The organism is Bradyrhizobium sp. SZCCHNRI1009 (assembly GCF_032487575.1).
Lineage (GTDB): Bacteria > Pseudomonadota > Alphaproteobacteria > Rhizobiales > Xanthobacteraceae > Bradyrhizobium.
Genome location: NZ_JAUEUL010000002.1, coordinates 519045 through 573129, shown reverse-complemented (window position 1 = coordinate 573129; position 54085 = coordinate 519045). Strand labels below are relative to the sequence as shown.

General features: G+C 64.6%; 63 protein-coding genes and 1 tRNA gene (2 of these 64 only partly in view). 33 read left to right on the top strand and 31 right to left on the bottom strand.

The window, feature by feature from the left end; all coding sequences use genetic code 11:
- A protein-coding gene (locus tag QX010_RS06225) for a YihY/virulence factor BrkB family protein (RefSeq protein WP_316178284.1) crosses the window boundary here: on the bottom strand, positions 1–63 show its beginning. 972 nt of this gene lie to the left of the window's left edge; only the first 63 of its 1035 coding nucleotides appear in the window; its start codon is at positions 61–63; the stop codon falls past the left edge of the window.
- A gap of 358 nt (positions 64–421) precedes the next feature.
- On the opposite strand from QX010_RS06225, the gene QX010_RS06220 reads away from it, so the two are divergent.
- On the top strand, positions 422–667 hold the full coding sequence (locus QX010_RS06220) for a DUF3551 domain-containing protein (RefSeq protein ID WP_316178283.1): 246 nt from the start codon (positions 422–424) through the stop codon (positions 665–667).
- Positions 668–1018: 351 nt separating this feature from the next.
- Positions 1019–1909 (top strand): hypothetical protein, encoded by an 891-nt coding sequence (locus QX010_RS06215; protein ID WP_316178281.1) that lies wholly within the window; start codon positions 1019–1021, stop codon positions 1907–1909.
- Positions 1910–1992: 83 nt separating this feature from the next.
- On the opposite strand, the gene QX010_RS06210 is transcribed toward QX010_RS06215, so the two are convergent.
- From QX010_RS06210 to QX010_RS06185, 6 genes are all read right to left on the bottom strand, one after another.
- Entirely contained in the window at positions 1993–2484 is a 492-nt protein-coding gene (locus tag QX010_RS06210) for a GNAT family N-acetyltransferase (protein ID WP_316178279.1), read from the bottom strand.
- Positions 2485–2512: 28 nt separating this feature from the next.
- Complete coding sequence (locus tag QX010_RS06205; protein WP_316178472.1) at positions 2513–2785, bottom strand: hypothetical protein; 273 nt, start codon at positions 2783–2785, stop codon at positions 2513–2515.
- A gap of 286 nt (positions 2786–3071) precedes the next feature.
- The gene (locus tag QX010_RS06200; RefSeq protein WP_316178470.1) at positions 3072–3593 is read right to left on the bottom strand and encodes a DUF4142 domain-containing protein; all 522 of its coding nucleotides are present in this window, start codon (positions 3591–3593) and stop codon (positions 3072–3074) included.
- Between the two features lie 208 nt (positions 3594–3801).
- The gene (locus tag QX010_RS06195; RefSeq protein ID WP_410051927.1) at positions 3802–5418 is read right to left on the bottom strand and encodes an FAD-dependent oxidoreductase; all 1617 of its coding nucleotides are present in this window, start codon (positions 5416–5418) and stop codon (positions 3802–3804) included.
- Positions 5419–5536: 118 nt separating this feature from the next.
- Positions 5537–6025, bottom strand: a complete 489-nt coding sequence (locus QX010_RS06190) for a MarR family winged helix-turn-helix transcriptional regulator (protein ID WP_316178277.1) — start codon at positions 6023–6025, stop codon at positions 5537–5539.
- Positions 6026–7101: 1076 nt separating this feature from the next.
- Positions 7102–7347 (bottom strand): HypC/HybG/HupF family hydrogenase formation chaperone, encoded by a 246-nt coding sequence (locus tag QX010_RS06185; protein WP_315802248.1) that lies wholly within the window; start codon positions 7345–7347, stop codon positions 7102–7104.
- A 131-nt stretch (positions 7348–7478) separates the two neighbouring features.
- Between QX010_RS06185 and QX010_RS06180 the strand changes: the two genes are divergently transcribed.
- Genes QX010_RS06180 through QX010_RS06155 form a run of 6 tightly spaced genes read left to right on the top strand, consistent with a single transcriptional unit; the run spans position 7479 to position 13095 of the window.
- The gene (locus QX010_RS06180) at positions 7479–7979 is read left to right on the top strand and encodes a HyaD/HybD family hydrogenase maturation endopeptidase (RefSeq protein ID WP_315802247.1); all 501 of its coding nucleotides are present in this window, start codon (positions 7479–7481) and stop codon (positions 7977–7979) included.
- A complete protein-coding gene (locus QX010_RS06175) occupies positions 7969–8388 on the top strand; it encodes a hydrogenase expression/formation C-terminal domain-containing protein (RefSeq protein ID WP_316178276.1) in 420 nt (139 codons plus the stop codon). The genes QX010_RS06180 and QX010_RS06175 overlap by 11 nt, the downstream gene beginning before the upstream one ends.
- Positions 8381–9445 (top strand): hydrogenase small subunit, encoded by a 1065-nt coding sequence (locus tag QX010_RS06170; protein WP_315802245.1) that lies wholly within the window; start codon positions 8381–8383, stop codon positions 9443–9445. Before QX010_RS06175 ends, QX010_RS06170 begins: the two co-directional genes overlap by 8 nt.
- The gene (locus QX010_RS06165; protein ID WP_316178273.1) at positions 9394–10101 is read left to right on the top strand and encodes a hypothetical protein; all 708 of its coding nucleotides are present in this window, start codon (positions 9394–9396) and stop codon (positions 10099–10101) included. The genes QX010_RS06170 and QX010_RS06165 overlap by 52 nt, the downstream gene beginning before the upstream one ends.
- Positions 10098–11825 (top strand): nickel-dependent hydrogenase large subunit, encoded by a 1728-nt coding sequence (locus QX010_RS06160; protein WP_316178271.1) that lies wholly within the window; start codon positions 10098–10100, stop codon positions 11823–11825. Before QX010_RS06165 ends, QX010_RS06160 begins: the two co-directional genes overlap by 4 nt.
- Positions 11826–11829: 4 nt before the next feature.
- The gene (locus tag QX010_RS06155) at positions 11830–13095 is read left to right on the top strand and encodes a (Fe-S)-binding protein (RefSeq protein ID WP_316178269.1); all 1266 of its coding nucleotides are present in this window, start codon (positions 11830–11832) and stop codon (positions 13093–13095) included.
- An 88-nt stretch (positions 13096–13183) separates the two neighbouring features.
- Here the strand turns inward: QX010_RS06155 and QX010_RS06150 are convergent, their stop codons facing one another.
- From QX010_RS06150 to QX010_RS06090, 13 genes are all read right to left on the bottom strand, one after another.
- Positions 13184–13411, bottom strand: coding sequence for a sulfurtransferase TusA family protein (locus QX010_RS06150; RefSeq protein WP_315715462.1), 228 nt, complete (start codon positions 13409–13411; stop codon positions 13184–13186).
- 41 nt (positions 13412–13452) lie between these two features.
- On the bottom strand, positions 13453–13947 hold the full coding sequence (dsrE2, locus tag QX010_RS06145) for a sulfur carrier protein DsrE2 (RefSeq protein WP_315802241.1): 495 nt from the start codon (positions 13945–13947) through the stop codon (positions 13453–13455).
- Between the two features lie 56 nt (positions 13948–14003).
- The gene (locus QX010_RS06140) at positions 14004–15011 is read right to left on the bottom strand and encodes a YeiH family protein (RefSeq protein ID WP_315802240.1); all 1008 of its coding nucleotides are present in this window, start codon (positions 15009–15011) and stop codon (positions 14004–14006) included.
- Between the two features lie 45 nt (positions 15012–15056).
- A complete protein-coding gene (locus QX010_RS06135) occupies positions 15057–15497 on the bottom strand; it encodes a glycine cleavage system protein H (protein ID WP_315715458.1) in 441 nt (146 codons plus the stop codon).
- 15 nt (positions 15498–15512) lie between these two features.
- Positions 15513–15989 (bottom strand): hypothetical protein, encoded by a 477-nt coding sequence (locus tag QX010_RS06130; protein WP_315802238.1) that lies wholly within the window; start codon positions 15987–15989, stop codon positions 15513–15515.
- On the bottom strand, positions 15986–16909 hold the full coding sequence (locus tag QX010_RS06125) for a CoB--CoM heterodisulfide reductase iron-sulfur subunit B family protein (protein ID WP_316178266.1): 924 nt from the start codon (positions 16907–16909) through the stop codon (positions 15986–15988). Before QX010_RS06125 ends, QX010_RS06130 begins: the two co-directional genes overlap by 4 nt.
- A complete protein-coding gene (locus QX010_RS06120) occupies positions 16909–17655 on the bottom strand; it encodes a 4Fe-4S dicluster domain-containing protein (protein WP_316178264.1) in 747 nt (248 codons plus the stop codon). Before QX010_RS06120 ends, QX010_RS06125 begins: the two co-directional genes overlap by 1 nt.
- Before the next feature lie 10 nt (positions 17656–17665).
- Positions 17666–18541, bottom strand: a complete 876-nt coding sequence (locus QX010_RS06115; protein WP_315802235.1) for a hypothetical protein — start codon at positions 18539–18541, stop codon at positions 17666–17668.
- Positions 18538–19590 (bottom strand): FAD-dependent oxidoreductase, encoded by a 1053-nt coding sequence (locus QX010_RS06110; protein WP_316178262.1) that lies wholly within the window; start codon positions 19588–19590, stop codon positions 18538–18540. The genes QX010_RS06115 and QX010_RS06110 overlap by 4 nt, the downstream gene beginning before the upstream one ends.
- Positions 19587–20960 carry a heterodisulfide reductase-related iron-sulfur binding cluster gene (locus QX010_RS06105; RefSeq protein ID WP_315802233.1) on the bottom strand — a complete coding sequence of 458 codons (1374 nt, stop codon included), beginning with the start codon at positions 20958–20960 and terminating at the stop codon, positions 19587–19589. Before QX010_RS06105 ends, QX010_RS06110 begins: the two co-directional genes overlap by 4 nt.
- A gap of 62 nt (positions 20961–21022) precedes the next feature.
- A complete protein-coding gene (locus QX010_RS06100; RefSeq protein ID WP_316171964.1) occupies positions 21023–21748 on the bottom strand; it encodes a 4Fe-4S dicluster domain-containing protein in 726 nt (241 codons plus the stop codon).
- 31 nt (positions 21749–21779) lie between these two features.
- Positions 21780–22160 (bottom strand): DsrE/DsrF/DrsH-like family protein, encoded by a 381-nt coding sequence (locus QX010_RS06095; protein ID WP_315802231.1) that lies wholly within the window; start codon positions 22158–22160, stop codon positions 21780–21782.
- A 258-nt stretch (positions 22161–22418) separates the two neighbouring features.
- Entirely contained in the window at positions 22419–22718 is a 300-nt protein-coding gene (locus QX010_RS06090; RefSeq protein WP_316178259.1) for a hypothetical protein, read from the bottom strand.
- 18 nt (positions 22719–22736) lie between these two features.
- On the opposite strand from QX010_RS06090, the gene QX010_RS06085 reads away from it, so the two are divergent.
- Genes QX010_RS06085 through QX010_RS06065 form a run of 5 tightly spaced genes read left to right on the top strand, consistent with a single transcriptional unit; the run spans position 22737 to position 28488 of the window.
- Entirely contained in the window at positions 22737–23198 is a 462-nt protein-coding gene (locus tag QX010_RS06085) for a hypothetical protein (RefSeq protein WP_316178257.1), read from the top strand.
- A gap of 15 nt (positions 23199–23213) precedes the next feature.
- On the top strand, positions 23214–24245 hold the full coding sequence (locus tag QX010_RS06080) for a radical SAM protein (protein WP_316178255.1): 1032 nt from the start codon (positions 23214–23216) through the stop codon (positions 24243–24245).
- 8 nt (positions 24246–24253) lie between these two features.
- Positions 24254–25321, top strand: a complete 1068-nt coding sequence (locus QX010_RS06075; RefSeq protein WP_316178253.1) for an NAD(P)/FAD-dependent oxidoreductase — start codon at positions 24254–24256, stop codon at positions 25319–25321.
- Between the two features lie 25 nt (positions 25322–25346).
- Complete coding sequence (locus tag QX010_RS06070) at positions 25347–26600, top strand: radical SAM protein (RefSeq protein ID WP_316178251.1); 1254 nt, start codon at positions 25347–25349, stop codon at positions 26598–26600.
- A 16-nt stretch (positions 26601–26616) separates the two neighbouring features.
- Positions 26617–28488, top strand: a complete 1872-nt coding sequence (locus tag QX010_RS06065) for an alpha/beta fold hydrolase (RefSeq protein WP_316178249.1) — start codon at positions 26617–26619, stop codon at positions 28486–28488.
- A 40-nt stretch (positions 28489–28528) separates the two neighbouring features.
- On the opposite strand, the gene QX010_RS06060 is transcribed toward QX010_RS06065, so the two are convergent.
- Positions 28529–28852 carry a metalloregulator ArsR/SmtB family transcription factor gene (locus tag QX010_RS06060; RefSeq protein WP_315715794.1) on the bottom strand — a complete coding sequence of 108 codons (324 nt, stop codon included), beginning with the start codon at positions 28850–28852 and terminating at the stop codon, positions 28529–28531.
- 196 nt (positions 28853–29048) lie between these two features.
- Between QX010_RS06060 and QX010_RS06055 the strand changes: the two genes are divergently transcribed.
- Entirely contained in the window at positions 29049–29828 is a 780-nt protein-coding gene (locus QX010_RS06055; RefSeq protein WP_316178247.1) for a class I SAM-dependent methyltransferase, read from the top strand.
- A 307-nt stretch (positions 29829–30135) separates the two neighbouring features.
- On the opposite strand, the gene QX010_RS06050 is transcribed toward QX010_RS06055, so the two are convergent.
- From QX010_RS06050 to cydP, 5 genes are read right to left on the bottom strand one after another with little or no spacing between them, the layout of a single operon-like run.
- Complete coding sequence (locus QX010_RS06050) at positions 30136–30414, bottom strand: cyd operon YbgE family protein (protein ID WP_316178244.1); 279 nt, start codon at positions 30412–30414, stop codon at positions 30136–30138.
- Positions 30415–30416: 2 nt separating this feature from the next.
- Complete coding sequence (gene cydX / locus QX010_RS06045) at positions 30417–30533, bottom strand: cytochrome bd-I oxidase subunit CydX (RefSeq protein ID WP_315802223.1); 117 nt, start codon at positions 30531–30533, stop codon at positions 30417–30419.
- A gap of 51 nt (positions 30534–30584) precedes the next feature.
- Entirely contained in the window at positions 30585–31727 is a 1143-nt protein-coding gene (gene cydB, locus QX010_RS06040; protein ID WP_316178242.1) for a cytochrome d ubiquinol oxidase subunit II, read from the bottom strand.
- Between the two features lie 11 nt (positions 31728–31738).
- Positions 31739–33295: a cytochrome ubiquinol oxidase subunit I gene (locus tag QX010_RS06035; protein ID WP_316178240.1), complete on the bottom strand. Its 1557-nt coding sequence runs from the start codon at positions 33293–33295 to the stop codon at positions 31739–31741.
- Entirely contained in the window at positions 33292–33480 is a 189-nt protein-coding gene (gene cydP / locus QX010_RS06030; protein ID WP_315802220.1) for a cytochrome oxidase putative small subunit CydP, read from the bottom strand. Before cydP ends, QX010_RS06035 begins: the two co-directional genes overlap by 4 nt.
- 173 nt (positions 33481–33653) lie before the next feature.
- Here cydP and QX010_RS06025 point away from each other — a divergent pair, with 173 nt between their 5' ends.
- A complete protein-coding gene (locus QX010_RS06025; RefSeq protein WP_316178238.1) occupies positions 33654–35036 on the top strand; it encodes a sigma-54 interaction domain-containing protein in 1383 nt (460 codons plus the stop codon).
- A gap of 145 nt (positions 35037–35181) precedes the next feature.
- Entirely contained in the window at positions 35182–35724 is a 543-nt protein-coding gene (locus QX010_RS06020; protein ID WP_315802218.1) for a hypothetical protein, read from the top strand.
- Positions 35725–35745: 21 nt separating this feature from the next.
- Here the strand turns inward: QX010_RS06020 and QX010_RS06015 are convergent.
- Positions 35746–35822 (bottom strand) — tRNA-Pro (locus QX010_RS06015).
- A gap of 229 nt (positions 35823–36051) precedes the next feature.
- Here QX010_RS06015 and QX010_RS06010 point away from each other — a divergent pair.
- Genes QX010_RS06010 through QX010_RS05995 form a run of 4 tightly spaced genes read left to right on the top strand, consistent with a single transcriptional unit; the run spans position 36052 to position 39558 of the window.
- Positions 36052–37050 (top strand): L-threonylcarbamoyladenylate synthase, encoded by a 999-nt coding sequence (locus tag QX010_RS06010; protein ID WP_315802186.1) that lies wholly within the window; start codon positions 36052–36054, stop codon positions 37048–37050.
- Between the two features lie 18 nt (positions 37051–37068).
- Entirely contained in the window at positions 37069–38496 is a 1428-nt protein-coding gene (locus QX010_RS06005) for an FAD-binding oxidoreductase (protein WP_316178235.1), read from the top strand.
- A 15-nt stretch (positions 38497–38511) separates the two neighbouring features.
- Positions 38512–38967 carry a GNAT family acetyltransferase gene (locus QX010_RS06000; RefSeq protein WP_316178233.1) on the top strand — a complete coding sequence of 152 codons (456 nt, stop codon included), beginning with the start codon at positions 38512–38514 and terminating at the stop codon, positions 38965–38967.
- A gap of 9 nt (positions 38968–38976) precedes the next feature.
- Positions 38977–39558: an NUDIX domain-containing protein gene (locus tag QX010_RS05995; protein WP_316178231.1), complete on the top strand. Its 582-nt coding sequence runs from the start codon at positions 38977–38979 to the stop codon at positions 39556–39558.
- Positions 39559–39638: 80 nt separating this feature from the next.
- On the opposite strand, the gene QX010_RS05990 is transcribed toward QX010_RS05995, so the two are convergent.
- On the bottom strand, positions 39639–40406 hold the full coding sequence (locus QX010_RS05990; protein ID WP_316178229.1) for an SOS response-associated peptidase: 768 nt from the start codon (positions 40404–40406) through the stop codon (positions 39639–39641).
- 62 nt (positions 40407–40468) lie between these two features.
- On the opposite strand from QX010_RS05990, the gene QX010_RS05985 reads away from it, so the two are divergent.
- The 5 genes from QX010_RS05985 to QX010_RS05965 all read left to right on the top strand — a co-directional run bounded on the left by QX010_RS05985 (position 40469) and on the right by QX010_RS05965 (position 44245).
- Positions 40469–41023, top strand: coding sequence for a hypothetical protein (locus QX010_RS05985; protein ID WP_409997911.1), 555 nt, complete (start codon positions 40469–40471; stop codon positions 41021–41023).
- A gap of 65 nt (positions 41024–41088) precedes the next feature.
- Positions 41089–41508 carry an NUDIX hydrolase gene (locus QX010_RS05980; protein ID WP_315802180.1) on the top strand — a complete coding sequence of 140 codons (420 nt, stop codon included), beginning with the start codon at positions 41089–41091 and terminating at the stop codon, positions 41506–41508.
- A gap of 31 nt (positions 41509–41539) precedes the next feature.
- Complete coding sequence (locus QX010_RS05975; RefSeq protein ID WP_315802179.1) at positions 41540–41938, top strand: TIGR02301 family protein; 399 nt, start codon at positions 41540–41542, stop codon at positions 41936–41938.
- A gap of 149 nt (positions 41939–42087) precedes the next feature.
- Positions 42088–42354: a hypothetical protein gene (locus QX010_RS05970; protein WP_315717207.1), complete on the top strand. Its 267-nt coding sequence runs from the start codon at positions 42088–42090 to the stop codon at positions 42352–42354.
- Between the two features lie 967 nt (positions 42355–43321).
- A complete protein-coding gene (locus QX010_RS05965) occupies positions 43322–44245 on the top strand; it encodes a hypothetical protein (protein ID WP_316178227.1) in 924 nt (307 codons plus the stop codon).
- A gap of 90 nt (positions 44246–44335) precedes the next feature.
- Here QX010_RS05965 and QX010_RS05960 read toward each other — a convergent pair whose 3' ends face one another.
- Entirely contained in the window at positions 44336–44779 is a 444-nt protein-coding gene (locus QX010_RS05960; RefSeq protein WP_315802855.1) for a CBS domain-containing protein, read from the bottom strand.
- 683 nt (positions 44780–45462) lie between these two features.
- Between QX010_RS05960 and QX010_RS05955 the strand changes: the two genes are divergently transcribed.
- Complete coding sequence (locus QX010_RS05955) at positions 45463–45984, top strand: protein phosphatase CheZ (RefSeq protein WP_315802854.1); 522 nt, start codon at positions 45463–45465, stop codon at positions 45982–45984.
- Between the two features lie 173 nt (positions 45985–46157).
- On the opposite strand, the gene QX010_RS05950 is transcribed toward QX010_RS05955, so the two are convergent.
- Positions 46158–47492 carry a dihydroorotase gene (locus QX010_RS05950; protein WP_316178468.1) on the bottom strand — a complete coding sequence of 445 codons (1335 nt, stop codon included), beginning with the start codon at positions 47490–47492 and terminating at the stop codon, positions 46158–46160.
- 198 nt (positions 47493–47690) lie between these two features.
- On the opposite strand from QX010_RS05950, the gene QX010_RS05945 reads away from it, so the two are divergent.
- The 7 genes from QX010_RS05945 to QX010_RS05915 all read left to right on the top strand — a co-directional run bounded on the left by QX010_RS05945 (position 47691) and on the right by QX010_RS05915 (position 53807).
- A complete protein-coding gene (locus QX010_RS05945; RefSeq protein ID WP_316178225.1) occupies positions 47691–48575 on the top strand; it encodes a folate-binding protein in 885 nt (294 codons plus the stop codon).
- 9 nt (positions 48576–48584) lie between these two features.
- The gene (locus QX010_RS05940) at positions 48585–49214 is read left to right on the top strand and encodes a DNA-3-methyladenine glycosylase I (protein ID WP_316178224.1); all 630 of its coding nucleotides are present in this window, start codon (positions 48585–48587) and stop codon (positions 49212–49214) included.
- Positions 49211–49828 (top strand): HD family hydrolase, encoded by a 618-nt coding sequence (locus QX010_RS05935; RefSeq protein WP_316178222.1) that lies wholly within the window; start codon positions 49211–49213, stop codon positions 49826–49828. The genes QX010_RS05940 and QX010_RS05935 overlap by 4 nt, the downstream gene beginning before the upstream one ends.
- A gap of 1 nt (position 49829) precedes the next feature.
- Positions 49830–50069, top strand: a complete 240-nt coding sequence (locus tag QX010_RS05930) for a hypothetical protein (protein ID WP_315802850.1) — start codon at positions 49830–49832, stop codon at positions 50067–50069.
- Positions 50066–50314, top strand: a complete 249-nt coding sequence (locus QX010_RS05925; RefSeq protein WP_315802849.1) for a hypothetical protein — start codon at positions 50066–50068, stop codon at positions 50312–50314. The genes QX010_RS05930 and QX010_RS05925 overlap by 4 nt, the downstream gene beginning before the upstream one ends.
- Before the next feature lie 116 nt (positions 50315–50430).
- The gene (locus tag QX010_RS05920) at positions 50431–50937 is read left to right on the top strand and encodes a tyrosine phosphatase family protein (protein WP_315802848.1); all 507 of its coding nucleotides are present in this window, start codon (positions 50431–50433) and stop codon (positions 50935–50937) included.
- Between the two features lie 188 nt (positions 50938–51125).
- Positions 51126–53807, top strand: coding sequence for a DUF2339 domain-containing protein (locus QX010_RS05915; protein WP_315802847.1), 2682 nt, complete (start codon positions 51126–51128; stop codon positions 53805–53807).
- Between the two features lie 3 nt (positions 53808–53810).
- Here the strand turns inward: QX010_RS05915 and QX010_RS05910 are convergent, their stop codons facing one another.
- A protein-coding gene (locus QX010_RS05910) for a methyl-accepting chemotaxis protein (RefSeq protein WP_315802846.1) crosses the window boundary here: on the bottom strand, positions 53811–54085 show its final stretch. The gene runs 1411 nt beyond the window's last position; only the last 275 of its 1686 coding nucleotides appear in the window; the start codon falls outside the window, past its right edge; it ends in the stop codon at positions 53811–53813.

Genomic DNA, 54085 nt, shown 5'->3' with positions numbered 1-54085 from the left:
CGCCTGTTCGGGCCGCTGATCGAAATAGTGGATCAGGAACGCGAACCCGAGCAGAGCCAGCATCCCGCCGGTGCCAGGTGTGCGCGGGCGGCTCGCGAAAACGCTCGAAGAGTCGCGATGGGCGGCGTCTGACGTCTTGGATCGGCGAAACATGGGATCGGTCCATCACCAGCGGCCAAAAAGCAACCGGTGCGGTGGACGAATGTTCCGGCATCACGTCATGACGCGCGTTGCCAAGCTCCGCAACGGTGGGGCTGCCTCAGACCTTCAAGAGGCCAACTCGGGCGCCAACATCCAGACAATTTCGCCGGCCTGTGAACGCGTCGCTGCGGCGCCGACACAAAACAGTTATGTTGCGCGCGAGGAACGGGCCTGCGCACCCTCGCGTTGCAACGGGACTTTTCAACACAAGGATAAACGCATGCGCCGCCTGTTATTTGCCTCGCTGTCCGCCACCGCCGTCCTCGCGAGCTTTGCCGCGGTCTCGCCCGCATCCGCCGCCCAGGACCGCTACTGCCTGCAAGGCAGGATCTGGGGCTATCCGGGCAACTGCCAATTCTCCACCTATCGCCAGTGCCTGGCTTCCGCCTCCGGCACCGATGCCGGCTGCGGCATCAACCCCGCCTACGCCTATGCCCGGCAGCGCGGCTACGACCGACGCTATTGAGCGTGGACCGTTGCGTCAGCCTCTTGCGCGGTGCACGATCAGCGCCATCGATTGAGAGATGGCTAGCGGCGGGATGTCAGGCCCCCGTGCTCCCCCGGCCCTGTTCTATTGCGTCGCGCAACGGCACGATGATCCGTTAGCTGTTGTGGCAAGCCTTACTCCGCCGGCAGCCGCGCGTGCTCTCCTCCTCCGCCGCTCGGCGCACGGAACATTGCGGCTCGCCGTCGCTTATACGGCGACCAATGTCCAACCGGAGGAGGATCATCATGGACGGACTGATTTATCTCGTGGGGCTGATCGTGGTCATCATGGCCGTTCTATCGTTCTTCGGCCTGCGTTGAGACGACGATCATGGCCATGGAAACTGCGCCGGTCGTCGCCTCACCCGTTTCGAGCGCGACGGCCGATAGCTGGACCCTGCAATGGACGCCGGTCGTTGCGGGAGCCTTGACCGCGGCGGCGGTCTCTTCGATCCTGATCAGCTTTGCCATGTCGGTCGGTCTCGGTGTCAGCTCCACCGCGCCGACATGGCGCGACGCCTCGGTGGCGCTCTGGCTCCTGTCCGGACTCTATCTGGTGCTGCAGGCGCTGATCAGCTTCGGCTGCGGCGGCTACATGGCGGGCCGCTTGCGCGCACCGCACGGGCTCGCCGAAAGCGAGGAGACCGAGAAGCGGGACGGCCTGCACGGCGTCACAGCCTGGGCGCTGGCGGTCGTGCTCGGCGCCACGCTGGCCGTGCTTGGCGCGTCCGCGGCGACACGGACCCATCCGCTGACTACGCCGGCGACGGCCAATGAACCGTCGATCCTGAGCTATGAGCTCGACCATCTGTTCCGCGCGCCCCGGCGGGTACCCAGCCCGGATCTCGCCCCCGCGCGCAGCGAGGCCGGCCGCATCCTGCTCACGGCGTCGAGCCACAATGGCGTCAGCCCGGACGATCGCAGCTATCTCGTGCAGCTCGTCACCGGCACGACGGGTCTTGCTGCGCCCGATGCGGAGCGGCGGGTGGACAGCGTGATCGCAGAAGCCAAGAGCGCGATCTCGCATACCCGCGCCGGCACTGTCATCCTGGCGTTCTCGGTTGCCACCGCGCTGCTGCTCGGCGCCGTCGCCGCCTGGGCGGCTGCGGAGAGCGGTGGCCGTCACCGCGACGGCAAGCCTGTCACCGGATGGATGCTGCACGCCAACCGCTTCAGCCGGCGGCGCGACATGTGGCGGCGGCCAATGTCGATGCCGGAATAGAGCACATCAAGACCAGCGAGCGGCCCGGCCCATCGCCGGGCCGCTTCGCGTTGGACCGCCGCCGCGAACGAAGCGCGTGCAATTCAGGCGAGCCGCAGGATCATCAGGTTCGCGTCGCTGCCATAGCTGCCGGTCGGATCGGCAGCGGCTGTCTTGTCGACCGCAAATCCTTGCCTCTCCCAAAATGGAGTCGAGCCGTTGACGGCGATCAAGGACAGCGACGTCAGGCCGAGCGCACGCGCGTGTCGGATCAGCTCCTCGACGATCACGGTCGCCGAGCCGCTGCCGCGGGCCTCGGGCAGCAAGGCGAGATCGTGGATGTAGTAGGTCGACGCAGCCGGCGGAATGCTGCCGATCAGCAGGTTCAAGGCCGGGGGCCGGCCGAGATGCCAGGGATGGCTGAGCACATAGCCGGCGATGCCCGCGCCCGTCCCACGCAGCACGCGGCAGCCATCAGGATGGAGACGCAGGCGCTCCGCGAAAACACTCTTGTCCTCGGGATAGTTCGGGTGCACGCGGGCCGCGATCTCATCGACATCAGCAAGATCGCCCGGCGCCATTGCGCGCCACCTCATGGTCTGGTTCTTTCTCACTCGCCCTTTCTCACTTGGCGAGCGCCAGCCAGCGCTCGCTGGCCGACAGCGCCGTCGGCCACAGGGCCTCCGTCGGCAGCCCCCGATGCAGTGCCTTGCCGACCTCGCAGATCGACATGAAGGCCGCCGAGCGCGCCTCCTCCACCTCGAGCGGCTGCTCCGCGCTCGGGCTGCGGACGAGGCCCATCAGGCCGTTCAACGTCTGCAGTGCCGCTTCCGGCGGGCTCGCCTTCGCCGCCCTCAGCGCAGCCACGATCTGCTGCGCCTTTTCCGATTCGGTCATCACGTCGGTCATCGTCTTTTCGTTTGCCCGTGCCTCACGGGAGAACGCTAGCAGCCGGACGAAGGTCGGGCAATGCTCGGGCGGACGGCACTCCAATGCCGAACGCGCGGTGCCGACGTGCGATTTTCCGCCAGTCCTGGCTCGGCCCTCTTGCGATGCTGCTTCGCCAGCGTCTCGGCCGGCGTGCATTGGCGTCGTGATCTGCAACGCGTTCTTCAGATAGCGCGTTCTTTGGCGATCACGACGCCTCGACAAGGCGGAGGCATCGTGATCGCTCTGGCGCATGTCATTTCGCCAAGGATTTCGCCATGTCGAGGTGTTTCTGCAGCACCGGCACGGTCTGCTGGGCGAAGTCCGACAGCGGTGAGTTTGCCGCCGCCTGCTTCTGATACTTCTTGATATCCTCCTGGTGATCGCGAACCATCGCCTGCGCAAACGCCCGGTCGAACCGACCGCCGGACATGCCTTCCAACCGGTTGTAGATGGCCTTCTGCTTCCTGCTCGGCTCGGACGGCACCTTTATCCCGTTCTGGCTCGCAAGCTGCTGCGCCTTCTGCAGATGCTCGCTATGGTCCTGCTGCAAGGCCTGCCCGAACTGCTTGACCTGATCGCTCTGCCCCTTCTGCTGCGCCAGCTTGCCCATGTTCACCTCGGACATGTCGCCCTCGATCGCCTCGGTCATGAAATGCTGATCCTTGGCGGGCGACCGGCCCTTCGGAGCGGCGACCGCGCCGCCGGCCACCAACACGGTCACGGCAGAGGAGGCCAGGGCAATTCGGATTGCTCTCGTCTGATGGTTGTGGATCATCCTGCTCATCGTTGATCTCCGAGGGGTTCGACTCCTGATCGTCGCGACGGCAAGAGCCTTACCCGACGATCGTTCCTAAGCCCCGCGCGGCAACCCCGCAGAATGCTTCCTCGCGCAACGACGCGGCGGGTTCCAAATGCTGCGGCACAACCGTCCCTGCAGCACAACGTCCGCGACTTCTCGGTTTCGGACCCGCGCCATGCAGCGCTCAGTGAGTGCGTGCATCCCCGCCGAGCGCCCGAGCCAGCACGCCTCGAAGCAGGCCGGCCTGCGCCGCCCTCCCGCGCCAGGCCACGATCTGATCGGGACGGATCAAAGCGAGGTCGGCCTCGTAGAGATCGCGCAGGGCCCGCGGCAAGGTGACGATCTCGACGTCGACACGCTGCCGCCCCATGGCCTCACGTAGGTGATCCTCATCGAGGTCGCTGCCCTCACACCGCAACAGCGTCCATTCGAAGCCGAAGCGGTCGTACAGCGAGATACCTTGCTCCAGCCAGGCGTGCGGCGCGCGGCCGCCGGGACAGGCGCTCGGCACGTAGGCGTTGGCCGCATCCGGCGGCGGCCGGGTGCCATCGGGGATGATGATCGGTGAGCCATCATAGCGGCCGCCGAAGGTGACGCCGGGGATGTTGAACTCGGCGCGCGCATGCTGATCGAGATAGGCGCTGGCGATGCGCCGTGCCTCGTCGCCGGCCGCGGTCGCGTCCTCGATCTCGGGCACCGCGGCAAACAGGCCGAGCGAATCCGCAAAGCCGCGCGCGTAGTCGGTGTTGCGCAGCGCCACCGGACGGCGCTCGGCCTCGTAGCTGTCGAGCAGCGAGACGGGGCTCGCTCCCTTGACGACGCTCGCGATCTTCCAGCCGAGATTGACCGCGTCCTCGATCGCGGTGTTGTAGCCGAGCCCGCCGGTCGGCGTGAACAGATGCGCCGCATCGCCGCCAAGGAAGACCCGGCCGCGCTGCATGCTCTCGGCGACCAGCGCATGCCCCGCGGTCCAGGTGAGATGCGAAAGCACCTCGCAGGGAATGGGCGCACCGCAGGCGCGCTGGAACGCTGCCCGCGCATCGTCGGCGGTAACAGCGCTTTCGTTCTCGCCGGGCCGAAGCTGGGTGTGGAAAGCGAACTCGTCGCGTCCGTTCACCGCGGCCATGAAGGCGCGGCGGTCGCGGTTGAAGCAGACATACATCCAGGCCCGCGCATGCGGGACGCTGGCGTAGAACTCCGGCGAGCGCAGATAGACCGCGAGCATGCGGCCGCCCATGAAATCGCGCTGCACGCCCGTCGTTCCGCCATAGGTGATCCCGAGCGACTGTCGCACTTGGGAGCGCGGACCGTCGGCCCCGATCAGGAAATCAGCCGCGATCTCGAGGCGCGCGCCGTCGCTGACACGCTCGACCTCGGCGGCAATGCCGCCGTCGGTAACGGCATGGCCGATCAACCGGTGCCCGTAGTGCAACTGAATGCCCGCAAGGCGCGCGGCATGCCGGCGCAGGATTTCTTCGACGAATTTCTGCGACACCCGGTGCGGCAGCTCGGCCGCGCTCCATGAGCCGGACAGACCCTTCACCAGTTCCGTCGCGCGCGCCGCGGACGGCAATTGAAAACGTGCCAGCTCATGCGCCGTGTAGCGCGTGAAATAAGCGACGTCGGTCGGGTAGTCCGCGGGCAGGCCGGCGCGCCGGACCTCGTCGGCGAATCCGAGCCGGCGGAAATGCTCCATCGTCCGCGCCTGCGTCGCGTTGGCCTGCGGGTTGAACGCCGTTCCCGGCTTCTCGTCGACCAGGATTGCGGACACGCCGCGGCGGCCAAGCTCGTTGGCCAGCATCAGCCCGCACGGACCGCCGCCCACGATCAGCACCGAGGCGCTCAGACGTTCAATCACGGCGCTCCTCCTCGCAATGGAGGAATGCTAGCGCGCCCCGCGAATTAGTCAAGCAGCCTGACTATCTGGTGTCGTCGAGCGTGTCGAAGCGGGCGCCATAGGCCGACAATCCCTGCAGAATCGCGTCCATCGCGGCCTTGCCGAGCTCCTTGCGCATCTCGGCTTCCGCCACATCCACGGCATCGCCAAACGCCTCCAGCCATGTCAGTCCGGCCGGCGTGAAGCGGACGAGGCGCGCGCGCCGGTCACTCGGATCGGCCTCGCGCGACACCAGCCCCAGCTCGGCGCATTGATCGACCAGTTCGCCCATCGCCTGCTTGCTCATCGAGGCCCGCCGCGCGAGCTCGGTCAGCCGGGTGCCCTCGACGTCGAGGTTGCGGGTGAGGCTGACATGTGCAATCCGCGTCTCGCCGTGACCGCTCTCCGCCATCAATTGGAGAACCCGGGATTCGAACCGGCGCACCGCATTGTTGAGCAGCCGGCCGACATTGGCGTGACGCCATGCCGTCTGCCCGGTGGGCTGCGCCTTGCGTTGATCTCGCGCTGTCATATCGGGACTACCTCGCCATATCGAACCACGCCGGGTCAACGTCGCAGACGCAAGGTGAAATCGGGAAACGCGTGAGATGTCACGCGAAGAATGGTCGGAACGGCAGGATTCGAGCCTGCGCCCCCAGCGTCCCGAACGCAAATAGCGAACGAAAAGGCCAATAGGGAAAATGAAGTTTGCTCGTGATTGACGACCATTTTCGCCGTCTGTTCACAGGGGGTCGGTCGTCAACCGGTGGCCGGCCTGCTCACGCGCCAGGCGAGCCCGCTCTACCGTCGCCGATGCAGATCGCTTGACCGCCGCCGCGTCCCGTCGCCAGCTTCAGCAAATGTTCGCAATAGCCGCGAAGCTGGCCGTCAGCTCGTAGCAGCGCACGGCGCACGCAGTAATGCCACGCTTCGCCAGATCGGTAATCGTGCGGACGGTGACGCCGAACAGGTCCCAAGCGCGGCGCCGCCGATGCTCTCAGCCATGATCCAAATTGCATTAGGCCGAAACGAGATCGCTAATGAAATGGTGAGGCCACCAACTAAAACGGTTGCCCTATAGCATGACATGGCTCGACGTTCACCAAGCAATCCGCAAAATTGATTATTAGATCTACTATCTATTATGTCTTGATTTCGCGAGGCAACAATTGCTGCAACGGCAAGCGCCATGTGTGGGGCAAAATCTGCAACCCGTGCCACAAATCGAAGTATACTCGCATCTACCAATAGGCTCCGCCTTTATCGGCTTATGTGGAGCCCCTTTGGCATTTGCCACAGATAGGCCCAGTGGTATCAACACCGTGAGGAAGACAACCAATCGCATTGACGCTCCTTCTTGCTTGTCTTGCATCACATTCAAGAATTGAACTATAACGCAAACGCAACCCATAGAAACGGCATTTATCAGCCGCCGGTCAAATCAGGCCTCCGTTAGGGAACATCGGGTGTGCGGGTCAGATCGATCTCGGGACGTCGAAAATTTTCTTTTTTTGGTAAGCGATATGCCGGAAGGTGGCATCCCCAGCCCGAAGCGGATGCGCTGAACCGCGCCACCAGCGCCGTGGAGATATTCCACAGCCGGCGAGCTCATGTATTGCCGTGCATTGCGTCTTCCGCCGCAAGCATTTCGTCGAGGAGATCCCATGCACCCGACGCTTCGGCTTCCGACATCTTCCTGATGGCGTAACCGACATGAACCACGACGTGATCGCCGGGCTCGATAGCTTCATGCTGTAGCAAAAACAGACTCACCGTGCGCTCGATGCCTTTGGCCTCGCATCGCGCCATGACTCCGTCACTCTCCACGACCCGCATCGGGATGCCAAGGCACATCTCGGTTCCACCCGCAAATACTTGAGTCCGAAATCATAGCCCGATCGATGAACTCGATTTGACGTGGATCAAGATAAGGGAATCATATTCGCTGCATAGAATATGTGGCGTCTGATCTCGCGGGGATTTCCATGCGGACCAATGTCGCGGCGACCACCACGCTGGTGCTCGGACTCGGCAATATCCTGCTGAGCGATGACGGCATTGGTGTGCACGTCATTCGGGCCCTCGATGCGCTTGAATGTGCGGGCGAGATACCGCCTTGTGTTGCTCTGCGGGATGGCGGGACGCTCGGGCTGTCCCTGTTTTCGGAGATCGAAGATTTCGGCTCGCTGATCGCCGTCGACGCCGTGGAACTGGGCGCGAAGCCCGGCACCGTCAAGATCTTTCAAGGTCCGGAGATGGACCGGCAGCTCACGGGCAAGAAGCGGACGGCTCATGAGGTCGCGCTTGCCGACCTGATGTCGGCGGCGCGGCTGGCCGGCTGCGAGCCGGCGCGCCGGGCGCTGGTCGCAATTCAACCTGAATCCACCCAATGGGGCCTGTCGCTGACGCCCGCGGTTGGCGCGGCCATTCCCTCCGCGTGTCAGCAGATCAAAACACTGCTCAGCAGGTGGCACCATGACAGTTGAAGCGGATGCCGCGGCAGGGTTCCGCACGGGGATGACCGACAGCCTGCTCCGCGAGATCGCCCATCACCTCGGTGTGCTTGCCAAAACCGGCGCATGCGCGGCGATCGATCTGTGCAGCCTGCCTCTCACGGCTGCGGACCGCAGCGAGTTGGAAGAGCGGTTGGGCCATGGTGACCTGGAGGCCGTTTTGACCGCAGCCGGCACCAGTGAAATCTGGGAGACGCGCTATGCCGGCGTGTGGTGGGTTCGCCATCTCGGCGCCGGGGACAAGCTCGCCGCCGAACGCATTGAAATCACGGCGTCCCCGGAGATCCTGACAAGCCATGCGGCCGACATCGCTGCGGCCAGCAACAGACTAGCTGAAGACCTGATCGACCGCGTCTCTTCAGAGGATGCCGAAGATGCATGAAACCGAGACGATCGGCGAGCTCTTGACGCGCAGCGGCGTCTCCCGCCGCGCCCTGCTGAAATATACGACCTATCTTGCCAGCCTTCTCGCATTGCCCCCGATGGCCGCGAAGGGCATGGCTGAGGCGTTGGCGAATACGCGCCGCCAATCCGTGATCTGGCTCTCGTTTCAGGAATGCACCGGCTGCACGGAATCGCTGACGCGTTCGTTCGGTCCAACCATCGAGGACATGATCTTCAATCTCATCTCGCTCGACTATCACGAAACGCTGATGGCGGTGTCGGGTACTGCCGCGGAAGCGGCGCGCCTGGCTGCCATGAAGGAGAACAAGGGCAAATATGTCGTCGTGGTCGACGGCTCCGTTTCGACGAGGGATGGCGGGGTCTACTCCACCAACGCCGGCAAGACCAACCTCGAGGTGCTGAAGGAGACGGCCGCAGATGCAGCCGCGGTGATCTCCGTCGGGACCTGCGCGGCCTTCGGTGGCATTCCCCACGCAAATCCCAACCCCACCGGCGCGGTTGCCGTCAGCGACATCATCACCGACAAACCGGTGATCAATGTCTCCGGTTGCCCGCCCATTCCGGAAGCCATCGCCGGCACGGTTGCCTATCTCGTGACGTTCAACAAGCTTCCCGATCTCGACGACAAGGGCAGACCGAAAGCGTTTTTCGGCGATACGATCCATGACCGCTGCTATCGCCGGCCGTTCTACGACAAGGGGCAGTTCGCCAAGCAGTTCGACGATGAGGGAGCGCGCAAGGGCTGGTGCCTCTATGAAGTCGGTTGCAAGGGGCCCGTGACTTACAATGCGTGCGCGACCATGAAATGGAATGGTGGCGTCTCTTTCCCGATCCAGTCGGGACACGGCTGTCTGGGCTGTTCCGAACCGAATTTCTGGGATCGTGGCAGCTTCTACCAGCCACTTTCTTCAAACACGTTGAATGATCCGGAGATCATCGGCGGCGCCGCGGCTGCGGGCGCGGCGGTCGGGATTGCCAGCGCATGGCTGGCGCGGCGACGCAAACAACGAGCAGAGAGGGAGGCCCAGCCATGAGCCTGCTGGATTTCGTGCGCGGACCCGCGATCGAGATCGCAATCGCGATATTCGTGGGCGGCGTGTTGTGGCGGCTCGCGTCGCTGCTGCTCCTGCCCTGGACCAGCGACAGATCGGCGAGGCGAGCTGATGCACCGCATGCCGTGGTTGGCGCGTTCCGTGGCTTCGTGCGTCACCTATGGCCCGCGAACACCTATCTGCGCGCCTCGTTGTTCAGCACGGTGAACGGCTATGTTTTTCACGTCGGCCTTGCCATCATCGTGTTCGGACTGGCGCAGCACATTCTCTTCCTGCGTGGATTGTTCGGCTTTTCATGGCCGAATCTGCCCACCGGCGTGATCTCGGCCGCCTCGGTGGTCACGCTGGCGTCGCTCCTGGCTGCGCTGGCGCGACGGATGACGAATCCGGTCTTAAGACTGCTTTCGACGCTTGACGACTACTTCAGCTGGCTGGTGACGTTCCTTCCGGTCGCGACGGGGCTGATCGCGGTGAGCCACCTATGGGCGCCGTACGAGACGCTCTTGTCCGTGCACATCCTGGCCGTGTGCCTGTTCCTGATCTGGTTCCCGTTCGGAAAACTCATGCATGCCTTCCTCGTCTTCCTGACCAGGAGCGAGACCGGGATCTTCTACAGCCGCCGGGGAGTCGAGATATGAACCAGCGCATCGTCGTCGATCCCATCACGCGCATTGAAGGGCATCTGCGGATCGAGGCGGAAACAGATCCCCATGGCGCCATCACCGGTGCGTACAGTTCCGGCACGATGGTGCGCGGCATCGAACTGATCCTGAAAGGACGCGATCCGCGCGAGGCCTGGGCTTTCGCTCAGCGCATATGCGGCGTGTGCACGCTGGTCCACGGCATCGCCAGCGTCCGCGCCGTGGAGAATGCGCTGGGATACACCATTCCGCCGAACGCGCAACTCATCCGCAACCTGATGATTGCCGCACAATATGTGCATGACCATGTCATGCACTTCTATCATCTGCATGCGCTCGACTGGGTCGACGTGGTGTCGGCGTTGAAGGCCGATCCGGCGGCAACATCGCAACTGGCGCAATCGATCTCGAGCTTCCCGAAGTCGAGCCCGGGCTATTTCGCGGACACGCAGAAGAGACTGAAAGCCTTCGTCGAAGGCGGTCAGCTCGGCATCTTTGCAGGTGGATTCTGGGGACATCCCGGATTCAAGCTGCCGGCCGAAGCAAACCTGATGGCGGTCGCGCACTATTTGGAAGCGCTCGCCTGGCAGCGCGAGGTGGTGCAGATCCACACCATCTTCGGCGGCAAGAATCCGCATCCCAATTTCCTGGTCGGCGGCGCCCCGTCAGCGATCAGCCTGAACACCGGCGGCACCGCCATCGGCATCGACGGCCTGCAGACGGTGAAGACCGTGATCGGCCGAATGAAGGATTTTGTCGAGCAGGTCTATCTGCCGGACACGCTGGCCATCGCCTCCTTCTACAAGGACTGGTTCGCGCGCGGCGAAGGCGTGGGCAACTTCCTGACCTACGGCGACTTCCCCGAAAAGGGCATGGACGACCCGGCCAGTTGGCTGATCCCGGCGGGCGCGATCCTCAATCGCGACCTGACCACGATCCATCCCGTCGACATGAACAATTCGGAGGAAATCCAGGAGTTCGTCTCCCATTCCTGGTACGACTATGCAAGCGGCAAGGACAAGGGCCTGCATCCCTACGAGGGTGAGACCAATCTGCATTACACCGGTCCCAAGCCCCCCTTCGAGCAGCTCGATGTCGGCGCGAGCTATTCCTGGCTCAAGGCGCCGCGCTGGAAGGGCCATGTCATGGAGGTCGGTCCGCTCGCGCGCGTGCTGATGCTCCATGCCAAAGGTCACGAGCCGACGCGCGAACTGGCCGGTTACGCGCTGGGCAAGCTCGACCTGCCGCTGACGGCGATGTTCTCGACCATGGGACGCACAGCGGCGCGCGCGCTGGAAAGCAAGATCGTCGTCGACCAGATGTCGACCTGGTACGACCGTCTTCTTTCCAACATCCGCGCGGGTGATCTGAACGTTCACAATTCGAACAAGTGGGATCCCTCGACCTGGCCCACCGAAGCCAAGGGTGTCGGCTTCATGGAAGCGCCGCGCGGGGCGCTGGCGCATTGGGTGGTGATCAAGAACAAGCGCATCGATAATTATCAGGCCGTGGTGCCCTCGACCTGGAACGCGGGGCCGCGCGATTCCAAGGGCCAGCCCGGACCTTACGAAGCGGCATTGATGGATCGCCACACGCTCCACGATCCTCGGCAGCCGCTCGAGATCCAGCGCACGATCCACAGCTTCGATCCGTGCATCGCCTGCGCGGTGCATGTGATCGATCCCGACGGCGAAGAGCTGATACAATTGCGGGTGAGGTAAGGCGATGGGCGGCGAAATCGACGTCGAAGCAGCCAGCAGAACGTTCCTGGCGCGAACCGAGGAACATCTGGTCAGCTATCTCGAGGCCTGCGTCCATTGCGGGAACTGTGCCGAAGCCTGCCACTTCTATCAGGCGTCCGGAGATCCACGGCATACGCCCGCCTACAAGCTGTTTCCGATGGCCAAGGCCTATCGCCGGCAGAAATTCCCGCTCTCCCTCTTCGCTCCCCGCATCACGGAAGAGGACCTCAAGGAATGGGAGGAACTGCTGTTCGATACCTGCACCATGTGCGGTCGATGCACCACGATCTGTCCGATGGGGATCGACATCGCTTCCATCGTGGGCGGCGCGCGGCAGGCCTTCGTCAAGGCAGGACTTGGGCCGAAGGACCTTCTGCAGGCCGCCGACAATTCGCGCGACCATGGAAGCCCGCTGGGCGTGACAGCCGACAAGCTGCGCGATCGCATCGAATGGCTCGAAGATGAGCACGACGTGCCCATCGCGCTCGACAAGGACAAGGCCGACATTCTGCTGACGCTCTCGTCCGTCGAAACGATGAAATACCCCGATTCCGTGGTGGCCATGGCCAAGCTGCTCAACCACGTGGGCGTCGACTGGACGCTGAGCACCAAGGGCTATGAAGCCACGAATTTTGGCTATCTGGCCGGCAAGGCAGACGTCGCCCGGATCATGGTTCAGCGGATCACCGAGGCCGCCGAGGCGGTCGGAGCCAAGACGGTCGTGATTCCGGAGTGCGGCCACGCGTTCGGTGTACTGCGCTGGTCGGGCGCCAATGTGCTCGGCCGCCCCCTGCCCTTCGCAGTCGTGCACATTTCGGAATTCATGGCGCAGCTCAAGCGCGACGGCAGGCTGAAGCTGAAACCGATCGAGGAGTCGATCACCTATCACGATCCTTGCCAGATCTCCCGTCGCGGCGGCGCGACCGAGGATGCGCGATTCCTCCTGCAGGATTTCGCGAAGGACTTCCGCGAGATGACCCCGACCGGAGATCTCAACTGGTGCTGCGGTGGCGGCGGCGGCGTGCAAGCGATCGCGCGCGCAGCCGATCTTCGCCACAAGGTCTTCAAGATCAAAATGGATCAGGTGGAGAAGACCGGCGCGAAGACGATGGTCTCGGCATGCTCAAACTGCCGGCTGACCATGGACGAGAGCAAGGCCCACTGGAAATGGGAAGGCGGACTCGCGAGCCTGGTGGAGATCATTGCGGATCACCTGATCGAGGACGCCCCGGCAAAGACGCAAGGGTGACGGCTCATAGTCGTACGCCCTGCAGCGGCGGACGGCGGAGCGGCGCAGACTGCGTCGCCCGCTCCGTCCGCCGCGGGTCCGCGCAGCGTCAGGACGTTCGCCTGATCAGGAACTCGAACTGCTTGCCTTCCGACTTGGATTCCAAGAGATCATTTCCGGTCGTGCGACAAAACGCCTCGAAGTCTTTCACAGCGCCGGGATCGGTGGCGAGCACTTGGAGCGTGCCACCGATCGGCACGTCCTTGAGCGCCTTCTTCGCGCGCAAGATCGGCAGCGGGCAGTTCAATCCCTTGGCATCGAGAACCTGGTCAGCCATCCTGTCTCTCCGTCATTTCTGGTGCTGGGTCCGTGACACGTTCAAATGAACAGGTTGATGTCGCTCTTGGTCGCCGTCTCGATGTAGGTCGCAGCGCCCCCGAGCACCGGCCCCTCGATCATGTCGTCCTTGGTGTACTCGAACAGATCCATGGTCATCTGGCAGGCGATCATCTTGACGTCGGCTTCGATGGCCATCGTGCGCAACTCCTCTATCGATGCGACCCCCTTCTTCTTGATCAGGTTTTTCATCATCGTCGTCGCCGCCGCGTCGACGCCGGGGATGGCCGATACGAGATTCGGCATACCGATGTGCATTCCAAACATCGGCATCTCCATGGCCGGATTGCCGAGCGTAGAGATTTTCAGGTCGAGATTCTTCTTGAGCAGCGTCAAGCCGTAGAAGGTGAAGAACATGGTCACGTCGAGGCCCATGGCCGCCGCTGTCGTGGCCAGGATGAAGGGCGGATAGGCCCAATCCAGCGTCCCCTTGGTGACAATCATCGACATGCGCTTGGTATTGTTGTCTTCGGCCATTGCATCTCTCCGTTTGGTCTCTCGCAGGCGCAACCGCGCGCGTCATTGGATTCCTGCTATTGGATTCCTGCTTTCCAACGCACGACCATCAGCACGAGGACTGCGAGGAACAGCGTCTCGGCGACGATCAGCGCGATCGCCCGGCCGCCGACATCGGCCATCGCCTTGAGCGACGTCTTCATCCCGAGCGCTGCGATCGCCGTCACGAGGCACCACCTTGAAATGTCCTTGATGACGGCAAGCAGGAATGCGGGAATGACGCCGGCGCTGTTGAGCATCACCAGAACGGCGAACACCACCAGGAACCCCGGCAGTTGGCGCCCGGCCTTGCCGACGCGATGGGCGCGGAACACGTAGGACAGCATCACGACGACAGGCAGCAGCATGGCAACCCGGAGCAGCTTGGTGAAGGTCGCGACGTTTCCGGTCTCCTCCGACACGCTGAAGCCGGCGCCAACCACCTGCGCCACGTCGTGAATGGTACCGCCAAGAAACATGCCGACGGCAGCGTGATCGAGATGGAATCCTGCGATCACCAGCGGATAGACGATCATCGCGATCGTGCTGAGCGCCGTCACGCCGATCACGGTAAAGACCGTGTCGCGTTCGTGGTGCTCCCCCTTGGGCAACACCGACGAGATCGCCAGCGCCGCCGACGCTCCGCAAATCGCCACGGCCCCGGAGGTGAGGATTCCGAACGGCCGGCTCAACCCCATGGCGCGGGAGGCCAGCGCGCCGAACAGGATGGTCAGGATCACCGCGCCGACGACCGTGATCACGGGCGTCGGGCCGAGCTTCATGATCTCGGCAATCGTGATCTGCGCCCCGAGCAGGCCGACGGCGACGCGCAGGATGCGCTTTGAGGCGAGTTCGATGCCGGCAACGCAGCGCCCCTCCTGCGACAGGAAATAGAAGGCCATCCCAAGCAGCAAGGCGAACAGCATGACCGGCCCGCCATAGTGCTCGGACAGGAAGGTTGCCGCGATCGCGATGATCAAACTGGCCAGGACACCCGGGAAGTAGGTCGGCAGCGACATGAAGGCCGCGAGGCCGCGACTTATCATCGATGTCCTGATTGCGGCGGTCTCAGTCACAGCCTGTCCACTTCCTTACGCGCAGCCAGCGAAATTCTCGGCAGCCATCTTCGCTTCATAAGGGGCGGCGGCCGCCGTGCCCGGCACGAGGCCGGCCTTGGCAGCAGCCCAATCCTTCGGGCGCACCTTGACCATCCATCCCTCGCCATACGGGTCGGTGTTGGCCAGCTTGGGCGCTGCGCTCATTGCATCGTTGACCTCGACGATTTCCGCATTGAAGGCGACCTTTGCCGGGCCGACCCACTTACCGGATTCGATCGTGGCGCAGGACTTGCCCGCATCGACCGACCGGCCGGCCTTCTTTGGTGTGAAGGCGACAAGCTGACCGGCCATGGCCGCTGCCACAGCGGTCATCCCGAGCGTCACGGTGCCGTCGGCGTTCTCGCGATACCAGATGTTGTTTTCGACGTCATAGAGGAGGTCGTCGGGAAGGTTGCAGCCGCGGACGATGGGCATCGTCTTCTCCTTATCTCAAACAGTTTCGTTGGTCTGCATCGATGCATCGAGTTGACGTAGCGGCCGGGACGCGCAGCAGAATTCGCCGAGCCCGGCCACCTCCAGCTTGCCTCCGATGAACAGCATAAGATGCCGCGCGACCATGGCGCCCAGTCGCAGCCGCCGGGCGACCTCCGCGTAGCCTGGCTCGAGGCGCACCAGATTGTAGTGATAGACGAGCTCGCGGCAGGTTTCGCGGCAGGCGTTGAAGCTTGCATCGCCGCGCGCGCCCTGCCGATGCAGCGCCAGCAGGCGAAACGTCTCGACCTGGCGATCGGTCGGGATCTCGCCGTGCGCAGCGAGCCATGTTTCGAGAATCGTTTCGCCGAGCTGCAGCAACTCCTCGGCGAGCGGCGCGGCGGCCGCCCCGAGTGCAGCATCGGACGCGGCCAACATGCCGTCCAGCCGCTCCGCGACGTCGTCGAGGCTCGTGATACCGATATCCGCCATCACCCGAGCCCCCGCGCATGCAACAGACCGGTCGAATCCGAGAAATTCTCCTGCACGCCGACCTTGCGCGCCGACAGCCCGAGCGCCATGCCAAGGAGCTGGGTGAAGTACAGGATCTTGACGCTGGTCTTGCGGCCGAAGACCTTTTCCGCGCGCACCTGATGCATTTCGAGCCCGGTGTGGCAGGTCGGGCATTCGGTGGCGATCACGTCCGCGCCGCAGGCCTCGGCCGTCGTGAGCAGGTTGAGAACGAGCTTGGTCGAGGTGTCGCTGTCGGACAGCGTGTGAGCGCCGCCACAGCATGCCGTCTTGAGCGGGTACTCGACGTTCTCGGCCCCCGCCGCAGCCAGCAGGTCGTCCATGAAATGGGGCTTCGAGGTCGATTCCGAGCCGGGCCCCTTGTCCTTTTCCGGAAAGATGTGACGCGGCCGCGTGTACATGCAACCGTAGTAGTTGGCGACCTTCAGGCCCTTGAGCGAGTTCTTCACGCGTGTCTTGAGGCCCTGTTCGCCGACGGATTCCTTGATCCAGTCGAGCGCGTGAATGGTCGTGACCTTGCCCGCTTCGTAGGTCGCGTGGCCGGCCTTGCGCGACAATCGGTCCGTCACTTCACGCGAAGCGGGATCCTTGGCGAGGTCGTATTCGGCCTTCTTGAGATTGTGATAGCAGCCGTTGCAAGGCGCCATCACCGTATCGAACCCCATCGCATCCGCGATCGAGAGGTTGCGGGCCGACAGATAGGTCTGCAGCTTGGGATCGATGTTCTTGACCTCCATGGCGCCGCAGCAGTTCCAGTTCCTGAGCTCGACCAGATCGAGGCCGAGTGCCTTGCCGACCTCCCGGGTGGAGCGGTTGTAGGCGTGCCCGGTTCCTTCGAGCGCGCACCCCGGATAGTAGGCGACCCGCTTGTGTTTGTCGCTCATCACTCAGCTCCCTGAACGTCCAACCGAAGCGCCTTGCGGGCCGCTGCTTCACACTCACGGACATACTCGTCGATCGCGAGGCTGGCGCCCCCCCATCCGCGCGTGCGAGGACGGACCACGCTGGCAAGTCCCAACTTCACCAGGAGGCCCACCGGCAATCGGCTGGCGAGACTGCGTATCAGTTCGACGAGCCACCCCTGCGACAGGGACTGCCCGGTCCGCGCGAAGAACCGGCGCAGCACGCGGCCCTCCTCGATCTTGCCGGTGGCGAAGACCTGCTCGGAGAAGACCTCATCGAACGCGGTGGACGGCTTCTTCTCGGTATGGCCCTTCAGCTCCAGCCAATGTGCCGTGGCCTTCATCACGCCTTCGGGACTGACGTCGCGAGGACAGGCATAGGTGCATTTGTTGCAGGAGACGCACTGCCAGATGATGTCCTTGTCGCGCAGCAACTCGCTTTCGAAGCCCATTCGGATCAGGTAGATCCAATAGCGCGGGTTGAAGTCGGGATTCACGGCGTTGATCGTGCAGGCATTGGTGCATGAGCCGCATTGCCAGCAGCGGTGGATGAACTCGCCTCCCGGGAGCGCCGCGATCTCCTCCTGCATCTGCTCGTTGTAGTCGGTAATGGCGCGTGAGGTGATGAACGTGCTCCAGTGCCCGGAGACATCGACGCCATCAATTTCCAGGTGCTCATGCGTGACGAGATTCTCTGGCCGGATCAGCGATTTTTCGTGAATCGGCATGGATGTTCCCTCATTCGCTCAGCAGGCGAGGCTGCCCGAGCACATGGGCCCTGCCATCGATCAGCTTCAGGCGGGTGCGCCCCGACTCGGTATCGACCGCATCGAGTCCCAGGAGACGGCGAGTATGCGCCATCGCGTCCGCCTTGAAGCCGCCGCAGAAGTCCGCGTGCAGGAACTGGCCGCCCTTGTCGTTGATATAGCTTGCATAGGTGTGGGCGCAGAGCAGATCGACGTAGAAGGCCAGATCGCGGAAGACACCGTTCGCCTGCAGGAAACCTTCGAGCTCCTCGCGTAGCATCGTGAAAGTGGCGAAGCCGTCGCCGACGGCGATCGTGCCGGTCTCGGCAGCCTCGTCGTACCATATCTCGCGCAATACGCCGGTATTGACCCTGGCGTCCCACATCCAGCGCGTCATCAGCGGATAGTGGTCCGGCGCGGTGAAATGAAGGACCTCGGCGGCAAGATCGCGCGACCAGCGGTGCTCGCGATCGGCCGGAAAGCTCGTGACGAACGCGGCGACGCGCTGGTCGGTTGTGCCGAGGTCGGACCATCCGTGCAGCAGCGCCTCGAGCCTGCTGCGCAGCGCCGCAAACCCGTTGCGGCCGAGCCACGCCCCCACACGCCGGCGCACCGGCGTGATGAACGTGGCAAGGTCGCAGAATTCGGCCTCCGTCAGCTCGCTGACCCGCCCCTTGCCCAACACCTCCTCGAACAGCGAGGCCTTGAGCGCGAGCGCTCCGACATAGCGCTCGACGCCACCGCTGTCGTCGGCGGATTCCACGAGGCTCTCGAACGCCCGCCGCAGCCTGGGGCCGGACAGATCGAGCACCGGCCGCGTCGGCTCGACCACCGCCTTGCCTCTATGGTTGGTGATCGGCCACATCACTCGGCCGCTTCCATCATGGCGCCGCGGACCAGGGCCAGCGCGGCCATCGCTGCCGATTGGCCCTGTGCGATGGAATCGTCGATGGTCTCGGGCCCGGTGGCCGCGCCGGCGACGAAGACGCCCGGCCGCGAGGTGGCCGATGTGTTGGAATAGACCGACGCCTTCTCGATATGGCCGTGCTTCTGCAGTTTGACGTCGAACACCGCCGACAACGTCATGTTGTCGACATTGGGATCCATGCCGATGGCGTGCACCACCATGTCGAACGGGATCGAGATCGGCCGTTTCACCAGCGTGTCCTCGCCCTTCACGATCAACCGCCTGCCGTCTGACGTCACTTCGGCGATCCGCGCCTTGATGTATTTGACGCGGTGCTTCTCCTGGCTTTCCCAGTAGTAGAGATCCTCGTAGAGGCCGAAGGTGCGGATATCCATGTAGTAGACATACACGTTGCACCGTGGCATCGCCTCGCGGATCTCCATGGCGATGTTGGCGGAGACCGTGCAGCAGATCTTCGAACACCACTCGCGACCGATCTGGCGGTCGCGCGAGCCGACGCATAGCAGGATCGCAACCCGTTCCGGCTCGCGCCCGTCGGACGGACAGCGCACGCCCCTGCCGGAGGAGAGCATCTGCTCGACCTGGGTCGTCGTAACCACATCAGGGTAGGTGCCGAAACCCCATTCCGGCTTATTGACGGAATCGAAATGCGTGAAGCCGGTGCACAGGATCGCCGCCCCCGCCTCCAGCATCGCGCCATCCGACAGCGTCACGCGGAAGTCGCCTGGGCTGCCCGAAAAGGCTTTCACCGTGACGCGCCTTCGGATCTCGACACGGCTGTCGGTTTCGACCCGGCGCACCATGCCACCGATGGCGTCCTTGGCCCATTCGCCGGACGGCACCAGCCTGGCGTAGCCTGACTGGATCGGCGCACCGCCGAGCTGCTCCGCCTTTTCGACGAGAACGACGCGCTGGCCGGCCGCGGCCAGCGCATGTGCGGCGGAAAGCCCCGACGGCCCGCCGCCAACGATGAGAACGGGACGGGTCATGATGCGGCTCCTGGCAGGGTCGCCGTCGGCTTGACATAGCCTGGGCCCGACGTAATCGCGCGTTTGGGGTCGTAAAGCGTCTCGATGCGGCCGGCCTTGACCTCACCGAGATAGGCCTCGAACTCGGCTTTGGCTTTCTGCCAGTCGATCCCGAGCTTCTCGAGCAGCCCCTCGAACGGCGAGGCGTGCCAGTGAAGCTGTGCGAGCTTGTAGGGATGCGCGCCGAGGGCGAGCGCCGCGAACTGGCAATCGGCCATGATCGGCAGCGCATAGACCTTGTCGACGGCCTTGCCGATCCACTGGTTCTTGTCGAGTGTGGTGATGCAACCCGTGTCGTGGCCGATCATGACGTCCGCCCGCGCCTCCTCGACCGCGACCCTGATCTTGCGATCGATGGCGAAGGAGCGCGTGAACTCACGTTCGCCGATGATATGACGAAAGCCGAAGCCGCAGCAGTCGTACCAGGTCGAGTAGTCGACGACCTGTGCACCCAGCGCCTGCATCAGGCCGGTCGATACCGCCACGCGGTTGCCGTCCATGACGGTGTCGTCATAGATCACGTCTTCCGGAACCATCTTGTAGACGTGACAGGCCGGATGAACGGTGGCACGAAGGCTGCTCACGTCGATGACCTGCCGCTCCCGGATGCGGTGGCGCATGACGTGCAGCCACTCGGAATAGTGCACGATCTCTTCGGGGATCAGCAGCTTGCCGTCGACCAGACGACCCAGCTTGCCGAGAATCTTCTTCACCTGCTCGCGCAGTTCAGCCGAATGCATCAAGAAGATGCGCATCTCCTTGTAATTGCCGAACGACGTGCCGCAGTGGATCAGCGGGAAGTAGGTTCCGACCGGCAAGCCCTGCGCCTTGGCCGACATGTATGCCTGGTGGAAGTTGCGCAGGAAGACGGCGGCCAGACTGACGACATTGCCGACCCCGGAGCCGTGATAATTCCAGGCGGTGCAAGAGGTCTGATCGGTCTCGTCGAGATAGCGCACGCCGAGCTGGTTCATCAGCCACATCACGCTCGACGGATAGCCGGGGATATTGCCGCACTGTCCGCAGGATTTGTGCTGCCAGAGGTTCGTGGTGGGAATGCGCTTGTCCCAGCCGTACAGTGTGCGCGCCACCACCGGCTCGTGGCGCTCGTCGATCCGATGAACGACGATTTCGCCGTCCTTCTCCAACTCCCACATCGCGTCGCGGATGTCGTGGACGCGCTCCTTGTTGGTCAGCATGGAGCGACGGTCGATCCGGGTTTCCACCCAGGCCGTCGCCGTCTGCGCCTCGCTCGGCGTCAGGTTGGAAGGGCGCCACTCCGCGCCAAAGCCGGCGTAAGCCGACTGACTGTCACTGCGCTTTTCGTCCATCGCTTCCTCCGTCGTCCACCGCGGCGATTGATCTCGCCGTCTATTGTGGTCGTCTCAGCGGCCTATTCTTCCTGCTGCTCTTCAAGCCACTCGTTGTATTCCTCGCGCTTCTCATCCATCACGTCGCTGACGACGTCGAACAGATTCTCGTCGATCGTCTCGAGCTGATCGAGCACGCCGGTCGCCTCCCAAATGGTGTAGAGTTCGACGGACGTCTTCAGGTTGACCTCCCAGGCCGTGTCCATGGTGTGCATGGTTGGGACTGGAATGGCCTTGCGCAGGATATTGAGCGGAGCATCGACCTTGGCGACGTTCGGGCCCCAGTCGGGAAACGCATCGCGCGTGATCATGTTGGGCGCGAGCTGATTTCCCGTGGAAATGACCTTCAGAAGCACCCGCGAGAACGGTCGCAGCACATCTTTCGCCGACTGCATGCCATGCTTGATCGCGACCTCGCGCATGATCATGACGAGCCCGCCCGGTGAATTTTCGAACGGACAGCGGGCGGCACAGGTGTAGCACTGCGCGCAGGACCAGATCTTCTCCTGCATCGCGTCGTAGATGCCCTCGAGATTTTCGGTCCACAGCAGCTGGACGATCTCGCGGGGCGAATAATCGTAGTAGTGCGCCGAGGGACAGGTCGCGGTGCAGATGCCGCAATTGAGACAGCCGTGCAGCTCATGATCGTAGAGGACGTGCGAGCGAATGTCGTCGAATACCTCTTCCAGCTTCTCATAGGGAACAACCGGCGCCTCGGAGACCGGGTCGCCGATAGAGGTCAGCTCCATTGAAGCTCCGCTCGTCATCTGGCGGCTCTCCTCAGTAGGTCAGCACCTTGGCGTTATCGTTTTCCATCACCTCTTCGATGACCTTTGCACCCCCGACGATGCCCTCGCATTCAGGGATCAGATCCTGCTCGGTCATGTCGAAGAGATCGAGGTTCGGAGAGCAGCAATAGAACTTCACTCCAGCTCCGTGCGCGTCCTTGATGAAGTCATAGACGGTTTTCGGAGATCCGGGCTTGACCACGAGCTTCTCGGCCACGCCCTTTTTCATGAGCTGCCCCGCCGTCGCGGTACAGACGACATCGACCTCGTAGTCCATCGCCGCGGCAACAGTGGCCTGGAAGAACGGCGCGCCGAGCTCCTCGCCGTTGCGAGGATCGGTATTGACCATGATGATGATGAGCTTTTTCGCCATTCCTACGATGTCCTCCCCGATCGTCTGCTATTGAACGTGCGTAGCGCACATCGACACAGGAGCGTACACGACAAGTTATCTCGAGGCGCATCGCCTTGGAGTTGATGAAGATCAACAAGCCCAGGAACCGAAGTCCCAGGTAGACAACAAGCTGACATCGATTTCATCCAAGCCGTCGGACGAACGCACAAAACATATTCCATTTTTTGAATGACATCTATAGGGTGAAGAAAATAATTCGTTGCTGGGAGAACGGTCCTACGGGAGCGGCCGCATCAAATGCGTCGACTCGATCAAACCAACCATCAGCGGCCCGAGCGCCGCAGCAATCTCGCGCTGCACCACGCGCAGATCGGCGAGCGTTTCCGCCGTGCGATCAGGACATTCGTCGAATGCCATGATCAGATCCTCGATCATGGCCGATTTGATTCCGGGATGGCCGAGGAACCCGAAGCAGTTATCACGAAGCTGAAACACCGCCGGCTCCCCCGCAGAGTCGATCGCGAGAACACTTGCATCGGCCGGCAGCACCGGGCGATCGCGCATGTAGATCGCCACGGGAAAGGATTGCGGCAGATGACCGCCGAGCGCAGCGGGATCGACCCGTCGGGCCGTCTCCACGACGAAGCGGAGCGGAGCTTCCTGAGTGCCGCCGCCGCACGCGGTCGCAAGTATGCAGCTGCCGGCTCCGATGCCGATGACGGGCAGGCCGCGCGCCAGGAAATCCCGTACCAACCGCAACTCCGGCCCGAGGCTCGGAAGCAGGTTGCCGCTGACGACTCCGAGCGGTCCGGCGCCAAGAACAATGAGGCCGTCAAAGTCCCCTGCCGTCGCAGGTATCGATCCTCCGGCCGTAAACGGCCGGCAATAGCGAAAGCCGACGTTGCGTCCCTCGAATTGATCTTCCATCAAGCCGAGATAGTCGGCTTCGAAATGCTGCAAGACGCAGAGTGTCTTCATGGCGAACCGCGACCAACAGATGATGCGTCAATGGCGGCCGAAGCCGACGGCACAATATATATGCTTTTTCGCATGTGACCAGCGAGGAACACAATGGCGTGGTACGAGAAGCTGAAGGAGATCGAGCCGCTTGACGACCTGCGTTTTGATCGCGGGCTCGTCGATGCGCTCGAGGCGACGGCGCGCGAGCGCGCACTCGGGCCGATGCGGTTCTACACGCCGACGTTCCGCGCCTATGCCAGCGAGGAACTCAAGGGCTGCGGCAAAGCGAGTTTTCCTGCCTTTTCCATCACCGGCGGCGCTTGCGCACTGAATTGCGATCACTGTCAGGCGAAGATCCTCGAACCGATGATCGCGGCAACGACCCCGGACGAACTCGACCGCAAGGTGCGCGATCTCGTTCTGCTCAAGGATCTGCGCGGGTTCCTGCTCTCGGGCGGATCCAACCGCCGCAACGAGGTTCCGTACGACCGCTTCTATCCGACCATCGAAAGGCTCAAGCGCGACTTTCCCCATCTGCGCATCGCCATCCATTCCGCGTTGCTCGACGAACGGCGCGCCCGATCCATGGAAGCGGCCGGGGTCGACGTCGCGATGCTCGACGTGATCGGCTCGCAGCAGACGATCCGCGACGTCTATCACCTCGACCGTCCCGTCGCGGATTTCGAGGCGACGCTCGCCGCGCTCTCGGGCACCAAGATGCAGGTCGTGCCACACATCGTCATCGGTCTGCACTATGGCCGGCTGGTCGGCGAGGAGACCGCGCTGGACATCGTTTCGCGCCATCCGGTCGCCGCGTTGATCCTGGTGGTGGTGACCCCGATCTATGCGCCGCCGGATCGGCCCTTCGCCACGATATCCACCGACGACGTGGCAAAGGTGCTGGTCGCCGCGCGGCAACGCATCAGTCACGCGCCGGTTCAACTTGGCTGTATCCGCCCCGCGGGCCGCCACAAGCTGATGACCGACGCATACGCCGTCATGGCGGGATTTGATGGCATCGCCTATCCCGCGGACGGCATCGTAGCTCTTGCCCGCGCCATCGGTCGCCCGGTCGAGCAGGAGCATGCCTGCTGCTCGATCGCGCTTGACGGCCTCGCCGGACGGCGGGCTTGCGCAGCCTGAGGTGCACGATGAACGCCGAGGCAACGGATATCGTCGTCGTCGGGCTTGGACCGGCTGGGAGTCGTGCGGCCGCAGTTGCCGCGAAGGCCGGCTACCGCGTCGTCGCCGTGGATCGCCGGCTCGAGGCGGGTCGCCCGGTCCAGTGTGCCGAGTTCGTGCCCGCCATGATCGAGCGGGACGTTCCGAACATCACGGCCGTCGCCCAACAGAAGATCACGCGCATGCTGACCTTCACCGAGGCGACGGATTGCGAGGAAACGCCGGATTTCCGCGGCTGGATGATTGATCGCGCCGCCTTCGATCGAATGCTCGCTGATGAGGCGGCGAATGCGGGAGCCGCGTGCCGATACGGCACCTCCGTGGTTGCCATCGACATCGACGGCACAATTCATACGTCCGATGGTCTTGCCATGAAGCCGCGCGTCCTGATCGGCTGCGACGGCCCTCGCTCGCGGGTCGGCGCGGCGATCGGCGAGACCAATCGCGCGCTCGTCGATACGAGGCAACTGACCGCGCCGCTGATCGTGCCGCACGATGCCACGGATATCTTCCTGAGCGCCGACTATCGCGGCGGCTATGGCTGGCTGTTTCCCAAGGGCGCCGTGGCCAATATCGGCGTTGGCGTCATGATGGAGGACCGGCGTCGGCTGAAACCGATGCTCGCCGCGCTCTTTGGCGCGCTGTTGGCATCGCGCCGCATCGGAACGCGCCCGTTCGCGTTGACGGGCGGGGCGATACCCGTGGGCGGCAGGTTGGGTTCGACAGGCCGGCTTGGCGCAACCCAGGTGTTGCTGGCCGGCGATGCGGCGGGCCTGACCAACCCCGTGACCGGCGCCGGCATCGCCTCCGCCGTGCAATCGGGCGCACTCGCCGGGCAAGCCGCGGCAGACATGCTGTCCGGCCGCAGCGGCGCCCTCAATGATTATGACGAAGAGCTCAGCGACATTTTCGATGCGGCCTTGAGCCGGGCATCACGGCGACGACGGCAAGTTCTGGCGCAATACGGCGACGGCCGTCGCCCCGACGCGGCTGCGCTCGCCGAGGGGTGGATCAGTTCGCCGAACTATTGGGCGTGAAAATGCAGGATCAGGAGAGGAAGTCATGAGCTGTCTCGAAGGACCGACGCATCCGGTGCCGGATTTCCTCACCGGGGAGACGCGCGCCTTCAACGCGGCCGAAGCCATGCGGCCGCGCGCGCCCGGCGACGTGCCGGCAGAAGCACGCAACGGCGGGCGCGTGAAAGCACAGGACGCGCGGCCGGAAGGCGTCTACCTGCCGAACGACAACGTTCTGACGCCGAACATGCGATCACCCGACTACGTGCAAATGTCGACGGCAGCGGCGATCACCCTCGGCATCATGAACGGCTACATGCATCGCACCAGTTGCACCCGTTGCCTGAACCTGCTGCTGACCTACCCGGAGGGCTGCCGCGCCAACTGCGCTTATTGCGGGCTTGCGCGCCATCGCGAAGCGGAGCGCGACTATGCCGACCGCAACTTTATTCGTGTCGACTGGCCTGCGGTGCCTTACGACCAGGTGATCGACATCGTCGCATCGGGCGGCGACGGCGGGCGCTTCCATCGCATGTGTATCAGCATGATCACGCATCCGCGGTCGGACGAGGACACCCGCATCGTCCTGCGGAAATGGGTTGAACGCATCAGGCACGTGCCCGTGTCCATCCTGTCCAACCCGACGACGATGACCCGACTGGATGTGCAGGAGCTCAAGGATCTCGGCGCCGAGATATTTACGGTCGCGCTCGATGCCGCCAACCCGGCCATTTTTGACCGCACCCGCGGCCACGGCGTTCAATCGCCGCACAGCTGGGACAAATATTGGGAGATCCTGCTGGCCGCCGCCGAGATATTTGGCCCGGAACGCTTCGGCGCCCATCTCATCGTTGGGATGGGCGAGAGCGACCACGACGTTCTCTCGCAGGTGCAGAGAATTCGCGATCTCGGCGGCCACAGCCACCTGTTCGCGTTCTTTCCCGAACAAGGCTCGTTGATGGATCACCTCCCGCCGGCGCCGCGCCCGCAATGGCGACGCATACAGCTCGCCCGCTATCTCATCGACTATCGAAGCCATTCCCTGCAGCGCATGCGTTTCGACGAGCGCGGTCAACTCGTCGATTTTGGTCTGCCGCAGGACGAAGTCGACGCGATCATCGACGCGGGCGTGGCCTTCCGCACGTCCGGTTGCCCGGGCAAGGAGGCCGCTGATGTGTCCGCCTGCGACCGCCCTTACGGCGACTCGCCGCCGCGCGACATTGCGTCCTACCCGTTCAAGCCCGATCGCCGCGACATTCGCCACGTGCGCAGCCAACTCCGGCGCGGGCTACCCAAATAACCGGGAGGAAGATGCGATGGCCAGCAGCGCCAAGTCATTTCGGGTCATCGACACCGGGATTCGGGGCGGACGCGCCAATATCGCCTTCGACCAGGCGCTCATCGACGCTCACAAGGCACGGCGGATTCCCGATACCATCCGCTTCCTGCGGTTTCGTCCGTCGGCGCTCGTCGGAATCCATCAGATCCTGAGCCATGAGGTCCGGCTCGACTATTGCCGGAGCAAGGGAATCGAGATCGGCCGGCGGATCACGGGAGGCGGCGGCCTCTATCTCGACGAAGGTCAGATCGGATGGGAGCTCGTGTTCGGCCGCTCCAGCCTGGGCGCCATGGATCTCACCGAAACGACACGCCGGATCTGCGAAAGCGTCGCACTCGGGCTCATCAAGCTCGGCGTTCCCGCGCGCTACCGCCCGCGCAACGACATCGACGTCGACGGCCGCAAGATCAGCGGCACCGGGGGCTTCTTTGACGGCGATACGCTGTTCTACCAGGGAACTCTGCTGATCGACTTCGATCCCGAGCAGATGATTGCCGCGCTCAAAGTGCCGGTGGAAAAGCTCGCCAAGCGTGACCTCGCCTCGGCCCGCCAGCGCGTCGTCAGCATGCGCGAGATCCTCGGCGACCACCTTCCTGATCTGGCCACCATCCAGCAAGCCCTGCTCGACGGCTTGGCCGAAGGCCTCGGCATTGTTCCGCAATGGGGCGAGGTGTCGATGCACGAAGAAGAACTTGCCGCGCAGTTGTATCGCGACGAGATCGGCCGCGACGACTTCGTCGAGATGGTCGACGCTCCCGAGGTGGACGGCTCGCTGGTCAGTGCCACTCTGACGCGGCGTGGCGGCAGCCTGCGCGCCGATATCCGCCTCGAGGGGCCGGACCGCGGACGGATTCGCGAAGCTCTGATCACCGGCGATTTCTTCGTCACGCCGCCACGCGTCATCTTTGATCTCGAGGCGGCGCTGCGCGGCGCCGAACTGGCCGATGCCGGATCGATCGTCGAGAACTTCTTCTCACGCACGTCGGCCGACTTCGTCAATCTCGGCCCGCCGGACATTCGCGATGTGGTCGTCGCGGCAGCGCGGCAGCTCAGCTTCGTTGCGGCCGGCCGGAGACTTCGCGGCCATTGGCTCGCGGCGACGCGACCGGAACGTCCGCCGCTCGTCCTGCTGCATGACGCCCTGGGTTGCGCCCGGCTCTGGCGCGATTTTCCCGAGCGGCTTGCGGCCGCGACCGGCTGCTCCGTCCTGGTGTTCGACCGCTGGGGCTCGGGTGACTCGGAACCGCTCGAGCTGCCCCATTCGCGGCAATATCTGCTCGCCGAGGCTCTGGATGCCCTGCCCGAAGTGCTACGGACGACCGGAGCGCGGCGTCCGATCCTGGTCGGACACTCCGACGGTGCTGCGATCGCGTTGACGTTTGCCGGCGCGTTTCCCGATGAGGTCAGCGGGGTCGTCGCGATCGCCCCTCACCTCTTCCGCGAACAGCGGACCGTTGACGGCATCGCCGCCCAGATCAGGGACTTCGAGCACGGTGACCTGAGGGCGCGGCTCGCACGGTATCATGGCAGCAGAACCGACCATCTTTTTGGCCGGCTGGTCGATGCCTGGACCGGAGAAGAAGCGCGCGACTGGGGTATCAAGCCCTACGTTGGACGGGTTCGCGCCCCGGTGCTCGCTGTTCAGGGCAGCGAAGACGAGTTCTTCACGCATGCGCAGCTTGAGACACTCCGCGCCCTCGTGCCGGCCCGGATCGAGACCTGCGTGCTGGAAGGCTGTGGGCACGCGCCCCACCAGCAGGCGACCTCGGCGGTGATAGCCGCAGCGGCCGGGTTCATCGATCGAGTGACCGCTGAAAACACGGTCGCGGCCGTCCCCGGCTCCGCCTGACGGAAGAGCTCCGGCAGGCGGCGAGCACCATCAGCACCACCTAGCAGAAGGCGCGATAAAGGGCGGACATGACCTCGATCACTTCCGGCCGCGAGACCGAATAATACACGTTCCTGCCATCCCGGCGCACCTTGACGAGATCGTCCGCGCGCAGCCGGGCAAGTTGCTGCGACACCGTCGGCTGGCGGAGCTGCAGCGAATCCTCAATGCTGCTGACGGACTTCTCTCCGTCGAGCAGCAGACACAGAATGGCAAGCCGCGCTTCATGCGACAGCGCCTTGAGGAATTCGCTTGCCTTGTGAGCCTTCTCGAGCAACGCGTCAGGCTCGAGCGAAGACCTGCTGCGTGCACGCTTGGTTGCCATGTTCGTCCGCATATTCCCCAATCGCCCGATTTGGTCGGTTACATCCAGGCGGCCACTGCGTCGTGTCGATGGCCGCCCCGTGTTGCTATCACTTTGGCGAGGCGATAACAAACAGGCGGTCGCGCCTGTCCCGGCGCGGTTCGTGCGAGACGGTATCGAGACGCCGGAGCGAGCGTGTCCTGCTCACGCGCCCGCCATGTCTGACGAGCTGATGGAGAACTACAATCCGGCTTTCAGTTCGCCTAGCTTGCGATCAAGGGTTCGCAAGCTGATACCGAGGGAGTTCGCAAGCTCCCTGCGTCTGCCAACAAACACGCTTGTCATCTTCAAAGTGGGATTGCCGATGGTAACGAACGTACCGCCAGACGCCGACGCCGGCCGCTGGAACCGACGGTTCGAAAGCGATGATTTCGTTTTCGGAACCGACCCCAATCAATGGCTGCGCCGCCATGCCGGCGCGTTCCCGCACCGCGGTCGTATTCTCTGCGTCGCCGACGGAGAAGGCCGCAACAGCGTCTGGCTCGCCCGGCGGGGATTCCAGGTCGACGCCTTCGACATCTCGGAAGTGGGTCTGGCGAAAGCGAGCAAGCTTGCCGCATCAGCCGGAGTGAGCGTGAATTACCAGCTTGCCGATTGCGATGGCTTCGCGTGGCCAAGTGCGGCGTATGACGGCATCGCGGCGATTTTCGTGCAGTTCGCCGCCCCGGATTTGAGGAAGCGGCTGTTCGCGCGCATGATCGCAAGCCTGAAGCCGGGCGGGACTCTGATCCTGCAGGGCTATACGCCCAGGCAGTTGGAATACAAGACGGGCGGCCCTTCCGCCGTCTCGCACCTCTATACGGAAGCCATGCTCCGAGAGGCGTTCCATGAGCTGGAGATCATCGAACTGCGCGAATACGAGACCGAGCTCAGCGAAGGCAGCGGCCATCATGGCCGCTCTGCGCTGATCGGAATGGTCGCGCACCGGCCTTCCTGATCGCGCTCTCCTGGTCCACGGAATCGATCGCACGCATGCGTCTCATCTTTGACTCCAGTCAAGGATGAGACGCACTCCCTTTTCTAGGCAAGGCTAGTCGCAATGGACATCCAAATGACGAAATCCATCATGCCTGGCCGTAGAGGACGAGAATGCCAAGATGCTGAGCTGATCCTCGGAGAGCAAAATGGCCTATTCCATAGTCGAAGTCAGTCTCGTGACAGACTGAGATTTGCCCGGCTATCGGCTTCGCTGCGACGCTGGAGCCGATGGTTTTTGCGAAAGCGTGCACTCAGCCTTTGCGTGATCACGTGAGGACTTTCAGTCCCGTCAAGGCCAGCAGAGTCAGCAGACATACGGATCCGGAGAACAGCCATCGCGGCAAGATCGCGTGCGGCACGAAGCCGACGCCGCGGACGAAGCCTGCGCTCATGGCCCAGAATGCCAGACCGGCCGACAGGTGGTCGGCGCGCCCTGCGGCGTTCGCCAGGAACGGCGGATAGAGCGTGCTCGCCAGCATGATCACCAGCGCGGCCACGAGGCACGGCAGATGGATGCGCGCCTGAGACGTGGCTACTGGCGCCATGTTCATTCCCCCGTCCGGTTGCTGGCCTTGCGCGCCTCCTCGGTCTCGCCCCACATCGCGTTCATGATAGCAAGCAAGACAGCGAAGCCGACGCCGAGAGTCCAGGCGAAATACCACATGACTAAGCTCTTCGAGTTGGCCGCTCCGGCGGCGTGGGGATCGGACCGCCGTCAGTATGCGGAATGTTCGTTGGCGTGGATCTGGGCTTCCGTGACCTTGCCGTGCATGACGCGATAGGCCCAGCCGGTGTAGACGATGATCAAGGGCATGAAGACCATCGTGGCCCAGAACATCAGCCCCAATGTGAGGTGGCTGGAGACGCTGTCCCACACCGTGAGGCTGGCATCCGGAACCGCGGAGGACGGCATGACGAAGGGAAACATGCTGGCCCCGGCCGTGCCGATGACGCCCGCAATGGCAAGTGATGACGACACGAAGGCTGCGAGGGTGCGATCTGCGGCGGCGAGTGCGCCCGCCAGCAGCGCGCCCGCGATACCGAGCAGCGGCAGCGCCCACAGCACGGGCCATCGGTCATAGTTGCCCCACCACGCGTCGGCGCTGCGGACCACGGTCTTGGCGAGCGGATCTGGAAGCGCGGCCGGATCGAGCACCGAGGTGATGGCGTAGCCCTGGAAGCCGCCGAAGCGCAGCCAGAGCCCGGCACCGATGAAGGCGATCACCATGATCGACGCGGCTCCGAGCGCACCACGGACGGCGCGGGCCTGGATGGCGCCTTCGGTGCGATGCGCCAGGTAGACGCCACCGTGCAGCGTGATCATGGCGCTCGAGACCACGCCCGCAAGCAGCGCGAACGGATTGAGGAGCTGCCAGAAACTGCCGCTATAGGTCGAGACCAGGTAGCGATCGAAGTGAAACGGAACGCCCTGGAGCAGATTGCCGAACGCGACGCCGAAGATCAAAGGCGGTACCGCCCCGCCGATGAACAGGCCCCAGTCCCAGGTCCGCCGCCAGGTGACGTTGTGGATCTTGCTACGGTAGTCGAATCCAACGGGGCGAAAGAACAAGGCCCAGAGCACGGCGAGCATCGCCCAGTAGAATCCGCTGAACGCCGTTGCATACACCACGGGCCACGCGGCGAAGATCGCGCCGCCGGCGGTGATGAACCAGACCTGGTTTCCGTCCCAATGCGGGCCGACCGTATTGATGACGACGCGGCGCTCAGTGTCGGTGCGGCCGACGAATGGCAGCAAAGTGCCGACGCCCATGTCATGACCATCCATGATGGCGAAGCCGATCAGCAGCACCCCGACGAGCAGCCACCAGAGGACCTTCAATGTGGGATAATCGAGCATGACGGCGTCCTTCAGACGGGCTTGGGTTCGAATTGATAGCGGCCGGTGCCGAGGCTGCCCGGGCCGATCCGGGCGAACTTCACCATCAGATACATCTCGACCACCAGCAGCAGCGTGTAGAAGCCAACGAAGCCGGCGAGCGAGCCGTAGAGACTGGCGACGCTCAGCGTCGACACCGACAGATGGGTCGGCAGCACGCCGTAGATGGTCCAAGGCTGGCGGCCATATTCCGCGACGAACCAGCCGAGCTCGCTCGCGATCCAGGGCGCAGGCAGCAGCATCACGGCGGCACGCATGATCCATGGCCGCGCCGCACATTGCAGCCGCAGCGTGCTGAGAAAGGCCATCGCAAACAGGACAAGCATCGCAAAGCCGAGCCCGACCATCACGCGGAAGCTCCAGAACATCGGCGACACCGGCGGCACGGTATCGTCGACCGCACGATCGATCATCGCTGGCGTCGCCTCGGCCACGTCGGCGGTGTATCGCTTCAACAACAGGCCAAAGCCGAGATCGCCCTTGGTCTGCTCGAGCGTGGCCAGTGCAGCCTGGTCATGACGGTCCTTGCGCAGCGCTTCCAGCGCCTGGACCGCCGTGATGCCATCGACGATCCGCCGCCGGTTGTGTTCCTTGATCTCATGGATGCCGGGGATCGTCTTGCTGACGGAGCGTGTGCCGATCAGGCCCATCACCCAGGGAATCTCGATCTCCCAATCGTTCCGGCCCGCCTTCTCGTTGATGCCAGCCAGGAGCTTCAGCCCGGCCGGCGCCGGCTCGGTCTCCCACATCGCCTCCAGCGCGGCCATCTTGGTCTGCTGCGCCTCACCGACCGTGTAGCCGGACTCATCGCCCAGCACGATGACGCTCGCGACGCTGGCCAGCCCGAACGCGGCGGCGACCCGGAAGCTGCGCTTGGCAAATTCGATGTCGCGGCCCTTCAGGAGGTACCAGCTCGAGATCGACAGCACGAACATCGCGCCGGTGACGTAGCCCGCCGAGACGGTATGGACGAACTTGGCCTGCGCGTCGGGATTGAAGACGACGGCCCAGAAATCGACCATCTCCATGCGCATGGTCTGCCAGCTGAACGCGGCCCCCACGGGATTCTGCATCCAGCCATTGGCAATGAGAATCCACAGCGCGCTGAGATTGGTGCCGATCGCCATCAGCGAGGTCACCATCAGATGCTGGGTCTTTGGCAGGCGATCCCAGCCGAAGAAGAACAGGCCGATGAAGGTGCTTTCGAGGAAGAAGGCCATCAGGCCCTCGATCGCCAGCGGCGCTCCGAAGATATCGCCGACATAGTGCGAATAGTAGGCCCAGTTGGTGCCGAACTGGAATTCGAGCGTGATGCCGGTGGTGACGCCGAGCGCGAAGTTGATCCCGAACAGCTTGCCCCAGAAACGGGTCATGTCTTTCCAGACCACGGCGCCGGTCATCACGTACACGGCTTCCATGATCACGAGCAGCCACACCATGCCGAGCGTGAGCGGCACGAACAGGAAGTGATACATGGCGGTCGCGGCAAACTGCAGCCGCGATAGATCGACGAGTTGGTCGGGAATCATGGGAGAGCTCCTGGCAAGCCCAGCGGCTGCCGCGCGGAATTGACGCCGGCAAGATGAGCAGCAGTGGTCGGCGCATCGACGTCGATGCGGGCGTCGCGAACAAACGCCCACCACAGCGCCAGGAGCAGCACGAGTTTGGCGACGATCGCGACGCCCAGATGTCGGAAGAGGCGCCTGTCATTCATGGCCATTGCTTAACAAGACCCGTGCCAGCGGGCGGCGTGATGAATTATTGTGTTATTTCAATCTGTTGCCGAAACGGCCGTCATCGCGTCCCGTGCCATGATGCCAATTCTGGCATTATTTGGCAGTCCATGGCACAGTGCAGCGAAGGAACGACACGGAGCGGCGGAGCAGGATGACGTCGAAAGCGCGAGTGCCGGGCCGGCTGCCAGAGGCCACGCGCCGGAAGCCCGAACTTGCATCCTATCTCGAAGCCCTTCCGGAGCCGCATATTCTCGTCGACGAGCAGTACCGGATCATCGCTTCAAACGCGGCCTATCGCGCCCACTTCAGCCCCAACGAATCGGTCGTCGGCCGCACCTGTTATGAAGTGTCTCACCATTTCACCGTGCCTTGCGATCAGGCCGGAGAAAGCTGTCCGCGTGCGCGCCTGCAGAAAACCGGTCAGCGCGAGCGCGTGCTGCATCTGCATCACACGCCGATTGGCGAAGCCTACGTGAACATCGAGTTGACGCCCGTCCGCGACACGTTGGGACACGACGCCTGGTTTGTCGAGAAGATGGAGCCACTTCGGATTGCCAAGGGAGAGCCGGCGGCGCGAGGGTTGATCGGGCGTTCTGCGCCGTTTCGGCAGATGCTCGAACTGGTCGCGAGGGTTGGTCCATCGAACGCGAGCGTTTTGCTGCTTGGCGAGTCCGGCGTCGGCAAGGAGCTCGTCGCTGCGGCCGTTCACGAAGCGAGCACGCGCGCCTCGCACCCGCTGGTCGTCGTCGATTGCGCCAGCATGCCGGAGACCTTGTTCGAGAGCGAATTGTTCGGTCACGAAAAGGGCGCCTATACCGGCGCGCATACGGCAAAGAGCGGGCTGGTCGAAGCCGCCAGCGGCGGCACTCTGTTTCTCGACGAGGTCGGCGACATCCCCCTTGCGATGCAGGTGAAGCTGCTCCGGCTGCTCGAAAGCGGCACCTATCGCCGGGTCGGCAGCACGGAGCTGCGTCGCGCCGACGTGCGACTGGTCTCGGCAACGCATCGGGACCTCGAGCGCATGGTGGCAGACGGGCGCTTTCGCAACGATCTCTACTACCGATTGTCGACCTTTCCGATCCTTCTGCCGGCATTGCGCGACCGCCCCGGCGATCTACCGCTTCTCGCCGCAGCGCTGCTTGCCCGCGTGGCACCGGAGCGAAAGCTCACCTTGTCCCCCCCGGCACTCGAACGGCTCGAGGGCTACGCTTTTCCGGGCAATGTTCGCGAGTTGCGCAACGTGTTGGAGCGCGCGGCCCTGCTCTGCGATGACGATGTCATCTCAGCCGCAACGATCGAGCGTGCTCTGGCGTTGCGAGCGCCGGGCATCACGGGTCGCGACAATGCGCAGCGAACGGCAGCAAGGCTGCTGCATGCCGAGGATGAGAGCTCGCTGTCATTGAAGGAACGGGAAGCGCGAGCGCTTCGGACCGCCCTGTCGACGCATCGCGGCAATCGGGAAGCGCTTGCAAAATCCCTCGGCATCAGCCTGCGCACGCTTTACCGGAAGCTGAAGGAATTGGACGCTGGATAGGCGCTGTCGTCTACCAAGGAACTACGTCAAGTCCTCGCACACGAAAGAACAGGTCGTTGATGGGTGCGAGCACGCCGGCCGGCGGCCCGCTTCATCCTGATTGGGCTCTAAGCCCCCGGCGCGAGGAGACGATCCGCCGGACGCAATGGGTGCCGACGACGACGCATCCATGGATGGACCTCCATGCGATGGCCGCAGAACAAAGAAGGGCGGACCGCCGGCCAAGATCGCCAATCGGCTGCGGCCGCATCTGGTGCGCTGGCGTAAGATCGACGGATGCCGATCTGCAGAGCCGCGCGCAGCGGCCTTTTCGATACCGGCAAGGAGATCCGCTTCGATCAACCGCATGCACGATCGCCAGCCGCTCGCCGGCAAGATCCGCTCGGCATGGGGCATTCTGGAAGACGCAGGGCTTGGCGATGACGTCGTGCGTCACTCCCTGCGCCACACGGCCGCGACGTCGCTGACGCAGCAAGGCACCGACCATTGGCAAGCGGCCGGTTGGCTCGGCACGACCGTCGAGCAGTTAGAGCAAACCTACGGCCCCCACCATCAGGATTTCCAGGGCGAGGCGGCTGAGGCGTTTGGAGGAAGGCGGCAAATGCTCACGAACAGCCGATATGCCGGATGGTGCAGGGCGGCGCCGCGTGATTTCATTGTACGTTTCGTTGCGCTTCTCGGGAGATAAAAAGCTGAGCGCCTCAAAAAATGGTCGGAGCGGCAGGATTCGAACCTGCGACCCCTGCGTCCCGAACGCAGTGCTCTACCGGGCTGAGCCACGCTCCGACTTGGGAAGCCGGCTTATAGCGTCGGGTTTCCGTCTTCGCAAGGACACAAGGCAGGAAATCGCATCGAAATCGTCGATCGTCGGCGGAGGGGTTAACTGCTTGAGGCCGTGAGGCTTTGTCGGGCGGCCATGGCGCGGGCGCAATGCGACAGGCGAATTGTGCGCTTCATTCGAACGTCCCCGCCCGCTATAGCCGAGCGCGTAAGCCACCACCGTCTTGTACCATCGATGCCCACCGCACACACACCAGCGATCGAGACCAGGATCCTGCCCGCCGACGCGGCTGGAATCACACAGGCCGCGGCGACGTTCGCGCGCGGCGGACTGGTCGCGTTCCCGACCGAGACGGTCTATGGCCTCGGCGCCGACGCGGCCAACGCCGCAGCCATCGCCCGCCTCTACCAGGCCAAGGGCCGGCCTGCCTTCAATCCGTTGATCGTCCATGTCGCCGACATCGCGGCGGCACGGCGCATCGGCCGCTTCAATGCCACCGCCGAGCGTCTGGCCACCGCGTTCTGGCCGGGACCGCTGACCCTCGTGCTGCCGCAGAGCGACGGCTGCGCCGTGGCCGACCTCGCCACCGCCGGCCTCGATACGGTGGCAATCCGTGTGCCGGCGCATCCGATCGCGCAGGCGTTGCTCGCGGCGTTCGGCGGCGCCGTCGTGGCGCCCTCCGCCAACATCTCCGGCCACGTGTCGCCGACCACGGCGGCGCATGTCGCGGCCGATCTCACCGGGCGAATCGACCTCATCCTGGACGGTGGGCCGGTCGCGGTCGGCGTCGAATCGACCATCGTCGGCTGCTTCGATGCGCCGACGCTGCTGCGCCCGGGCGGAGTTCCAAGCGAGGCGATCGAGGCCGTGCTCGGCCGTGCGCTGGCGCGGCCCGCCGCAGACACCGAGACGTCCGAGCAACCACTGGCACCGGGCATGCTGGCCTCGCACTATGCTCCGCACGCTCACGTGCGCCTCGACGCCAGCGATGTCGCGCCTGGCGAGGCCCTGCTCGCCTTCGGCCCCGTCACCTTGCCCGGCGCCAGCGAAGCTGCCGCGATCCTCAACCTCTCCCCCGCCGGCGATCCGGCAGAGGCGGCGACGCATCTTTTCGGCTATCTTCGCAGCCTCGATGCCAAGGGCGCGCGCAGCATCGCCGTGATGCCGATCCCGAATGACGGCCTGGGCGAGGCCATCAACGACCGGCTGCGCCGCGCCGCCGCGCCGAGATAACATTGGAAGCGACCAACGATGAACATCAGCCAGCCTGCCGTGCCGCCGCTGCCACCCGACCTGATCGCGCAGTTCGCCGCCATCGTCGGCGAGCGCCAGGCACTGACGGCGGAGACCGACGTCGCGCCTTACGTCACCGAGGAGCGCAACCTGTTCCACGGCCGCTCGCCGCTGGTGCTGCGCCCCGGCTCGACCGCCGAGGTCACCGCGATCTGCAAGCTCGCCAGCCAGCATCGCATCGCGCTGGTGCCGCAGGGCGGCAACACCGGCCTCGTCGGCGGCCAGACGCCGCACAATGGCGAGGTGGTGGTGTCGCTCAGGCGCATGGACAAGATCCGTGACGTCGACACCGCCTCCAACACGATGATCGCCGAGGCCGGCGTCGTGCTGCAGGTGGCGCAGCAGAAGGCAGCCGAGGTCGACCGGCTGTTTCCGCTGTCGCTGGGCGCCGAGGGCAGCTGCACCATCGGCGGCAATCTCTCGACCAACGCCGGCGGCACCGCCGCGCTCGCCTATGGCGTCGCGCGCGAGATGGCGCTCGGGGTCGAGGTCGTGCTGGCCGACGGGCGGGTGCTGAATGCGCTGTCCAAGCTCAAGAAAGACAACACCGGCTACGACCTGCGCAATCTGTTCATCGGCGCCGAAGGCACGCTCGGCATCATCACTGCGGCGAGCCTGAAGCTGTTCCCGAAGCCGCGCGCGATCGAGACCGCGTTCGTCGGGCTCAAATCGCCGGAGGACGCGCTGAAGCTGCTGGCGATCGCCCAACGCGAGGCTGCGGGCAGCCTCACCAGCTTCGAGCTGATCGCCGCGATCGCGCTCGATTTCTCGATCCGCCACGCCGCCGGCAACCGCGCGCCGCTCGCGGGCGCCCATCCCTGGTTCGTACTGATGGAGCTGTCGTCGTCGCGCGACGATGCCCGCGCCACGCTCGAGACCATCCTGGAGCAAGGCCTCGAAGACGGCATCGTCGACGACGCCGCGATCGCCGACAGCCTCGCCCAGCGCATGGCGTTCTGGAAGCTGCGCGAGGACATCTCCGCGGCGCAGAAGCCGGAGGGCGGCTCGATCAAGCACGACATCTCGGTGCCGGTCGCGGCAGTCCCGGCCTTCATTGCGGAGGCCAACGCCGCCGTCGTGAAGCTGATGCCCGGCGCGCGTCCGGTGCCGTTCGGCCATCTCGGCGACGGCAACATCCACTACAATGTCAGCCAGCCGATCGGCGCCGACACCGCCGACTATCTCGCGCGCTGGCACGAGGTCAATGCGGTCGTGTTCGAGATCGTGCTGCGCATGGGCGGATCGATCTCGGCCGAGCACGGCATCGGCGTGCTCAAGCGCGACGAGCTGCCCGACGTCAAGGACCCGACCGCGATTGCGCTGATGCGCGCGATCAAGGCGCAGTTCGATCCGCTGGGGATCATGAATCCCGGCAAGGTGCTCTAGGCTTTCGACGCTCCCATGGACAGTCTCCCCGCTCTCGCGATCTCCGACATCACCGATGCCGACGTGCCCGCGATCATCGCGCTGTGGCAGCGTTGCGGCCTGACGCGGCCGTGGAACGATCCGGCCGCCGACATCGCGCTCGCCCGCCGCGGTGACAGTTCCACGATCCTGGTCGGCCGCGTGGGCGACGCAATCGCGGCGTCGGCGATGGTCGGCCATGACGGCCACCGCGGCTGGGTCTACTACGTCAGCGTCGATCCCGATCATCGCGGCCGCGACCTTGGCCGCGCCATCATGGCTGCCGCCGAGGATTGGCTGCGCAGCCGAGGTGTGCCCAAGCTGATGCTGATGGTGCGCGGCGACAACACCAAGGTGCAGGCGTTCTACCAGGCACTCGACTATGCCGTGCAGGACAGCGTGGTGTTCTCGAAATGGCTCGACGGCCGCCCGCCGACGCCGGGAATGAAGTAGAGGCCCAGCATGAGCATCTCCGACCGCATCCGCGTCCACGAGACGCGCGTGCTCTCCGACCATTACGGCACGCTGACCTCGACCAGGTTCGAGTGGCGGCGCGACGACGGCACCTGGCAGATGCAGAGCCGCGACGTGTTCGACCGCGGCAACGCGGCGGCGATCCTGCCCTACAATCTCGCGCAGCGCAGCGTCATCCTGGTCAAGCAGTTCCGCTATCCCGCCTTCGTCAACGGCCATGACGATCTCCTGATCGAGGCCGCGGCCGGCCTGCTCGACGACGCCTCGCCGGAGGAGCGCATCCGGCTCGAGGCCGAGGAGGAGACCGGTTTCCGCCTGCACGACGTCAGGTTCGTGTTCGAGGCGTTCATGAGCCCCGGCGTCGTGACCGAGAAGATCCACTTCTTTGTCGCCGCCTACGAACCGGAGATGCGCGTCAGCGCCGGCGGCGGCCTCGCGCATGAGGGCGAGGAGATCGAGGTGCCGGAACTGTCGATCGACGCGGCGCTCACGATGATCGCCGACGGCCGCATACAGGATGCCAAGACCATCATGCTGCTGCAGCACGCGGCGTTGCGGATCTTTGGCTGAGCGCGGCCAACGCTCGGTCGCCGGTCTTGAGGCGACGGCATACGCGGCGATGACGACCTTCTCTGTCGATACATCCCGCCTCAGAACAAACTCCCCTGCCCGTCATCGGCCACAGTTGAAACCTTGCGGGATGCAACCTTCTTCGCCGGCTTGCGCTGCGCGTCCTCGGCGGCGCGCATCTCCGCGGTCATCGGCAGCAGCAGTTGCTCGTCGTCGTTGGCCACCGTGTTGACGCGCGTCGACACCTCGTACCACGTGAACTCGCCCTCGCGAGGCGCGATCAGCAGCCTCATGGCCTCATCGGGATCGTCGGAACGGCAGTCGAGCCACAGCGAAAAATCATCCGGCCTGATCGTCACGGGAACACGATGATGCAGCGTGGCGAGATCGCGGCTCGCAGCCGCGGTGACGATCGCCACCGTATCGACCTCCTCGCCATTCGGACCCATCCAGGTCTCGGCGAGAGCCGCGAAGCCGAGCGGCGCGCGGTCGCTGCGATGGATGAAGAACGGCCGCTTGCGACCGTCGATCATCTGCCACTCGTAATACCCATCAGCGGGCACAAGGACGCGGCGCCGCCGAATCGCGTTCTTGAACGCGGGCTTCTCGCGTACGGACTCCGAACGCGCGTTGATCAGCAGCGTGAAACTACGGGGATCCTTGACCCAGGCCGGAATGAATCCCCAGCGCATGAGCCGGAAATGCCTGATGTCCTGATCCAGAAGAACTACGGGAATCGGCTGCGTCGGAGCGATATTGTGCCGCGGCGGAAAGTTCGGCTGTTCCTGGTAGCCGAAAATCTGCCTGAGAGCCGCGGGTGGTGAAGTGATCACGAAGCGTCCACACATAATCTCACTCAAATCGTCGTGTGTTCAGCACCTTTTAACTTGGGTTGCCAACACTGCAGCGGATGACCGCAGCGGCGACCCATTCCGTGCCTACCGATCGCACGACCCAACGACCGGCGGGCAGCGCCATTGACCCGGCGCGGGCCGCGATGCTGCGCGCTGCCAACATCAATCCGCGCACCGGGCTCGCCACCGACTATCTGAATCATTTCAACGAAGCCGTGATGCTGCTCGAAATGATTCCCGATATTCCGGAATGCGCCGAGGATTTTCTGGCGTGGTCGCCGCTGACCTATCCAGAACATTTCACGCACACCAATTTCAAGGCCCGCGATCTCGTCATCGAGGCCTATGAGCAGGCCGACCCGGCGATTCGCGACAAGTTCGATCATCTCACGAAGACCATGACCGACATCCTGCTCGCGGTCGGCAGCGCGATGCGCGATGCCAAGCAGGACGCGACCAAGGCCAAGCTCGCCGAGCAGGCAGCCAACTGGGTCAAGCCGCTGGTGGCCCAGGCCGGCGGCATCATCAATGGCGACATCGAATTCGATTCGGAGCCCGTGGCCGAAGTCGATGAGGTCGACGCCGTCGACGCCATCATGGCGAGCTTCTGAGTTGCACGGGCTGCCGGCGCGGTCGTCTTCGCGCTACGGTGCAGACCCCGCCTGGAGCCATTGGCATGACCGACCCGACGCCGCCCCGCCGTCCCCAGCTCGCCGTCAGCGCCGCGATCTTCCGCGACGGCAGGCTCCTGCTGGTACGCCGGGCGCGTTCCCCGGCCAAGGGCGTCTATACGCTGCCCGGCGGCCGGGTGGAGTTCGGCGAGACCCTGCACGAGGCCCTCGCGCGCGAGGTCATGGAGGAAACGGCGCTCTCGATCACAATCGTCGGGCTGGCCGGCTGGCGCGAGGTGCTGCCGGCCCAGGGCGGCGGCGGCCACTACGTGATCCTTCCCTTTGCGGCGCGCTGGCGGGCCGGAGAGCCCCGGCTCGACCCGGAACTGGACGATTTTCAGTGGCGCCGCCCCGATGCGCTGGAGGGCCTGACGCTGACCGACGGGCTGCCGGAGATCATCGCCGCCGCACGGACCCTGGTGTAGGCGCCTTGCGTCCGCGACGGGGCAAAGGCATATGACGTCGGTGTTCCCCATGATCCCCAAGCGCCTCCTGGCCATCCTCATGCTCGTTGCCGCCTGCGCCGTCGTGCCGGCGCGCGCGCAGGATGCGGCCGCGCCGTTCGATGGCGATCTGCAACGGCTGGCCGAGATCCTCGGAACCCTGCATTACCTCCGCGGCATCTGCGGCAGCAATGAAGGCGCCAAATGGCGCAACCAGATGCAGGCCCTGATCGATGCCGAGACCCCGTCGGGCGAGCGCCGCGCCCGCATGATCGCCGGCTTCAACCGCGGCTATAACGGCTTCCAGCAGACCTACCGGACCTGCACGCCGGCCGCGATGGTGGCAATCCGCCGCTACATCGACGAGGGGTCCAAGATCTCGCGCGACCTCACGGCGCGCTACGCCAACTGACGGCCGGGGATATCCCCGATTGCGTTAACCTTGTTAACCTTTCCTAAAGAACTGGCCTAGGCGTCCGCCGCCTGCGTGGTAAACCACACGGGTCCGGCGCGCCCGCGTTCGGAATCAACATGCCTCGCGGCCCCGCCAGACTGAATTCAATGAGCTTTCCCGTCACCTTCAGCGCCCTCCCCGCCGTCCTGCCCGACCACGAGCAGAAGCAGGCCGCGCTCAGCTACCTCAACGAAGCCTGGGCGGAAGCGCGCCATGACGGCGTCGACGGCGACTGCCTGGCGCAGGCCAGCCTGTTCGCGGCGCTCGCCGAGCTCGTGACGACCTATGGCGAGGACGCGGTTGCGACCTTCGTCGAGGGCCTGCCGGAGCGCGTCCGCAACGGCGAGTTCTCGCTGTCGCGCGCGACGCAGTAGGTTCGCCTTCCTCGCGTTACCGACTCCAAACGACGAACCGTAGGGTGGGCAAAGGCGCGCCACGTTGCCCGCGGATCATGCCGAACTGTTGCGCGCCGTGCCCACCATCGCGTTCCGAGTGGGCCTCACGACGGTGGGCACGCCACCGTCCTGCGGGCGGTCGCTTTGCCCACCCTACCGCTCGAACGCGCAGTCGTATTGTGATTGCGACTGCATCGGCGTTTCGCTCACGTCAGCATTCATCTGCATATGTCAAACAGCGTTGGGACATGCCTCATCGTCCTCGCGGCGCGATGCGTCCGAGCAATGACCGGCGTTCGTCCCTCATTCAATCGAGGGCGCAGGGAAGGCTGGGCGTCGGCTGACGCCCATGGCCCCCGTGCGAACAAGAATGCACGGGGCAGGAACCACAGGTGCAGCCGGATGAGCCCAGCCTTCCCTGCGCGATGGTTTTAACGCTTACTCCGCGCTCTCCCTGGGGACCGGCTGTCTTGCCCCCATCACCTGCGCCGACGCTCTCGCGTCGAACAGCAGGCTTGACCTCAGCATCGGGAGGCCAGGACCACACGGCTTCGTCGTCCGCATCGATGTTGTTCGTCCGCGCTAGCCAAAGCCGCGCTGCAACCCGACACGTCCACCGCCTCCCCGCCTCGCGTCTCGTGACGACCGCGCGTACGCCCCTCTCGTTGAGGCGGGATGGATGGATGCCTATCACGAATTCTGCAAAAACGAAAGCACAATTTTTGCCGGCACCCGGCGGTGCGAAGGATCGTGTTGAGCCAGCGCAACAAATCCGTTTTCCGGCGCAGGCGTTCTGCCGGAGGCGCAGCAAGCCAACTGGCGCCGCATGATACCAAATCGCGCGAGTGATTTGCCCGACGTCGGCGCGCCTTCCCGGCGCGCCGCCCAAAAACCCACGCTTGTACTTCGGTCCGATTTCATCGGAGAATACACTCAGCGAACCAACATGCTCAATAAACTGCCACAACAACTTTGCAGCACGGTGGGGCATGACCTTTGGATTATCGCAATTCAACTAATCGCGGCAGCCCTCATCATGGGAGCATTGCCGCTTTGGGACATCCTTAGAGATTCCAAAAAGAATAATATCCCCAAAGAGGCAAAGCCGACATCCTCCCCTAAGCCAGAGAGATCAAATCTGATCAGCTTTCGGATGGTAAAATCCCTGCTCAGCACCGCCATGCTGCAACTGCGCGAACAAAATGCATTAGTAACCGCAGTTGCGACAGTCGTTATGGCGGCTTTCACAATTTCTCTTGCCATCGATTCCTCAAGGCAGGCCGATTCAATAAGCGGTCAACTTAACGTCATGAAAAGTCAGCTGGAGGAAATGAAAGCCCAACGCCTTGTTACTATCGCCCAACTGCGCGCCAATCTCAGGCGCGAGCAATTGGCGATCAGGCCGATAACACCTAGAGACATTGTCGGAGATCTTGCCGCAGATGACAACACTATCTACTGGGAAATCAGCTCTCACTGGACAAACGTCGGAAGCACTGATGCAAAACGTGTGATCGGATGGTGGGAAATGAAATCGTTTGACAACGGGATCAACGGCCATTTCGGCATTATGAAATCGTGCCCAGAGATCAAAACAATAAAACCGACACCCCCCTACAATGGAGTTACAATTGAGAAAGACAAGGACGTTTACCAATTTCCGAAAACACTCTCGTTAGCTGACGCAACAAGAGCTCTCCAGGGACAAACATACATTTTAGCTTGGGGACAAACTTATTACAATGACGTATTCACAAAGGCAGTTCACTACCATAATTGGTGCGTTCGGCTACTACCCAACGATCTCAAAAAGAGCATCTTCAGCCAGCCCAAAATGAGTGAGGATAGCTGGGATGAAGACGCCGGCTAGCAACCATTCACCCCATCCTGTCGACGCGAAGAGTCCGCAAAGGCCCACAAGCAAAACATCCGTGGACGGCAACGACACCGCGTTCCCCCGTCAGCCCCCGGGGCCGTCCTTCATGATGTAGCCCATCAGATCGTCCACGTCGTGCTCCAGATCCCGGATGATGTTCTTGACCACGTCTCCGATCGAGATCACGCCCACGACCTTGCCCGCGTCAAGCACGGGCAGATGGCGAAAACCACGCTGCGACATCATGGCCATGCAACTGTCCAGCCGGTGGTCCGGCCTGACCGTCACCGGGTTGGCCGTCATCACCTGGCTGACCGGCGTCTGCTTCGCATCGAGCCCGGGCAGCAGCACCTTGATGGCGCAGTCCCCCTGCGTCACGATGCCGACCAGCACGCCGTCATCGATGACCAGCACCGACCGGACCCGGTTGTCGCGCATCTTGCGCAAGGCTTCGACGACCATGTCGCCGGAACGAACATGGATCACGGCGCTACTCTTCTGGGCCAGCGCGCTTCTTACTATGCTCATCGACGTCCCCTCGTGGACCCCTGTCGTGCCCCGCCTTGATGGTCCGCCTCGAAGGATAGTCGAATTGCCTGGCCGCGTCAGCACCGCTGCCGAGGCCGAGCGCCGGCCCGTGAACCGAACGACGTCTGGGTAAGGGGCGGCCTCTTGATCCCTGGGGATTGCAGACGCCGGGGCCTGCCAGGAGGGTGGAACCGTCGGGTGCCGCCCAAATTGCTGCTCGGCAAGCGTATGTCGATCGACCCTGGCGGTCAGGTGGACAGCGGTGGCGTACCGCAGCTCCTCCCCCACGTCCGCATCGCCCCTGGCGGCGGACATTCGCCTTCATTGGCCGAGCCCCACGCGCTCATTCAGGCTCGAAGGCAGTCGTAGCGCTGGGATCCGACAGCGGACGAGGACCTGCCCAACGGCAGCCCTTGGCAACCATGTCGCGTCCGAAACCCTTCACCATTTGAAGGCTTCTGACGTCAATGAAAATGCGCCCTTAACGAAATCAGGGAAAGATGGGGAGCTAGTCTTCACCTCGCTGACCGCGGTACCTTTTCGAGCTCAAGGGGACTCTCGATAGCCGTGTCGCGAGCTGGTCCCGCAGAACCGAAATCCCTTGCCTGAAGGGCAGACCGGGGCTCGTAGCTGTCGCGTGAAGAATTAGTAAGGAAACGTTAAGGAAGAGTCGGGGATTTCGGATGATTGCGCCAGAAGAAGAGAGGATGCTGAAAACGCTCCTGGTCGAGATGTTCGCCCACATCAACAGCATGCGGCGGGAATTCGCAGCTCTTCAAGGCGACAGCAAGAACAACTTCGCGACGATGGCGGACACCCTCGACGCGATCGTCGAGAATACGGAGGTGGCCGGGAACGCGATCCTCGAAAGCATGGAGACGATCGGCACCAGCGTCACGAAGTTGCAGAAGGTCAAGGACCCGACGGCCGCAGCGGTTTGCGACGAGATCCTCGACAGCTCGAACAAGGTGTTCGAGGCGTGCGCGTTTCAGGACCTCACCGGGCAGCGGATCACGCGCGTAGTCAAGTCGTTGAAGTTCATGGAGGACCACATCAACAGGCTGGTCCGGATGTGGGGAAAAGAGGAACTGGCCCGGCTCGCCGCCGAGGTCGCCGCCCCAAGCACCGAGCCGGACTTGCTGGAGGGCCCGAAGCGGGTGGGCGTGGCGATTTCGCAAGACGATATCGACAAGCTGTTTGCTTGAACGGCCTCGGATGTCGCGGGCCAACGATCAGATCGGGCGGCGCAGCTCAGCCAATCTCGCAGCCCGGACGAACGCAGCGACCGGGCTATGCGCCCTCTCCCCTTAAGGGGAGCGGGCGCTGCATCTGGCGTCTGGCAGCCCGTCATAGCGGAGCAAACTAGCACGCAGCGCCGTTACGGCCGCAGCGTCTCCATGAAGCTGACAGGCTCGCCCGTGGCCGGCGTCAGCAGCTCGCCCTGCCACATCACGCGTTGACCGCGCACGAAGGTGCCGACCGGCCAGCCGGTGACGCGCACACCATCATACGGCGTCCAGCCGGCTTTCGAGGCAACCCATTCGTGGGTGATGGTCTCGCTGCGCTTGAGGTCCACGATGGTCAGATCGGCGTCGTAGCCGGCGGCAATGCGGCCCTTGCGGGCGATGTTGTAGATGCGGGCGGGGCCGGCGCTGGTGAGGTCGACGAAACGCTGCAGCGACAGCCGGCCGGCATTGACGTGGTCGAGCATGATGGGCACCAGGGTCTGCACGCCGGTCATGCCGGAGGGCGAGGCCGGATAGGTCTTGGACTTCTCCTCGGCGGTGTGCGGCGCGTGGTCGGAGCCGAGGATGTCGACGATGCCCTGGTGGACGCCCCACCAGATCACGTCGCGATGATCCGCCGAGCGCACCGGCGGATTCATCTGCGCGTAGGTGCCGAGCCGCTCGTAGCACTCCGGCGCCGCCAGGGTGAGGTGATGCGGCGTCGCCTCGACGGTGGCGACGTCCTTGTGGTCGCGCAGAAACACGATCTCCTCCTTGGTGGAGATGTGCAGCACGTGGATGCGCTTGCCGGTCTCGTGCGCGAGATTGACCAGACGCTGCGTGGCGCGCAGCGCCGCCTCCTCGTCACGCCACACCGGGTGCGAGCGCGGATCGTTCTCGACCCGCAAATCCTTGCGCTCGTTGAGGCGGTACTCGTCCTCGGCGTGGAACGCGGCACGGCGGCGGATCACCTGGAAGATGCGGCGAAGGCTGTCGTCGTCCTCGACCAGCAGCGAGCCGGTGGAGGAGCCGACGAACACTTTCACGCCGGCGCAGCCCTCGGCGCGCTCCAGCACCGGCAATTGCTCGACGTTCTCGCGGGTGCCGCCGATGAAGAAGGCGAAGTCGCAATGCATGCGATGACGGCCGGCTTCGACCTTGGCGGTGAAGGCCTCCTCGGTCACCGTCAGCGGATTGGTGTTGGGCATCTCGAACACGGCGGTGACGCCGCCCATCACGGCGCTGCGCGAGCCGGTTTCGAGGTCCTCCTTGTGAGTGAGGCCAGGCTCGCGGAAATGCACCTGGGTGTCGATCACGCCGGGCAGCACGTGCAGGCCGGTACAGTCGATGATCTCGGCGGCCGAGGCGGCGCCGAGATTGCCGATCTCGACGATGCGCCCGGCGGAGATACCGACGTCGCGGACACCCTCGCCGTCCTGATTGACCACGGTGCCGGATTTCAGAATGACGTCGAACCGCGCGCTCATGAAGCCCTCATAGGATTTCATTCTCCTGACAACCCCAAGACAGCTCGATCATGCTGCGCGCCTGCCCATTTGCTGGCCTCCGGCGGCACGCGAGTCTCGATCTTTAGAATGAAGCCACCGCGCGGCGGCGTTTCAGCCTTGTGGTTTATGCCTGGGCGGCTTACGTTTCAGTGCGGCCTGTCGCAAGAGGTTTTTCGAATGAAGGCGACGTTTCTCGACGACCGGGGCGTGGTCCAGGTCAGCGGCGAGGATGCACGCAAGTTCCTCAACGGTCTCTTCACCACCGATGTCACCAAGCTCCAGCCGGGTGAGGCCAGGTTTGGCGCGCTGCTGACGCCGCAGGGCAAGATCATCGTTGATTTCCTGGTGGCGCAGGTGCCGGCGACCGACGCCGGCGAGCGCTTCCTGCTCGACTGTCCGCGCGCGCTCGCCCAGGCGCTCACCGACAAGCTGAATCTCTACAAGCTCAGGGCCAAGGTTGCGGTCAGCAATCTGTCCGACCAGGTCGGCGTGATCGCGGTCTGGGATGGCGCCATCGGCGCCACGCCGGAGCCGAGCTTCGCCGATCCGCGTCATGAGAGCCTCGGCGCACGCGTCATTGCGCCGCAGGAGGCGCTGGCGGAGATCGCCGCACGGCTCGGCGCCGAGCTCGTCGATTCCGCCGCCTATGAAGCGCACCGCATCGACTGCAGCGTGCCGCGCGGCGGGCTCGACTTCATGTATGGCGACGCCTTCCCGCACGAGACCAACATGGACCGGCTGCACGGCGTCGACGTCGGCAAGGGCTGCTATGTCGGCCAGGAGGTCGTGAGCCGCATGCATCATCGCGGCACCACGCGCACACGCGCGGCGAAGGTGCTGCTCGACGGGCCGGGTCCGGAGCCCGGCACGCCGATTCTGGCCGGCGACAAGACCGTCGGCACGATGGGCTCGGCCGCCGCGCAGAAGGGCATGGCGCTACTGCGCATCGACCGCGCCGCCGAGGCATTGGAGGCGGGAACGCCGCTCACCGCGGGCGGCCTCGTTCTGCGCATCGCCGATCCCGACGCGCTGCAGGGCGCGCCCAAGCAGACGGTCGCCTGAGCCGGTCTCATGGGTCGCGCTGCTGTCGTCCATCCCGATGGCCTGACGCGCTGCCCGTGGCCGGGCAGCGATCCGCTCTATGTCGCCTATCACGACACCGAATGGGGCGTGCCGGAATATGACGACCGCGCGCTGTATGAGAAGCTGATCCTCGACGGCTTCCAGGCCGGGCTGTCGTGGATCACGATCCTGCGCAAGCGCGACAATTTCCGCCGCGCCTTCGATGATTTCCAGCCGGAGAAGATCGCGCGCTACGGCGACAAGAAGATCCACGCGCTGATGAACGATGCCGGCATCGTCCGCAACCGCGCCAAGATCGAAGGCACGATTCTCAGCGCGAAATCCTGGCTCGACATCCAGGACAAGGGTCCCGGCTTCTCCAAGCTGCTGTGGGGCTTCATGGACGGCGCGCCCAAGGTCAACCAGTTCAAGACCACCGCCAGCGTGCCGGCCTCGACGCCGCTGTCGATCAAGATCTCCAAGGAGCTGTCGTCGCGCGGCTTCAAGTTCGTCGGGCCGACGATCGTCTACGCCTTCATGCAGGCGACCGGCATGGTCAACGACCATCTCGTCACCTGCTTCTGCCACGAGACCTGCAGCGGCAAGCGCCGCGCCCCGCGCCTCAAGCCTCCCAAATGACGACTGACAAGGCCCCGAGCGGGCACGACCGCGTCTGGCAGCGCATGCTGTCCGGCCGGCGGCTCAACCTGATCGATCCCTCGCCGCTCGATGTCGAGATCGCCGACATCGCCCATGGGCTCGCGCGCGTCGCGCGCTGGAACGGCCAGACCACCGGCGCGCACATCTTCTCGGTCGCGCAGCACACGCTGCTGGTCGAGACGGTGATGCGCGCGCGCAAGCCCAACATCGATGCGAAGCTGCGGCTCGCCGCGCTGCTGCACGACGCGCCGGAATACGTCATCGGCGACATGATCTCGCCGTTCAAGGCGGTGCTCGGCGGCAGCTACAAATCAGTCGAGAAGCGGCTGCTCGGGGCGATCCACATCCGCTTCGGCCTGCCGGCCGAGATTGCCCCCGAGATCGAGCGCCAGATCAAGGCGGCCGACCGCGGCGCCGCTTTTCTGGAGGCGACGCGCCTCGCCGGTTTCTCGGACAGCGAGGCGAAGAAGCTGTTCGGCCGCGATCCCGGCCTGCCGGACGCCACCGTGACCGACTATCTGACGCCCTGGAGCGCGGCCAAGGCCGAGAAGCAGTTCCTGACCCGCTTCAATACGGTGCTGGGGGCGTGCTGAGATGCCGCTGACGCCCGAAGAGCGCCAGAACGAGCGCCTGAAGCTGCTGGCCAATTGGGCCAACACGCTGGCGACCGCGATCGTTTCGGTCGGCGTTTTCGTGCCGATTGGACAGGAAATCTATGGCTTCCTGCCGCAAAATACCGACCCGACGCTGATCTATGTGTCGGCCCCGGTTTGCTTCATGGCCGGTTTGATCCTACATTTGGTGGGGCAATGGGTCCTTGGAGGGCTCCGATGACGATGGGCCAGATCTATGCGTTGAGCATGCCGCTCGCGGTGGCCGCGATGGTGGCGCTGTACGCTCTCATCCTGCGGCGTCCGTGGGCAGAGACGGGCGCTCGACAGCCGGTCCATTCATCACAGGCACGCCGTGAGGGTCTGCGCGACGGTCTCGTGGACCACATCGAGCGGCTCAACGCGGAGATCGAGGGCAAGGCCCATCTGGTTCGCCAGGAGCTGCGGCAGCTCAAGAACACGCGCTGAGGGCTGTCGGCGCACACATGCGCCAGCCCGACGGCAGACATCCAAAACGCGCTTTTGCAAAACGCGCTTTTGCCCTTGTGCCCCCATTCGTATAATCGGGCGTTCAAAGGCTCGCCATGATCCACGTCTGCTCACTCGCCGCCCTGCCCGAGACCGTGCGCCTGACCGGCGCCAGCCACGTGCTGACCATCATGGCCAATGTCGAGCAGGTGCGGCGGCCGGAGACGATCCGCCCCGAGAACCATCTGCGGGTCTCGGTCGACGACATCACCGAGCAGCTGCCGGGCTTCATGGCGCCGAGCGAGGATCACGTCGCCCAGGTGCTGGAGTTCGTGCGCGGCTGGGATCGTGCGGCGCCGCTGGTGATCCACTGCTATGCCGGCATCAGCCGCTCCACCGCGAGCGCCTTCGCCGCGGCCTGCGCGCTCAACCCCCATCGTGACGAGCTCGATATCGCCTGGGCGATCCGGCAGGCCTCGCCGATCGCCTCGCCGAACCGGCTGATCGTCAGCCTGGCCGACAGGGCGCTGGGCCGCAACGGCCGCATGGTGCGCGCGCTGGACGCGATCGGGCCCGGCGCCATGATGGTCGACAGCGCGCCGTTCCGGATCGATCTGGACTGAGTTGCGGCGCTGCGTAGCCGCATACCGGCGCGCTTTGAACTTATGTTCCGCGGTTTGACACAGAGGGAACGACGGCCATCGTGCGGCCCGCCGGAGCAGTTGGCCGATTCGCCGGGGTCCGCAAGGGCTCGCAGCTTCCCTCCACCCGTGACGCCTCCCGGCGGCATCGATTTCAGGATTTCCGCGTGATGTTCGATTGGCCCCTGGATTGGATCGCCCTGCTGGTGGCGTTCGCGGCGCTCGCCTTCGCGCGACGGACGTCCGACCGATTGGCCGAGGTGCAGGCACGGCTGGCCAAGCTCGAGGCCGCCCCCCCGATCGCGGCCGCGCCGGTGGTCGCGCCGCCGCTCAGCCCGCTTCAGGAGCCCGCTGAAGCCCCGCCAATGCCGCCTCCATTGCCGGAGCTGACCGAGCCTGCTCTCCAGCCCGCGGCGCTGGCGAGCGACGCAGCGGCCGATCAGCCGCCGCTCGTGTCCCCACCACCCGTGCCGCAGCCCGCGGCCGGCTTCGAGGAGCGCATCGGCACCCGCTGGGTGGTGTGGATCGGCGGGCTGACCCTGGCGCTCGGCGGCTTCTTCATGGTGCGCTACTCGATCGAGGCCGGCCTCGTCGGCCCCGAGGTGCGCGTCGCGCTCGGCGCGCTGTTTGCGGCCGCGCTGCTCGCGGCCGGCGAATGGACGCGGCGCAGGGAGAGCATCTCGCAGATCGCGGCGCTGCCGATCGCCAACATCCCGGCGATCCTCACCGCGGCCGGCACGGCGGTCGCCTTCGCCACCATCTACGCGGCCTACGCACTCTACGACTTCCTGCCGCCCGCGATCGCCTTCGTGCTGCTCGGCGTGGTCGCGCTGGGCACGCTGGCGGCGGCGCTGCTGCACGGCCCGGCGCTGGCCGGGCTCGGCCTCGTCGCGGCATTCACGACGCCGGTGCTGGTGTCGACCGGCGAGCCGAACTACTGGGCGCTCTACATCTACCTCGCCATCGTCACCGCAGCCGCGTTCGCGCTGGCGCGCGTGCGGCTGTGGCGCTGGCTCGCGATGACCACGATCGGGCTGTCGTTCCTGTGGACCCTGCCCGGACTCGACGCGGGCATCGAGACGGTGGCGCCGCACGTCTTCCATGTCGTCACCGGCCTTGCACTGGCCGCGCTGATCGTGGTCTGCGGCTTCATGTTCGGGCCCGCAGCCGACAATGACGAGGTCGAGCCGATCTCGTCAGTGGGGCTCGCCGTCTATCTGCTCGGCGCCATGCTGGTTGTGCTCGCGAGCTTCCATGACGGCCTGGCGCTGATCGGCTTCACGCTGCTGGTCGCGGCCACGCTGGCGGTCGCCTGGCGCGCGCCGAGCGCAGCCGGCGCGGTGGCCGCCGCCGCTGCGACCGTGTTCCTCGTGTTCGCCGAATGGGCGCTGCGCGACAATCCGGACCTGCTGGTGCTGCCCGGCGGCGCGCTGCCGGGAATGGGACCGAACCCGCTCGGCGCATCGGTCACCTCGCATCTGGTCACGGCGGCAATCTTCGCGCTCGGCTTCGGCGGCGCCGGCTTCCTCGCGCAGGGACGCTCGCACAACGCCGCCGTGCCGGTGGTGTGGTCGGCGGCCGGCGTGTTCACGCCGCTGGCGCTGCTGGTCGCGCTCTACGCGCGCATCGCCCATCTCGACCGCTCGATCCCGTTCGCGATCGTCGCCGTCGTGCTCGCCGCCGCGTTTGCCGTCGCCACCGAGGCGCTGACGCGGCGCGAGGAGCGTCCCGGCCTCGGTGTCTCGATCGCGCTGTTCGCGACCGGCACGCTGGCCGCGCTGGCGCTGGCGCTGACCTTCGCGCTGGAAAAAGGCTGGCTGACGATCGCGCTGGCGCTGATGTCGCTCGGCACCGCCTGGATCTACGAGAGCCGGCCGATCCCGTTCCTGCGCACGCTCGCGGCCGTCTTTGCCGGGCTCGTGGTGCTGCGCATCGGCCATGATCCGCGCATCGTCGGCGCCGATGTCGGCACCACGCCGATCTTCAACTGGCTGCTGTGGGGCTATGGCGTTCCGGCGGCGTCGTTCTGGGGCGCGAGCTATCTGATGCGCCGCCACGGCGACGACGCCCCCTTACGGGCGGTGGAGGCCGCCGCGATCCTGTTCACGACCCTGCTCGCCTTCCTGGAGATCCGCCACGCCGTCAATGACGGCGACATGCTGGCGGTGCCGTCGCTCGCCGAGATCGGCCTCGACGTCTGCGTGGCCCTGGCGCTGGCGATCGGCCTGGAGCGGCTGCGGGAGCGCAGCGGCAGCATCGTGCACAACATCGGCGCCGTGATCCTCGCCGGATTCGCCGGCGGCGCCACCGTGCTCGGTCTGCTGATGTTCGAGAACCCGATGATCTCGGATGTCGCGATCAAGGGCGGCCTGCTCAACATCCTGATCCTGGCCTATGCCTTCCCGGCGGTGCTGATGCTGCTGCTGTCCTACGCGGTCGCAGGCCGCCGTCCGCCCGGCTACGGCAATACGCTGGCCGCGGGCGCGCTGATCCTGGCGCTGTCCTATGTCAGCCTCGAGATCCGCCGGATCTATCACGGCCCCGATCTGACGGCAGGGCCGACCAGCGCCGCCGAGCAGTACACCTATTCGATCGCCTGGCTCGCCTTCGGCGTGGTGCTGCTCGGGATCGGACTCATCGTGCAGTCGCAGCGCGCGCGTCTGGCGTCCGCCATCGTGATCGCGCTGACGATCCTGAAGGCGTTCCTGGTCGACATGTCGGCGCTGACCGGCGTGTGGCGCGCACTGTCGTTCATCGGACTCGGCCTGGTGCTGGTCGCGATCGGCTGGCTGTACCAGAAGGTGCTGTTCCGGCGGCAGCAGCAGGCGCCGCCGGCTCAGCCGGCGCAGTGACGATCAGGCGGCCCTGACCGACTGCAGGAACGAGGCGACCTCGCGCTTCAAGCGGTCGCTGTCGGTCGCGAGCGACTTGGCGGCGCTCAGCACGTGCGAGGACGCCGAACCGGTCTCGGTGGCGCCGCGCTGCACGTCGACGACGTTGGACGACACCTGCTGCGTGCCATGCGCGGCCTGCTGGACGTTGCGCGAGATCTCCTGCGTCGCCGCGCCCTGCTCTTCGACGGCCGCCGCGATCGCCGAGGAGATTTCCGACAGCTTCTCGATGGTGCCGG

Excerpts from the sequence above, each read along its gene's own strand:
- QX010_RS06185 (WP_315802248.1), bottom strand. The coding sequence starts at position 7,347 with ATGTGCCTTGGCATCCCGATGCGGGTCGTGGAGAGTGACGGAGTCATG.
- QX010_RS06200 (WP_316178470.1), bottom strand. The coding sequence starts at position 3,593 with ATGATCCACAACCATCAGACGAGAGCAATCCGAATTGCCCTGGCCTCC.
- QX010_RS06080 (WP_316178255.1), top strand. The coding sequence starts at position 23,214 with ATGGCGTGGTACGAGAAGCTGAAGGAGATCGAGCCGCTTGACGACCTG.
- QX010_RS06100 (WP_316171964.1), bottom strand. The coding sequence starts at position 21,748 with ATGGAGCTGACCTCTATCGGCGACCCGGTCTCCGAGGCGCCGGTTGTT.
- QX010_RS05955 (WP_315802854.1), top strand. The coding sequence starts at position 45,463 with ATGATTGCGCCAGAAGAAGAGAGGATGCTGAAAACGCTCCTGGTCGAG.
- QX010_RS06175 (WP_316178276.1), top strand. The coding sequence starts at position 7,969 with ATGACAGTTGAAGCGGATGCCGCGGCAGGGTTCCGCACGGGGATGACC.
- QX010_RS05975 (WP_315802179.1), top strand. The coding sequence starts at position 41,540 with ATGACGTCGGTGTTCCCCATGATCCCCAAGCGCCTCCTGGCCATCCTC.
- QX010_RS06170 (WP_315802245.1), top strand. The coding sequence starts at position 8,381 with ATGCATGAAACCGAGACGATCGGCGAGCTCTTGACGCGCAGCGGCGTC.
- QX010_RS06020 (WP_315802218.1), top strand. The coding sequence starts at position 35,182 with ATGGGTGCCGACGACGACGCATCCATGGATGGACCTCCATGCGATGGC.
- QX010_RS06005 (WP_316178235.1), top strand. The coding sequence starts at position 37,069 with ATGAACATCAGCCAGCCTGCCGTGCCGCCGCTGCCACCCGACCTGATC.
- QX010_RS06165 (WP_316178273.1), top strand. The coding sequence starts at position 9,394 with ATGGCTGGCGCGGCGACGCAAACAACGAGCAGAGAGGGAGGCCCAGCC.
- QX010_RS06220 (WP_316178283.1), top strand. The coding sequence starts at position 422 with ATGCGCCGCCTGTTATTTGCCTCGCTGTCCGCCACCGCCGTCCTCGCG.
- cydP (WP_315802220.1), bottom strand. The coding sequence starts at position 33,480 with ATGAATGACAGGCGCCTCTTCCGACATCTGGGCGTCGCGATCGTCGCC.
- QX010_RS05945 (WP_316178225.1), top strand. The coding sequence starts at position 47,691 with ATGAAGGCGACGTTTCTCGACGACCGGGGCGTGGTCCAGGTCAGCGGC.
- QX010_RS06215 (WP_316178281.1), top strand. The coding sequence starts at position 1,019 with ATGGCCATGGAAACTGCGCCGGTCGTCGCCTCACCCGTTTCGAGCGCG.
- QX010_RS05935 (WP_316178222.1), top strand. The coding sequence starts at position 49,211 with ATGACGACTGACAAGGCCCCGAGCGGGCACGACCGCGTCTGGCAGCGC.
- QX010_RS05925 (WP_315802849.1), top strand. The coding sequence starts at position 50,066 with ATGACGATGGGCCAGATCTATGCGTTGAGCATGCCGCTCGCGGTGGCC.
- QX010_RS06050 (WP_316178244.1), bottom strand. The coding sequence starts at position 30,414 with ATGGCGCCAGTAGCCACGTCTCAGGCGCGCATCCATCTGCCGTGCCTC.
- QX010_RS05970 (WP_315717207.1), top strand. The coding sequence starts at position 42,088 with ATGAGCTTTCCCGTCACCTTCAGCGCCCTCCCCGCCGTCCTGCCCGAC.
- QX010_RS06155 (WP_316178269.1), top strand. The coding sequence starts at position 11,830 with ATGGGCGGCGAAATCGACGTCGAAGCAGCCAGCAGAACGTTCCTGGCG.
- QX010_RS06135 (WP_315715458.1), bottom strand. The coding sequence starts at position 15,497 with ATGCCCATCGTCCGCGGCTGCAACCTTCCCGACGACCTCCTCTATGAC.
- cydB (WP_316178242.1), bottom strand. The coding sequence starts at position 31,727 with ATGCTCGATTATCCCACATTGAAGGTCCTCTGGTGGCTGCTCGTCGGG.
- QX010_RS06075 (WP_316178253.1), top strand. The coding sequence starts at position 24,254 with ATGAACGCCGAGGCAACGGATATCGTCGTCGTCGGGCTTGGACCGGCT.
- QX010_RS05990 (WP_316178229.1), bottom strand. The coding sequence starts at position 40,406 with ATGTGTGGACGCTTCGTGATCACTTCACCACCCGCGGCTCTCAGGCAG.
- QX010_RS06095 (WP_315802231.1), bottom strand. The coding sequence starts at position 22,160 with ATGGCGAAAAAGCTCATCATCATCATGGTCAATACCGATCCTCGCAAC.
- QX010_RS06055 (WP_316178247.1), top strand. The coding sequence starts at position 29,049 with ATGTCTGACGAGCTGATGGAGAACTACAATCCGGCTTTCAGTTCGCCT.
- QX010_RS06025 (WP_316178238.1), top strand. The coding sequence starts at position 33,654 with ATGACGTCGAAAGCGCGAGTGCCGGGCCGGCTGCCAGAGGCCACGCGC.
- QX010_RS05920 (WP_315802848.1), top strand. The coding sequence starts at position 50,431 with ATGATCCACGTCTGCTCACTCGCCGCCCTGCCCGAGACCGTGCGCCTG.
- QX010_RS06000 (WP_316178233.1), top strand. The coding sequence starts at position 38,512 with ATGGACAGTCTCCCCGCTCTCGCGATCTCCGACATCACCGATGCCGAC.
- QX010_RS06180 (WP_315802247.1), top strand. The coding sequence starts at position 7,479 with ATGCGGACCAATGTCGCGGCGACCACCACGCTGGTGCTCGGACTCGGC.
- QX010_RS06110 (WP_316178262.1), bottom strand. The coding sequence starts at position 19,590 with ATGACCCGTCCCGTTCTCATCGTTGGCGGCGGGCCGTCGGGGCTTTCC.
- QX010_RS05985 (WP_409997911.1), top strand. The coding sequence starts at position 40,469 with ATGACCGCAGCGGCGACCCATTCCGTGCCTACCGATCGCACGACCCAA.
- QX010_RS06035 (WP_316178240.1), bottom strand. The coding sequence starts at position 33,295 with ATGATTCCCGACCAACTCGTCGATCTATCGCGGCTGCAGTTTGCCGCG.
- QX010_RS06105 (WP_315802233.1), bottom strand. The coding sequence starts at position 20,960 with ATGGACGAAAAGCGCAGTGACAGTCAGTCGGCTTACGCCGGCTTTGGC.
- QX010_RS06125 (WP_316178266.1), bottom strand. The coding sequence starts at position 16,909 with ATGAGCGACAAACACAAGCGGGTCGCCTACTATCCGGGGTGCGCGCTC.
- QX010_RS05965 (WP_316178227.1), top strand. The coding sequence starts at position 43,322 with ATGCTCAATAAACTGCCACAACAACTTTGCAGCACGGTGGGGCATGAC.
- QX010_RS05950 (WP_316178468.1), bottom strand. The coding sequence starts at position 47,492 with ATGAGCGCGCGGTTCGACGTCATTCTGAAATCCGGCACCGTGGTCAAT.
- QX010_RS06065 (WP_316178249.1), top strand. The coding sequence starts at position 26,617 with ATGGCCAGCAGCGCCAAGTCATTTCGGGTCATCGACACCGGGATTCGG.
- QX010_RS06205 (WP_316178472.1), bottom strand. The coding sequence starts at position 2,785 with ATGACCGAATCGGAAAAGGCGCAGCAGATCGTGGCTGCGCTGAGGGCG.
- QX010_RS06195 (WP_410051927.1), bottom strand. The coding sequence starts at position 5,418 with ATGCTGGCCAACGAGCTTGGCCGCCGCGGCGTGTCCGCAATCCTGGTC.
- cydX (WP_315802223.1), bottom strand. The coding sequence starts at position 30,533 with ATGTGGTATTTCGCCTGGACTCTCGGCGTCGGCTTCGCTGTCTTGCTT.
- QX010_RS06070 (WP_316178251.1), top strand. The coding sequence starts at position 25,347 with ATGAGCTGTCTCGAAGGACCGACGCATCCGGTGCCGGATTTCCTCACC.
- QX010_RS06085 (WP_316178257.1), top strand. The coding sequence starts at position 22,737 with ATGACCGCCGAGCGCAGCGGGATCGACCCGTCGGGCCGTCTCCACGAC.
- QX010_RS05915 (WP_315802847.1), top strand. The coding sequence starts at position 51,126 with ATGTTCGATTGGCCCCTGGATTGGATCGCCCTGCTGGTGGCGTTCGCG.
- QX010_RS05980 (WP_315802180.1), top strand. The coding sequence starts at position 41,089 with ATGACCGACCCGACGCCGCCCCGCCGTCCCCAGCTCGCCGTCAGCGCC.
- QX010_RS05995 (WP_316178231.1), top strand. The coding sequence starts at position 38,977 with ATGAGCATCTCCGACCGCATCCGCGTCCACGAGACGCGCGTGCTCTCC.
- QX010_RS06120 (WP_316178264.1), bottom strand. The coding sequence starts at position 17,655 with ATGCCGATTCACGAAAAATCGCTGATCCGGCCAGAGAATCTCGTCACG.
- QX010_RS05930 (WP_315802850.1), top strand. The coding sequence starts at position 49,830 with ATGCCGCTGACGCCCGAAGAGCGCCAGAACGAGCGCCTGAAGCTGCTG.
- QX010_RS06150 (WP_315715462.1), bottom strand. The coding sequence starts at position 13,411 with ATGGCTGACCAGGTTCTCGATGCCAAGGGATTGAACTGCCCGCTGCCG.
- QX010_RS05960 (WP_315802855.1), bottom strand. The coding sequence starts at position 44,779 with ATGAGCATAGTAAGAAGCGCGCTGGCCCAGAAGAGTAGCGCCGTGATC.
- QX010_RS06060 (WP_315715794.1), bottom strand. The coding sequence starts at position 28,852 with ATGGCAACCAAGCGTGCACGCAGCAGGTCTTCGCTCGAGCCTGACGCG.
- QX010_RS06190 (WP_316178277.1), bottom strand. The coding sequence starts at position 6,025 with ATGACAGCGCGAGATCAACGCAAGGCGCAGCCCACCGGGCAGACGGCA.
- QX010_RS06210 (WP_316178279.1), bottom strand. The coding sequence starts at position 2,484 with ATGAGGTGGCGCGCAATGGCGCCGGGCGATCTTGCTGATGTCGATGAG.
- QX010_RS06160 (WP_316178271.1), top strand. The coding sequence starts at position 10,098 with ATGAACCAGCGCATCGTCGTCGATCCCATCACGCGCATTGAAGGGCAT.
- QX010_RS05940 (WP_316178224.1), top strand. The coding sequence starts at position 48,585 with ATGGGTCGCGCTGCTGTCGTCCATCCCGATGGCCTGACGCGCTGCCCG.
- QX010_RS06010 (WP_315802186.1), top strand. The coding sequence starts at position 36,052 with ATGCCCACCGCACACACACCAGCGATCGAGACCAGGATCCTGCCCGCC.
- dsrE2 (WP_315802241.1), bottom strand. The coding sequence starts at position 13,947 with ATGGCCGAAGACAACAATACCAAGCGCATGTCGATGATTGTCACCAAG.
- QX010_RS06140 (WP_315802240.1), bottom strand. The coding sequence starts at position 15,011 with ATGATAAGTCGCGGCCTCGCGGCCTTCATGTCGCTGCCGACCTACTTC.